The sequence below is a fragment of the Granulicoccus phenolivorans DSM 17626 = NBRC 107789 = JCM 15570 genome (genome assembly GCF_000423085.1).
GTDB lineage: Bacteria > Actinomycetota > Actinomycetes > Propionibacteriales > Propionibacteriaceae > Granulicoccus > Granulicoccus phenolivorans.
The window spans coordinates 1-57671 of the sequence record NZ_AUHH01000023.1; the positions used below are offsets into that span (position 1 = coordinate 1).

General features: G+C 70.3%; 50 protein-coding genes and 1 pseudogene (1 of these 51 running past the window's edge). 17 read left to right on the top strand and 34 right to left on the bottom strand.

Annotation, left to right across the window (positions count from 1 at the left end):
* Positions 1–198: 198 nt before the first annotated feature.
* On the top strand, positions 199–561 hold the full coding sequence (locus G531_RS0110455) for a hypothetical protein (protein WP_026927222.1): 363 nt from the start codon (positions 199–201) through the stop codon (positions 559–561).
* Positions 561–2279 carry a hypothetical protein gene (locus G531_RS0110460; RefSeq protein WP_026927223.1) on the top strand — a complete coding sequence of 573 codons (1719 nt, stop codon included), beginning with the start codon at positions 561–563 and terminating at the stop codon, positions 2277–2279. Before G531_RS0110455 ends, G531_RS0110460 begins: the two co-directional genes overlap by 1 nt.
* Here the strand turns inward: G531_RS0110460 and G531_RS21830 are convergent, their stop codons facing one another.
* The 4 genes and pseudogenes from G531_RS21830 to purS all read right to left on the bottom strand — a co-directional run.
* A complete protein-coding gene (locus G531_RS21830) occupies positions 2280–3896 on the bottom strand; it encodes an arabinofuranosyltransferase AftB family protein (protein ID WP_145978793.1) in 1617 nt (538 codons plus the stop codon).
* Between the two features lie 92 nt (positions 3897–3988).
* The gene (purL, locus tag G531_RS0110470; RefSeq protein ID WP_026927224.1) at positions 3989–6256 is read right to left on the bottom strand and encodes a phosphoribosylformylglycinamidine synthase subunit PurL; all 2268 of its coding nucleotides are present in this window, start codon (positions 6254–6256) and stop codon (positions 3989–3991) included.
* A gap of 12 nt (positions 6257–6268) precedes the next feature.
* Positions 6269–6943, bottom strand: a complete 675-nt coding sequence (gene purQ, locus G531_RS0110475; protein WP_026927225.1) for a phosphoribosylformylglycinamidine synthase subunit PurQ — start codon at positions 6941–6943, stop codon at positions 6269–6271.
* A 188-nt stretch (positions 6944–7131) separates the two neighbouring features.
* Positions 7132–7359, bottom strand: a pseudogene (purS, locus tag G531_RS26285) (phosphoribosylformylglycinamidine synthase subunit PurS); the annotation flags it as partial.
* A 50-nt stretch (positions 7360–7409) separates the two neighbouring features.
* Between purS and G531_RS25695 the strand changes: the two are divergent.
* The 3 genes from G531_RS25695 (at position 7410) to G531_RS21840 (ending at position 9740) form a co-directional block, all read left to right on the top strand.
* Entirely contained in the window at positions 7410–8156 is a 747-nt protein-coding gene (locus G531_RS25695) for a hypothetical protein (protein WP_026927226.1), read from the top strand.
* Between the two features lie 93 nt (positions 8157–8249).
* Positions 8250–9131: a phosphogluconate dehydrogenase (NAD(+)-dependent, decarboxylating) gene (gene gnd, locus G531_RS0110490; RefSeq protein ID WP_026927227.1), complete on the top strand. Its 882-nt coding sequence runs from the start codon at positions 8250–8252 to the stop codon at positions 9129–9131.
* 42 nt (positions 9132–9173) lie between these two features.
* Positions 9174–9740, top strand: a complete 567-nt coding sequence (locus G531_RS21840; protein ID WP_035758526.1) for a Uma2 family endonuclease — start codon at positions 9174–9176, stop codon at positions 9738–9740.
* Positions 9741–9774: 34 nt separating this feature from the next.
* On the opposite strand, the gene G531_RS0110500 is transcribed toward G531_RS21840, so the two are convergent.
* The 8 genes from G531_RS0110500 to G531_RS21845 all read right to left on the bottom strand — a co-directional run bounded on the left by G531_RS0110500 (position 9775) and on the right by G531_RS21845 (position 19601).
* Positions 9775–11403 carry a flavin-containing monooxygenase gene (locus G531_RS0110500; protein WP_051215344.1) on the bottom strand — a complete coding sequence of 543 codons (1629 nt, stop codon included), beginning with the start codon at positions 11401–11403 and terminating at the stop codon, positions 9775–9777.
* Positions 11404–12098: 695 nt separating this feature from the next.
* Positions 12099–12986: a phosphoribosylaminoimidazolesuccinocarboxamide synthase gene (locus G531_RS0110505; protein ID WP_026927229.1), complete on the bottom strand. Its 888-nt coding sequence runs from the start codon at positions 12984–12986 to the stop codon at positions 12099–12101.
* A gap of 184 nt (positions 12987–13170) precedes the next feature.
* Positions 13171–14178: a 13E12 repeat family protein gene (locus G531_RS0110510; RefSeq protein ID WP_026927230.1), complete on the bottom strand. Its 1008-nt coding sequence runs from the start codon at positions 14176–14178 to the stop codon at positions 13171–13173.
* A 35-nt stretch (positions 14179–14213) separates the two neighbouring features.
* The gene (locus G531_RS26720) at positions 14214–14555 is read right to left on the bottom strand and encodes a hypothetical protein (RefSeq protein ID WP_026927231.1); all 342 of its coding nucleotides are present in this window, start codon (positions 14553–14555) and stop codon (positions 14214–14216) included.
* An 88-nt stretch (positions 14556–14643) separates the two neighbouring features.
* Positions 14644–16974, bottom strand: a complete 2331-nt coding sequence (locus tag G531_RS0110520; RefSeq protein ID WP_026927232.1) for an arylsulfatase — start codon at positions 16972–16974, stop codon at positions 14644–14646.
* A complete protein-coding gene (locus G531_RS0110525) occupies positions 16974–17960 on the bottom strand; it encodes an ABC transporter substrate-binding protein (RefSeq protein WP_026927233.1) in 987 nt (328 codons plus the stop codon). Before G531_RS0110525 ends, G531_RS0110520 begins: the two co-directional genes overlap by 1 nt.
* 43 nt (positions 17961–18003) lie before the next feature.
* The gene (locus tag G531_RS0110530) at positions 18004–18768 is read right to left on the bottom strand and encodes an ABC transporter ATP-binding protein (RefSeq protein WP_026927234.1); all 765 of its coding nucleotides are present in this window, start codon (positions 18766–18768) and stop codon (positions 18004–18006) included.
* On the bottom strand, positions 18741–19601 hold the full coding sequence (locus tag G531_RS21845) for an ABC transporter permease (protein ID WP_035758527.1): 861 nt from the start codon (positions 19599–19601) through the stop codon (positions 18741–18743). Before G531_RS21845 ends, G531_RS0110530 begins: the two co-directional genes overlap by 28 nt.
* Before the next feature lie 146 nt (positions 19602–19747).
* Between G531_RS21845 and G531_RS21850 the strand changes: the two genes are divergently transcribed.
* Complete coding sequence (locus G531_RS21850) at positions 19748–20134, top strand: RidA family protein (RefSeq protein ID WP_051215345.1); 387 nt, start codon at positions 19748–19750, stop codon at positions 20132–20134.
* A 24-nt stretch (positions 20135–20158) separates the two neighbouring features.
* Here G531_RS21850 and G531_RS0110545 read toward each other — a convergent pair whose 3' ends face one another.
* The 15 genes from G531_RS0110545 to G531_RS0110615 form a co-directional block, all read right to left on the bottom strand.
* Positions 20159–22459 (bottom strand): glycoside hydrolase family 38 C-terminal domain-containing protein, encoded by a 2301-nt coding sequence (locus tag G531_RS0110545; protein WP_026927235.1) that lies wholly within the window; start codon positions 22457–22459, stop codon positions 20159–20161.
* Positions 22460–22505: 46 nt separating this feature from the next.
* On the bottom strand, positions 22506–22970 hold the full coding sequence (locus G531_RS0110550) for a pyridoxamine 5'-phosphate oxidase family protein (protein WP_245630545.1): 465 nt from the start codon (positions 22968–22970) through the stop codon (positions 22506–22508).
* A gap of 149 nt (positions 22971–23119) precedes the next feature.
* Positions 23120–24406: an MFS transporter gene (locus G531_RS0110555; RefSeq protein WP_026927237.1), complete on the bottom strand. Its 1287-nt coding sequence runs from the start codon at positions 24404–24406 to the stop codon at positions 23120–23122.
* Between the two features lie 436 nt (positions 24407–24842).
* Positions 24843–26276 (bottom strand): adenylosuccinate lyase, encoded by a 1434-nt coding sequence (gene purB, locus G531_RS0110560; RefSeq protein WP_026927238.1) that lies wholly within the window; start codon positions 26274–26276, stop codon positions 24843–24845.
* A complete protein-coding gene (gene purD, locus G531_RS0110565; protein WP_026927239.1) occupies positions 26273–27565 on the bottom strand; it encodes a phosphoribosylamine--glycine ligase in 1293 nt (430 codons plus the stop codon). Before purD ends, purB begins: the two co-directional genes overlap by 4 nt.
* Before the next feature lie 10 nt (positions 27566–27575).
* Positions 27576–28862, bottom strand: coding sequence for an adenylosuccinate synthase (locus tag G531_RS0110570; protein ID WP_026927240.1), 1287 nt, complete (start codon positions 28860–28862; stop codon positions 27576–27578).
* 165 nt (positions 28863–29027) lie between these two features.
* On the bottom strand, positions 29028–29507 hold the full coding sequence (locus G531_RS0110575; protein ID WP_026927241.1) for a DUF3151 domain-containing protein: 480 nt from the start codon (positions 29505–29507) through the stop codon (positions 29028–29030).
* Positions 29508–29565: 58 nt separating this feature from the next.
* Positions 29566–30435, bottom strand: a complete 870-nt coding sequence (locus tag G531_RS0110580; protein WP_035758528.1) for a transglutaminase family protein — start codon at positions 30433–30435, stop codon at positions 29566–29568.
* Positions 30432–31358, bottom strand: coding sequence for an alpha-E domain-containing protein (locus tag G531_RS0110585; protein WP_026927243.1), 927 nt, complete (start codon positions 31356–31358; stop codon positions 30432–30434). The genes G531_RS0110580 and G531_RS0110585 overlap by 4 nt, the downstream gene beginning before the upstream one ends.
* Positions 31352–32953, bottom strand: a complete 1602-nt coding sequence (locus G531_RS21855; protein WP_051215346.1) for a circularly permuted type 2 ATP-grasp protein — start codon at positions 32951–32953, stop codon at positions 31352–31354. Before G531_RS21855 ends, G531_RS0110585 begins: the two co-directional genes overlap by 7 nt.
* Positions 32954–33027: 74 nt before the next feature.
* Positions 33028–33867, bottom strand: a complete 840-nt coding sequence (locus tag G531_RS0110595) for a protein NO VEIN domain-containing protein (protein ID WP_026927244.1) — start codon at positions 33865–33867, stop codon at positions 33028–33030.
* A gap of 583 nt (positions 33868–34450) precedes the next feature.
* Positions 34451–35479, bottom strand: a complete 1029-nt coding sequence (gene fbaA, locus G531_RS0110600) for a class II fructose-bisphosphate aldolase (protein ID WP_026927245.1) — start codon at positions 35477–35479, stop codon at positions 34451–34453.
* A gap of 117 nt (positions 35480–35596) precedes the next feature.
* The gene (locus tag G531_RS0110605) at positions 35597–36136 is read right to left on the bottom strand and encodes a hypothetical protein (RefSeq protein ID WP_026927246.1); all 540 of its coding nucleotides are present in this window, start codon (positions 36134–36136) and stop codon (positions 35597–35599) included.
* A gap of 49 nt (positions 36137–36185) precedes the next feature.
* Entirely contained in the window at positions 36186–37631 is a 1446-nt protein-coding gene (locus G531_RS0110610) for an MFS transporter (RefSeq protein WP_081684029.1), read from the bottom strand.
* 41 nt (positions 37632–37672) lie between these two features.
* Positions 37673–38314 carry a TrmH family RNA methyltransferase gene (locus G531_RS0110615; protein WP_245630546.1) on the bottom strand — a complete coding sequence of 214 codons (642 nt, stop codon included), beginning with the start codon at positions 38312–38314 and terminating at the stop codon, positions 37673–37675.
* On the opposite strand from G531_RS0110615, the gene G531_RS26915 reads away from it, so the two are divergent.
* The 9 genes from G531_RS26915 to G531_RS21865 all read left to right on the top strand — a co-directional run bounded on the left by G531_RS26915 (position 38220) and on the right by G531_RS21865 (position 49281).
* Complete coding sequence (locus G531_RS26915) at positions 38220–39065, top strand: peroxiredoxin-like family protein (RefSeq protein WP_281177526.1); 846 nt, start codon at positions 38220–38222, stop codon at positions 39063–39065. The two genes, G531_RS0110615 and G531_RS26915, sit on opposite strands and share 95 nt — an antisense overlap.
* 870 nt (positions 39066–39935) lie before the next feature.
* Entirely contained in the window at positions 39936–41486 is a 1551-nt protein-coding gene (locus G531_RS0110635; protein WP_026927249.1) for a hypothetical protein, read from the top strand.
* Between the two features lie 10 nt (positions 41487–41496).
* Positions 41497–41730 carry a hypothetical protein gene (locus G531_RS0110640; RefSeq protein WP_026927250.1) on the top strand — a complete coding sequence of 78 codons (234 nt, stop codon included), beginning with the start codon at positions 41497–41499 and terminating at the stop codon, positions 41728–41730.
* Between the two features lie 19 nt (positions 41731–41749).
* A complete protein-coding gene (locus tag G531_RS0110645; protein ID WP_026927251.1) occupies positions 41750–42247 on the top strand; it encodes a hypothetical protein in 498 nt (165 codons plus the stop codon).
* On the top strand, positions 42214–45366 hold the full coding sequence (locus tag G531_RS21860) for an ATP-binding protein (protein WP_051215347.1): 3153 nt from the start codon (positions 42214–42216) through the stop codon (positions 45364–45366). Before G531_RS0110645 ends, G531_RS21860 begins: the two co-directional genes overlap by 34 nt.
* Positions 45363–48002 carry a type IV secretion system protein gene (locus tag G531_RS0110655; protein ID WP_145978791.1) on the top strand — a complete coding sequence of 880 codons (2640 nt, stop codon included), beginning with the start codon at positions 45363–45365 and terminating at the stop codon, positions 48000–48002. Before G531_RS21860 ends, G531_RS0110655 begins: the two co-directional genes overlap by 4 nt.
* On the top strand, positions 47999–48370 hold the full coding sequence (locus tag G531_RS0110660) for a hypothetical protein (RefSeq protein ID WP_026927253.1): 372 nt from the start codon (positions 47999–48001) through the stop codon (positions 48368–48370). The genes G531_RS0110655 and G531_RS0110660 overlap by 4 nt, the downstream gene beginning before the upstream one ends.
* On the top strand, positions 48328–48498 hold the full coding sequence (locus G531_RS25700; protein ID WP_145978790.1) for a DUF554 family protein: 171 nt from the start codon (positions 48328–48330) through the stop codon (positions 48496–48498). Before G531_RS0110660 ends, G531_RS25700 begins: the two co-directional genes overlap by 43 nt.
* Before the next feature lie 126 nt (positions 48499–48624).
* Positions 48625–49281: a DUF2202 domain-containing protein gene (locus G531_RS21865; protein WP_051215348.1), complete on the top strand. Its 657-nt coding sequence runs from the start codon at positions 48625–48627 to the stop codon at positions 49279–49281.
* Here G531_RS21865 and G531_RS0110675 read toward each other — a convergent pair.
* On the bottom strand, positions 49271–50464 hold the full coding sequence (locus G531_RS0110675) for a sensor histidine kinase (protein ID WP_051215349.1): 1194 nt from the start codon (positions 50462–50464) through the stop codon (positions 49271–49273). The two genes, G531_RS21865 and G531_RS0110675, sit on opposite strands and share 11 nt — an antisense overlap.
* Positions 50461–51156: a response regulator transcription factor gene (locus G531_RS0110680; RefSeq protein WP_026927255.1), complete on the bottom strand. Its 696-nt coding sequence runs from the start codon at positions 51154–51156 to the stop codon at positions 50461–50463. The genes G531_RS0110675 and G531_RS0110680 overlap by 4 nt, the downstream gene beginning before the upstream one ends.
* Before the next feature lie 82 nt (positions 51157–51238).
* Here G531_RS0110680 and ybaK point away from each other — a divergent pair, with 82 nt between their 5' ends.
* On the top strand, positions 51239–51748 hold the full coding sequence (gene ybaK / locus G531_RS0110685; RefSeq protein WP_026927256.1) for a Cys-tRNA(Pro) deacylase: 510 nt from the start codon (positions 51239–51241) through the stop codon (positions 51746–51748).
* Positions 51749–52502: 754 nt separating this feature from the next.
* Here ybaK and G531_RS0110690 read toward each other — a convergent pair.
* Both G531_RS0110690 and G531_RS0110695 read right to left on the bottom strand, forming a co-directional pair.
* Positions 52503–54071, bottom strand: coding sequence for a MinD/ParA family ATP-binding protein (locus G531_RS0110690; protein ID WP_026927257.1), 1569 nt, complete (start codon positions 54069–54071; stop codon positions 52503–52505).
* A 42-nt stretch (positions 54072–54113) separates the two neighbouring features.
* On the bottom strand, positions 54114–54626 hold the full coding sequence (locus G531_RS0110695) for a hypothetical protein (RefSeq protein ID WP_026927258.1): 513 nt from the start codon (positions 54624–54626) through the stop codon (positions 54114–54116).
* Positions 54627–54711: 85 nt separating this feature from the next.
* Between G531_RS0110695 and G531_RS0110700 the strand changes: the two genes are divergently transcribed.
* A complete protein-coding gene (locus G531_RS0110700; RefSeq protein ID WP_026927259.1) occupies positions 54712–54954 on the top strand; it encodes a hypothetical protein in 243 nt (80 codons plus the stop codon).
* Positions 54955–54963: 9 nt separating this feature from the next.
* Here G531_RS0110700 and G531_RS24580 read toward each other — a convergent pair whose 3' ends face one another.
* The 3 genes from G531_RS24580 to G531_RS0110715 form a co-directional block, all read right to left on the bottom strand.
* Positions 54964–56724, bottom strand: a complete 1761-nt coding sequence (locus G531_RS24580) for a M23 family metallopeptidase (RefSeq protein WP_051215350.1) — start codon at positions 56722–56724, stop codon at positions 54964–54966.
* Positions 56724–57290: a hypothetical protein gene (locus G531_RS0110710; RefSeq protein WP_145978787.1), complete on the bottom strand. Its 567-nt coding sequence runs from the start codon at positions 57288–57290 to the stop codon at positions 56724–56726. Before G531_RS0110710 ends, G531_RS24580 begins: the two co-directional genes overlap by 1 nt.
* Before the next feature lie 111 nt (positions 57291–57401).
* On the bottom strand, positions 57402–57671 hold the 3' portion of the coding sequence (locus G531_RS0110715; protein ID WP_026927261.1) for a LemA family protein. 612 nt of this gene lie beyond the right edge of the window; 270 of the gene's 882 nt are visible here — the last part of the coding sequence; its start codon lies off the right edge, out of view; it ends in the stop codon at positions 57402–57404.

Sequence of the window (57671 nt, forward strand, 5' to 3'; positions counted from 1 at the left end):
GCGAGCCCCGCCCTCGTCCAGCGAAGCAACACCCCGAGCAGCTCCCACTGCTGACCTCGCTGCCCGACACGAACCTTCGCTCCATCCCCGCCGGCCCCACACTCCCCGGCGCCGGAATCTTCCCCATTCGCCAGGAGGAACTGCGCCGACCGCTCTGCTTGAATGACAAGCGATTCCCACGCCTGCGAGGAGCCTCCCGTGTCGAACCGCGCACCGGTCCCCGACTATGAGTCCGTGTCCGTCGAACCCGGCCGGGTCCGGGACTTCGCCCGCTTCCTCGACGCGGTCAGCGAGGAACTCGCCCTGCTCGAGCAGCAGGTTCTGCCGCTGCCGGCCAAGCCGCTGGACTTCGGGGTCTTTCCCGCCGCCGAGCGCGTACGCACCCAGCACTCCGGCACCGTCGATGTCCTCACCGCGAACGTGGTCGCGCTACGGCAACGGTGCGCGGAACTCGCCTCCGGCACCGCGGCGATCTCGCGGCAGTACGCCGACCTGGAGGATCTCAACAACGCCCTGGCCGACACCATCACCACCGAACTGAACCGGTCGGAGCAGCGCTGATGCTGACCCAACACGACGGCGGCGGGGGCGGCTCGGTCTTCGGCGGACAGACCCAGCGGGAGATCCAGGTGACCGTCGCCTCCCCGGACCGCCCCGGCATCACGACCCATCGCGATACCTGGGACCACGTGGCGACCCGGACCGCGGAACTGCGGACCGAGGTACTCAGCCGACTGAACACCCTGCTGGGTGAGGGCGGCTGGACCGGGCCGGGTGCGGCCGCCTTCCGGAAGGTGCTCACCACCGACCTGCTCGAGGTCCTGGCAACCCAGTCGACCGCGGCCCGACAGCTGACCGGCCGGGTCGGCGTACTCCAGGAATCGCTGGCCCACACCACCACGGTCGCCGAGCAGAACGACATCCCCTGGGATCGCGACGTGCAGTGGCAGGTGGTGTGGCACCGGCCCGACCAGACCTTCTTCGGCTGGCTCGACGAGGTGGTCACCGGCGACGACGACGACCTGGCCCGACGCAGTGCCGAACAACCCTACGAACTGATGAACGGCCGCCAGACGGTACTGAAGCAGATTCCCAAGCCGCAGTGGGAGGCGATGCTGCAGCAGACCCCGGTCAGCAATGCCAGCGCGGTGTACCGGGCGACCCAGTTCCCGATCAGCGGCGAAACCCATCGCTTCGACCGGCTGATGGAGCAGCTGAACATGAACACCACGCCGCGCGGGAACGTGTCGAATTCCGCGACCGGGACCAATACTGCCCTCGGCGGTTACTCCCCGCCCGAGGTCGAGTACGCCACCTTCGCCGACGGGTCGACCGCGCAGCAGCGTACGCAGGGCGCCATTCCGGGCACCCCGGGCTACCGGCCCAACGCGGTCGCCCCGCACTATCCGAACTCCGCGGATCCGGGGGCGGCCGGGTCCCCGGCGCCCTCGGCCGGGTATGCGCCCTCGGCCGGGTATGCGCCCTCGACCGGGTACGCCGCGCCGGGCAGCGCCTCCGGCCCGGGCAGCCCCTCCGGTCCGGGAGCAACTTTCGCTCCGGGAGCGTACGCCCCGGGAACCAGCAGCGCCGGGCTCCCGTCGGCACCGAACGGCCCCGGCCACCCCGGCACCGGCAGCCCGTACGCCCCGAACACCCCGTACGCCCCCGGCACCCCGGGCCTCGCCGATCCGGGCGCCCTCGGAACCACCCCGGCAGCGGGAACCCCCGGCGCCCCCGCCCCCGGTTGGGCAGCAGCGCCGACGCCGACCCCCGGACCGGGCCCGAGCACCTTCAGCAATCACCTTCCCGGCGGCTCCACGATGTCAGCCGCCCTGCCGCTCGCCCTCGCCCCGGGCCTGACCTCGCGCACCCCCGCCGACTCCCGCACCGCACCGGGCACCGGGCAGCCCGGAGCAGGTACCCGACAGGATCCGGCCAAGCTCACTCCCGGAAACCTCACCGGCCCGACCCCGGGCAGCCCGACCCCGGGCACCCCGACCCCGGGCACCCGACCGAAGAGCGGCGGCACCTTCCTGATCGGTCCCGGCGGCCGACCGATGGTCAGCCCCGGCAACGTCGGCAGCCTGGCCGGCCCCGGTGGGAGCCCGACCGCCGGCGGGACCCCAACCAGCGGGACCTCGACCGGTGCCGGCGGAATGACCCCGATGATGCCGCTGACCGGCCGCGGGCACGGCAAGAAATCCGAGACCCGCAACCAGTATCAGAGCTGGCTCGAGGAGGACGAGGACGTCTGGTCCGACCCGCCCGCCGACCGCTGATCAACAGAGTTCGGCGCGCGCCGTCGCCACATCGGGGGCGATGCTGAGCGTGGTCAGGCGTACCGACGCCGCCAGATTCGCCCCGAAGCGGGCCGGGGTCATCGGGGCACTGATCGCCGCGGTCAGTTCCCGCAGCGGCGCGCACTGCATGATCTCCCGCGCGGCCCGATCGTCGTCGGTGTCCTTCGCCGACGGGGCGGCGTACCGGGCCACCCGCCAATGTTCGGGCCGCTCCACATGGCCGATCTTCTCCGGCTGGGTCGGCATCGGGATCCGCGCGGCGATCGGGTCGGCCAGGCCGAGGGTGTCCACGATGATCACATCGGTCCCGGCCACCACCGAATAGACGCCGATCGACGGAAAGGCATGCGCGACCCGGATGCCGTCGGCGGCCGGGAAGAACACGTTGTGCTCAGTGCGGTAGTACCGCCGCCCGGCCTCGAGATCCCGCCGCGCCTCGGCCCCGCGGACCGCGAAAATGTGCCCCTGCCAATCGGCGATGTGCACGGTCTCATGGCTGGGCACATAGGTCGTGTAGTGCAGCCGCTCGTCGGTGACCCCGTGGCCGAGCGCGATCACCGGCCGGTACAGCGCCACCGGGTAGATCGCCCACAGCACCAGCATCGCCACCGAAACCGCCAGCCACCGCCGCGCTGGCGCCCAGTTGACGAACAGCACCCCGATCGGCAGCATCAGCGCGAACAGCGGCGGCAGCAGGAACCGGCCGTGCATGAAGTCGCCGCCGACCCGGATCACATAGACCACGTGCGCCAGCGCCGGCACCACGGTCCCGGCCACCAGGGCGATCGCCGCCCGGTTCCGCTGCCCGATCAGGTGCCGCAGCCGGTACGCCAGCAGCAGCCCGCCGATCAGCAGTGGCAGCCACAGCGCGAACCCGTTGAGGAACAGCCAGGCATAGTTGCCGCCCAGCCCCCACAGCGCATTCCCGGCCCCCTTGGCCAGGGCGGTGTTGGGCACCAGGATGCCGTAATAGCCCATCCGGAAGATCTGGTACGCCAGGGGCAGCGCCACCGCGAGCAGCGCCGCGGCCACCCACCCCTTCCAGGAGCGGCGGGACTGCCACAGCAGAGCCACCGCGAACCCGACACTGTACAGCGCCGCATCGGGCCGGACCAGGTACCCCAGGCCGATCACGATCGGCAGCCAGAGTGGATCCCAGGCCGCCCGGGGTTCGGGTTTCGGCCCCTCGACCCCCGGCACCGGCAGCCGCCGGGCCAGCCCCCAGAAGCAGATCGCCAGCCAGGCGAAGGTGATCGCCGGCTCCAGGCCGCTGGTCGCGAAATCCCACATCACCGGGATCGCCGCCACCACGAGCAGCCCGGCCGGCAGCGGGAAGCCGTCGGCCTGCCCGCTCGCTCGGGCGAACCGGACCGCGCCGAGGGCGGCGAACACGAACGCCGCGACCGCACAGATCCAGCCGAGCACGACCGCGGTGACCGAGATCTCGGCCGGCACGATCCACGACACCAGCGCGAGCAGGTAGAACCACAGTGTGCTGGTGGTCAGCTCCACCCGTTCGCCGGGGTTGAACACCGGCCCGTTGCCGGCGTGCAACTCCATCACGACCCGGACGTTGATGAACCCGTCATCCGACATCCATCGGCGCTGCCACGCCAGTACCGCGTACCAGACGATGACGACCAGTACGGGTAACCAGCGGGCCCACCGGCCGAGTCGGTGATCCAAGATCAGGCCATCGCGGCCGGCAGGGTCGCCTGCCAGGCCTCCCGCAAACGGCTCAACGGCAGGTCAACCAGCCCGGCCACGCGGAAGGTGGCGTCAGCTCCCCCGGCGGTGACGGTGCCCAGCCGGGTCAGCGGGAGCCGGTGCTCCTTCGCCAGTGCGGTCAGGGCGGCCGAGGCGCCCGCGCGAACGGTCACCAGGACCCGGCCCGCGCTCTCGGAGAACAGCGCCACGGTCGGCTCGGCCCCCTGGGGCAGCGTCACCTCGACGCCGAAGCCACCCTGCTGGCAGGACTCGAACAGCGCCTGGGCCAGACCGCCGTCGGCCAGGTCGTGCGCCGAGGAGAGCGTCTGCTGGGTCGCGGCCTGCTGCAGCGCGGCGGCCAGCCGCTGTTCGTGTTCGAAGTCGAGCACCGGCGGCATCCCACCGAGGTGGCCGTTGTGGAACACATCGGCCCACACGGTGCCGGACATCTCCTCGCGGGTCTCCCCGAGCAGCCACACCTCATCGCCGGTCTCGGCGAAGCCGGAGCGGATCCGCAGCGTGACGTCGTCCATCACCCCGAGCATCCCGACGGTCGGGGTGGGCAGAATCGCGGTGTCCCCGGTCTGGTTGTAGAAGGACACGTTCCCACCGGTGACCGGCAGCCCCAGCGCGGCACACCCGTCCTTCAGGCCCAGGATCGCCTCGACGAACTGCCACATGATCGCCGGATCCTCCGGGGACCCGAAGTTCAGGCAGTCGGTGATCGCGACCGGCTGCGCGCCGGTGACCGCCACGTTCCGGTACGCCTCCAGCAGCGCGTGCTGGGCGCCCAGGTAGGGGTTGAGATAGGCCATCCGGGAGTTGCAGTCGGTCGACAGCGCGATGCCCAGATTGGTCTTCGGGTCGATCCGCAGCATGCCGGCGTCCTCGGGCTGGGCCAGCACCGAGTTGCCCCGGACGAAGCGATCGTACTGCCGGGTCACCCAAGACTTGTCGCACAGGTTCGGCGCGGCCACCAGGCGCAGCAGCTGGTTGGTGATCGCCACCGGCGAGTTGTCCCGCGGCAGCTTGTTCGCATCGTTCGCGTGGACCCGGTCCATCCAGGCCGGGTAGGCGTACGGGCGCTGGTAGACCGGGCCGTCGGCGGCGACGGTCTCCGGAATGACGTCGACCACGACCTCGCCGTGCCAGGTGATGACCAGCCGGTCGTCGTCGGTGACCTCGCCGACCACGGTGGCCTGGACGTCCCATTTGCGGCAGATTTCCATGAAGCGCTCGACCTGGCCGGGTTCGACCACGGCCATCATCCGCTCCTGGGATTCGCTCATCAGGATCTCTTCGGGGCTCAGCGACGGGTCCCGCAGCGGGACCCGGTCGAGCTCGACCCGCATGCCGCCGTCGCCGGCGCTGGCCAGCTCCGAGGTGGAGCAGGACAGTCCGCCGCCGCCGAGGTCCTGGATGCCGACGACCAGCTTCTCGGCGAACAGTTCCAGGGTGCACTCGATCAGCAGCTTCTCCATGAACGGGTCGCCGACCTGGACGCTGGGGCGCTTGGTCGGGCCGCCCTCGGTGAAGGTCTCGGAGGCCAGCACCGAGACGCCGCCGATGCCGTCGCCGCCGGTGGCCGCGCCGTACAGGATGACCTGGTTGCCGACGCCGGTGGCGTGGGCCAGATGCAGGTCCTCATGCTTGAGTACGCCGACACACAGCGCGTTGACCAGGGGGTTCCCGGCGTACGTGCGGTCGAACATGACTTCACCGCCGATGTTGGGCAGGCCCAGGCAGTTGCCGTACCCGCCGACGCCGGCGACGATCCCCTCGACCACCCGCGGGGTGTCCGGGCCGTCGATCGGGCCGAAGCGCAGCGGGTCCATCACGCCGATCGGGCGGGCGCCCATCGCGAGGATGTCGCGGACGATCCCGCCGACCCCGGTGGCCGCGCCCTGGTAGGGCTCGACGTAGCTGGGGTGGTTGTGCGACTCCATCTTGAAGGTGACCGCGTACCCGTGGCCGATGTCGACCACGCCGGCGTTCTCGCCGATTCCGGCCAGCATCGGGCCGCGCGGGGTGTTCTGGTCGAGTTCGCCGAACTTGCGCAGGTGCACCTTGGAGGACTTGTAGGAGCAGTGCTCCGACCACATCACCGAGTACATCGCCAACTCCGAGGCGGTCGGGCGGCGCTTCAGGATGTCGCGGATCCGCGCGTACTCATCGGGATTGAGCCCCAGGTCGGCCCAGGGCTGGACGACGTCGGGGGTCTCGGCTGCGTTCTTGACTGTGTCTGCCACGACTCTCCTCGCTCAGCCGAGCGCCCGGGCCAGGAAGGCCTGCACGCTGGTGAAGAATGGCTTTCCGTCGGTGTTGCCGGTGAGGTCTTCGACGTTGTGTTCGGGGTGCGGCATCAGGCCGACCACGTTGCCGCGCTCATTGGTGACCCCGGCGATGTCACGCGCGGACCCGTTGGGGTTGCCGACGTAACGGAAGACGACCTGGTTCTCCCCCTCGATGCGGCGCAGGGTCTCCTCGTCGGCGACATAGTTGCCCTCGCCGGACTTGAGGACGATCGTGATCTCCTGGCCCGGGGTATAGGTGTTGGTCCACACCGTGTCGATGCTCTCCACCCGCAGGCGCTGCTCGGTGCACACGAACGTACGCCCGGCGTTGCGGGTGAGGGCACCCGGCAGCAGATGCGCCTCGCACAGGATCTGGAACCCGTTGCAGATCCCCAACAGCGGCATCCCGGCGTCGGCCCGCTTGATGATCTCGCTCATCACCGGGGAGAACCGGGCGATCGCGCCGCAGCGCAGATAGTCGCCGTAGGAGAATCCGCCGGGCAGGATGACCGCGTCCACGCCCTGCACCGAGTCCGTGCCGTGCCACAGCGGGACCGGCTTCAACCCGGCCAACTCCACCGCGCGCAGGGCATCGGAATCATCCAGGGATCCGGGGAAGGTGACTACTCCGATCCGGGGGATCACTGCTGCTGCCCCCCGGTGCCGGGCCGCGGCGCCTGCTGGACCGGGCGGGGCTGCGGCGCGGTCCCCTGGGTCGGCACCGGGCGCGGCGTGGTGGCGGGCCGGGGTGCGGTCTGCTGGGGAGCAGACTGCTGGAGAGCGGCGGCCTGCTGCGGGGTGCGGCCCTGTTCCGGCGCCGGGGCGGCGTACACGGTGAAGTCCTCGATCACGGTGTTGGCCAGCAACTTCTCCGCGGCGCTGCGGATCTGCGCAAGCACCGCCTCGGTCACCTCACCGGCCACCTCGATCTCGAACCGTTTGCCCTGCCGCACGGACAGGCCCTCGAAACCCAGACGCGCGAGCGCCCCGGTGACCGCCTTGCCCTGGGGGTCCAGGATCTCCTGCTTCGGCATTACATCGACCACTACGCGTGCCATGGGGGTGATCCTAGCCGGATGCTGCCCCCGGCGCGCGTAGGCTCATTTGTGTGAACGAAGGCACCACCTTGTACGACCCGGCGGTCATCGCGGCCCTGCGGGCGACCGGGGGTGCGGCACTGACTCCGACGACCCGGTTCCCGGCCCGCTCCCGATGGATCCACCGCGGGCTGCCCGGCGACACCCGCTACACCATCTGTTCTCCGCAGGTGCCCGCCCGGCACTGGAATGTGGTGGGGCTGGCGTACGCGCCCGGCGACCGGCGGGTTCGGGCCCTGCAGATCGTGGTCCCGCTGGGAATCGGGGTGGTCGTCGGGGCCGTGGCGGGTTGGCTGATCGGGACCTTCGTGACCGGGGACTCATTTCCGTTCGCCGCGGTGCTGGCGATCTCGGTCCTGACCGGGCTGGTGATCGCGCTGATCCTGGTCCTCACCCGGGTGCTGCAGGGCCGCGGGCACGCCCGCCAGGTGGTGACGGTACGCAATCAACATGCCGCTGCGATGGTCGAGATCGACGAGGCCTGCCGGGCCGCGCTCGGGCGTGGCGTACCCCTGGACTGCGGGCAACTGCTGTGGGAGGCCGCCCACGACGAGCAGCTCGCTCTCGGCGCGGCCCATTCGCTGGCGATGCTGCCCGATGCCGAGGATGACCGGGTCCTCGGATTCCTGCAGCGCACCCGGGGCACCGAACAGGGCGCCGGGGAGTACACGATGCTCAAGTCGGCCTTCGACCACCGGGACGAGCGGGGGCGCGACACCGGGGAGCCCGGCGGAATGACCGGCCTGTTCTCCCGCTGACCGACTCAGCGGCGGCGGTGGGGCCACACTGCGCGGGGTTCGTGGGCGCCTGTAGCGTGGCGCTCGGGAATCGCGACGGCGAGGGAGAACAGCATGCAGATGGGCCTGATCGGACTCGGCAAAATGGGCGGGAACATGCGGGAGCGCCTGCGCCGCGCCGGCCACACGATCATCGGATTCGACACCAACCCCGAGATCTCCGATGCGACCAGTCAGCAGGACATGATCGCGCAACTGACCGACTCCCCGCGGGTGGTCTGGGTGATGGTGCCCGACCAGGTCACCGACGGGGTCATCGACGAACTCGCCGAGCACCTCTCGGCCGGGGACATCGTCATCGACGGCGGCAACTCCAAGTGGACCCACGATGCGCGGCACGCCGAAGCGCTCGGGGCCCGCGGGATCCGGTTCCTGGACTGCGGTGTCTCCGGCGGGGTGTGGGGCCTGGAGAACGGGTACGCCCTGATGTGCGGCGGGCCGGAGGATGCGGTGCAGGCGGTGATGCCGATCTTCGACGCACTCAAGCCGGCCGGTGACTCGGGCTTCGTGCACGCCGGCGACCACGGGGCGGGGCACTTCGCCAAGATGGTGCACAACGGCATCGAGTACGGCCTGATGCAGGCGTACGCCGAGGGCTGGGAGCTGCTGGAGAAGGCCGACATCGTCACCCATGTGCCGGAGGTCTTCAACTCCTGGCGCGAGGGCACGGTGATCCGGTCCTGGCTGCTGGACCTGATGGTGCGTGCCATGGCCGCCGACCCCCATCTGGACAAGATCGAGGGGTACGCCGCGGACTCCGGTGAGGGGCGCTGGACGGTGAACGCCGCGGTCGACATGGGCGTGCCGGTGCCGACCATCACCGCGGCCCTGTTCGCCCGCTTCGTGTCCCAGATGGACGACTCCCCCACCATGAAGATGGTGGCCGCGATGCGCAACCAGTTCGGTGGGCACGCCGTCCGCACCGAGGGAGAGTGACCGCGGACTAGCATTGAGGAGATCGGACCCGAGGAGGCTGAGATGTCCGCTCTGGTGACGTCCCTGTGGCCCTCCGGTCCGATCGGCCTCGCGGAGTGGGAGGCGCTCCCCAGTGATGCGGGACTCCGTCTGGAGTGCAGCGAAGGAGTCCTTGTCGTGAACCCTTCACCGCGCCTGGGCCATCAGGTTGCGGCCCTGCGGCTGGCGCGCCTGCTGCAGGACCAGCTGGCCGACTGCCTGGTCGCGCCCGAGGTCGACGTACTGCTCAGCGAGGTGCCCCTGACGATCCGGACCCCGGACCTGGTCCTGATCCGCCCGGAGCTGCTGGCCGGCGACCCCGTCCGACTCCGGGCATCCGACGTGTTGATGGCCGTCGAGGTGGTCTCGCCGGGCAGCCGGCGTACCGATCGGATCACCAAGCGCAGCGAGTATGCCGAGGCGGGGATCCCGCTCTACTGGGTGGTCGAGCTGGAGAGTCGTCAGATCACCTGGCATCGGGACCCCCAGGGGGAGGAGTACCGTTCGCGTGAAGTCGTACGCGACCACGCGGTCCTCCCCGCCCCCGGCGGCACCGTCCGGATCGATCTGACCTCGCTGGTCAGCCGCTGATCACTTGACGAATCTGATCACTTGACGAGTGAGATCACTTGACGATGAAGCCGCGATAGCTGTCGTCGCGGACGTCGTCACAGATGCGGCGGTAGCCGTCCAGGCCGCCCACGTACGACATCATCACCTTGGGCTTGCCGGGGATGTTCGCGCCGGTGTACCAGGAGTTCCCCTCCGGATACAGGGTGTACGCGGCCATCTCGGCGCAGGTCTCGGTCCACTCGGTCTGGGCGGTCTCGTCGGCCTCGACGGTCTGCACGTCGTGCTCCTCGAAATGGGCGATCGCCTCGGCGACCCAGTCGACATGCTGCTCGATCGCGCAGACCACGTTGGTCAGCACGTTCGGACTGCCGGGACCGGTGATCATGAACATGTTCGGGAACTCCGAAACCATGAGGCCGAGGTAGGTTTCCGGCCCGTCGGCCCAGGCGTCAGCCAGCTTCGCACCGTCGCGTCCGGTGATGTTGAGCTTCAGCCAGGAGCCGGTGACCGCGTCGAAGCCGGTGGCGAAGATGACCGCGTCGAACTCGTGCTCCCCCGACTCGGTCCGGATCCCGGTCTCGGTGAACTCCAGCAGCGGGTCCTGGCGCAGGTCGACCAGGCGTACGTTCTCCCGGTTGTAGGTCTCGAAGTAGCCGGTGTTCAGCGTCATCCGCTTCGCGCCGAGCGGGTAGGTGCGCGGGGACAGCGTCTCGGCCAGCGCGGGGTCGGTCACCTTGGAACGGATCTTGCCCCGGAAGAATTCCGAGATGGTGTGGTTGGCGTCCATGTTGGTGAACAGGTCGGGGTAGACCGCGATCAGGTCGATCGCGCGGTGCCGGTTCCAGCGTTCCTCATAGACCGCGTTGCGCTCCTCCTCGGAGTGCTCGAGGGCGCTGTGCGGCAGCGGTTCGGTGTACTGGCCGGCCGGGGTGGTGCGGGATTTGTGCACGTAATCATCGAAGTTGGCGACGAACTCGTCGCGCACCTGGGCATCCATCGGCAGCGGCCCGTAGTCGAGGGAGAAGGCCGGGGTGCGCTGGAAGACGGTCAGCGAGGCGGCCTGCTTGGCGACCTCGGGGATGACCTGCACGCCGGAGGATCCGGTGCCGATCACCGCGACCCGCTTGCCGGCCAGGTCGACGCCGCCCTTGGGCCAGGTGCCGGTGTGGTAGGTCTCGCCGCGGTAGTTCGCCAGGCCGGGGAAGTCGGGAATCTGGCCGGTGGACAGGCAGCCGACCGCCGGGATGAACCACTTGCAGCGGTACTCCTCGCCGCGGTCGGTGCGGATCAGCCAGCGGTTGGCGTCCTGGTCGTAGGTGGCAGACGTGACCCGGGTGTTGAACCGGAAGTGTTCGGTGACCCCGAGTTTGTCGGCCGCGTTCTGCAGATAGCTCAGGATCTCCGGCTGGGCCGGGTAGCGCTCGCTGGGGCGGAACTCCTCGACCAGGTGACGGAACCGGGTGTACTGGTACTCCAGGCTGATGCAGTCGCAGCGGGCCCCGGGGTAGCGGTTCCAGTACCACGTGCCGCCCACTCCGGAGCCGGCCTCGATCCCCTGAACGCTGCGGCCCTGCTCGAGGAGTTGGGCGACCATGTCGATGCCGGAGAAACCGGCGCCGATCACGATGACGTCGACGGTGCGAACGCCGACAGTGGTGGGGCTGATGTCAGTTGCAGTCATGAGCGAACCTCTTTGTTCTTCTCGACGATCCAACAGGATAACTATGCGCATAATAGTTACTGATATTTCGCTGAGGTTCAAGGGGTCGCGACAACTCGACGGCGGGCTACTGCGGAAAGTGGGCGGATCCTGCCACCAGACACCGGAAATTGCCCCAGATCAGCGGAATTGGGCACGCTGGCGGCAGGATCGGACCACACAGGGCCGCCGAGCAGCAGCCGGACCACCGGCGGGCACTGCTGCGTCACGCCGTGCTGTCGGTCCGGCGGGCTCGGTCCAGGCTTGTGGAGTGGTGGCTCGGGGGGGGCGCTCCTGGGCCGCGGGTTCTCCGGCGGGTCCGCGGGTTCTCCGGCGGGTCCGCGGGCGCTCCTGACTGCTCGCCGGTCCACATCCGGCCCGCGGCCCCTGCAGCACCCGCGCGCCCGAACTCAACCCGCGCACCCGAAGATAACCCGCGATCGGACCTACCCCGGAGCACCCGAGCCGCGGCGGTCCGGGACGCAACGGCCCGGGTTTGCGTGGGCACGGTGGGCGGATCCTGCCACCAGACACCGGAAATTGCCCCGGATCAGCAGAATTCGGCACGCTGGCGGCAGGATCGGACCACAGACCGGATCTCACGACCCCGGAAGAGTCCGAAAACACCGACGGCCGGCCCCGGAAGGGACCGGCCGTCGAGTCCGGGTGCGTCAGGGTCAGTACTCCTGGTCGCCGAACACTTCGCCGGTGAGCCGGGCGTAGGCCTCGGCGTACCGGGCCCGGGTCGCGGCGATCACGCTGTCGGGCAGGGGCGGCGGCGGGGTGTCGGAGTCCTTGTTCCAGCCCGACTCGTGCAGCAGCCAGTTGCGCACATACTGCTTGTCGAAGGACTCCAGCGAGTTGGGCCAGGCCGAGGCGTCCCAGAACCGCGACGAATCAGGGGTCAGCACCTCATCGGCGAGCACGATCGACCCGTCGGGGCGTACGCCGAACTCGAACTTGGTGTCGGCGAGGATGATCCCGCGGTCCCGGGCGATCCGTTCGGCGCGGGCATAGATCGCCAGGGTCAGATCGCGGATCGCGGCGGCCCGATCGAACCCGATCAGCTCCACCACCCGGTCGAAGGAGATGTTCTCGTCATGATCGCCGAGGGCCGCCTTGGTGGCCGGGGTGAAGATCGGAGCCGGCAGCCGGTCCCCGTCATTCAGCCCCTCGGGCAGGGCGACCCCGCAGACCGAGCCGGTCTTCTGGTACTCCACCCACCCGGACCCGGTGAGGTAGCCCCGGGCGACGCATTCGACCGGGATCATCTCCAACTGCTCGCAGATCGCGGCCCGCCCGGCCACCACGTCGGGCACCTCGGTGGTCAGGACGTGGTTGTCGACCAGGTCGTGCAGTTGAGCGAACCACCAGTGCGACAGCTGGGTGAGGATGATCCCCTTGTCCGGGATCTGGGAGTCCAGCACCCAGTCGAAGGCCGAGATGTTGTCGGTGGTGACGATGAGGATGGCGTCGCGGTCATTGACCGGCGGCACCGCGTACAGCTCACGGACCTTCCCGGCGTGAATCAGGGGCAGACCGAGGGCGGCTTCGAACGTGCTCACCGGGGCAGCTTATCCAGTCGGTCGAGGGCGAGTGCGGCCAGTGCCCCAAGCGACCCGCCCCGGGTGGGGGTCTCCGTGGGTGGCCCCGGCGACCAGGGTGGAAGCGATGACCCGCCTGTGGACACCCTTCGGACCCCGCTGACTTGCCGTCGGCGGGGCGGGGTGGAGCGATTCGGCCGGGCGGCTACAGCTGGGTCGCCGGGCTGTCGGCAGTAACGTGCTGCGGATGAGCCGTGGTGCCATTGCCGGTCACGGTATATCGATAGCCGAGCGGAGAAACCCAGTGGAGCACTCCCTGCTCGGGTTGTTCTACCAGCCAGCCACCATGAGTCTTCACCCGATGCGACCGCTGCCCCAACGGCGCCAGGTTCCCCAGCCTGGTCTGCCCCGCCCCGCGCTGCCGCTCGTGGTCGTAGGCAACGGTGTGATCCCATTGACACCGCCGGGCCGGCGTCGTCGCGTACGGGAACATGTCATAGGGCATCTGCGCCTCCAGAACCCGCCCCATCCAGGTGGGCACCCGATAGCCGTCCTGCGGTTCGGCCCGCGCCACATCAAGGATCGGCTGCACCTTGACCCGACAACCGCGCAGCAGCTCGGCGAGCTGATTGGTCAGCACATGGCCGTACCGGTCCAGCTCTGCCGTCGAAGCCAGATTCACTTCCCCGGAGTAGGGATCGGCCCGACCGGCCAGGTGCACCACGAGCTCGACCGACCGCGGCCGCCGGACACCGCGGCTCGAATCCGGAAGGTGGTCCGTCACCTCGGCCCGGAGGTGATCGAAGGTTTCGGGCGGCCCCAATGGTAGTTGCTCGGGCAGCGCCGCAACGCCGAGCGCATTGCGTGCCAACAGGCCCAGCCCACGGGCCCGACGCTGCCCGACCGTACTCCGGTCTCCCGCCGGGAGTGCGTCGGCAATCCGGTCCAGCGCGGTGTCCAGGGCGACGCCGTCGGCGGCCCCCAGTCGGGCCCAGACATCGACGTGACCGCGGTCGATCCGCGACACGCGGACCTCGCGGAACGCTGCCGCATCCTCGATCTTGCGCATTGCCAGGTGGGGATCGGCCAGCAGGATCAATCGATCGACCTCGCGCTGTGCGCGACCCCACGACAACCCGATCAGGGCGGCGGCCGCCGGCTCGTCGATGACGGCACAGTCCTCCCGGCTCAGATCGCGAGCCCGGTCGGTCACAATACGCGCCTGCCACGGCGCCACATGACCGGCAATCACCCGTGCCCACAGGTGGGGGTGCCGATGTCGCAGATTGAGCACGAAGGCGATCCGCGACGCGGCCTCCGAGGGCTGACCCGCAACCTCGGCCCCAGTTCGTGGGCGAGGAATTCCCCGATCATCGGCGTTCCGTCCGAGCCGCCGGCGTACACCTGCTCGCACCCCTTGAGCAGGACCGTTCGATCCACGTCATAGAGGTCACAGGCTGCGGCGATGGCCAGGATCTGCGCAATCTCGCCGGCCCGCGCCTGGGCGACACCGTGATCGAGCGCAGCCAGGGCCTCTCCGAGATGGCGCGGCGGAGAGTGCACGACTTCCACATCCGTTATCGAACTCATGTTTCAATACTGCCAGAGCCCACCGACAGTTTTTGAGCATGCGCCCGACCCGGTGAAAGGGAACGGACGCACGCCCAGGAGAAGTGGCTCAGTCGTAGAACACCGCAGTGTCGTACGCCAGGGCCGCCGCGGCGTGCTGGCCGTACTCGGCCGGATCGCCCGGCTCATAGCGCACCGAGTGCAGCCGACCGGTGTAGGGGTAGGTGCCGTGCGCGGCGTAGAGATCCCAATGCACCGGGCCGCCGGCGTTGCGGCCGACCGAGATCCCGCTGAACGGGGCCATCCCGACCAGTTGCCACAGCCCCGTCCGGCGGGGCGCCCCGACCCCGTCCACCCCGACCCGCAGTTCGGTCCGGAAGTCCGGTTCCGGCGTGGCCTCGAGGCTGATCCGGTGCTCTCCCTCGCCGATCGCGATCGGGTCCAGCTCGGAGAGTTCCCCGTACGCGTTGTAGGCGACCCGGAGCTGCCCGTCGGCGACCCAGACCACGTACCCACCGCTCTGGTCACCATGGGCCAGCAGGATGCCCGCATCTCCCGCCGCGACGTGGACGTCGATCAGCACCCGCCAGGCCCGCAACTGGATCAGCGCCGCCGAGCGGTAGCGCTCCAGCCGCGGGGTTCCCGGCAACAGGGTCACCGCGCTCCCCAGGTGCTGGGCCTCGTCGGGTCGGCGTACGCCCCCGACCCCGGCGTCCAGCGGGAACACGGTGTTCGCCCAGGCGGCCCGTTCCCAGGCCGCGGCGAGTTCGGCGACCCGGTCCGGCTCGGCGGCGGCGAGGTTGTGCAGCTCGGTCGGGTCGGTGGCGACGTGGTACAGCTCCCATTCGCGATCGTCGAAGTCCGCCCCCGGCGCGTGCCGGGTGACGATCTTCCACCCGTCCGCGTAGTAGCCCCGGTTGCCGCCGAACTCGGCGTACTGCTCGGGGTGGGTGCTCGGCGCATTCTCCCGGGCCACCGGCGCGAAGCTCACCCCGTCGATCTCCTTGGCCGGCAGATTGTGCCGCTGCCCCGGATGCTCCAGCCCGGCCAGGTCGAGCACGGTCGGCAGGATGTCGGTGACGTACTGGTACTGCTCCCGGACGCCGGTATCCCCCTCGGCCCGGGGCAGCCCGGCCGGCCAGGACACGATCAACGGAACCCGGACGCCGCCGGCGAAGGTCTGCCCCTTGTAGAGCCGGAACGGGGTGTTCGACGCCATCCCCCAGCCGCGCGGATAGTGCACCATCGAGCGCGGCCCACCGATCAGGTCCGGGTCGCGGTTCACATCGGGTTCCCAGTCCACCGGCAGGTTCGGGATGTGCGCGAAGCGGCTGAAGTAGCTGCGGGTCCCCTCGGCCCCGCCCTCATTGGTGCCGCCGTTGTCGGAGGTGAACACGATCAGGGTGTTGTCGAGTTCGCCGAGGGTCTCCAGCAGGTCGACGATCCGGCCCAGGCTGTCATCGACGCTGGTCACCATCGCCGCGTACACCTCCATGTAGCGGGCGTACCGGTCGCGGGTCTCGGCATCGAGATCGTCCCAGGCGTCCACTTCGAGCCCGGGTTCCCAGTTCCGCGGGGCCAACTCGGTGCCCGCGGGGAACAGGCCGTCGGCGAGCTGGCGACCGAAGCGCTCCTCCCGGATCCGGTCCCAGCCTGCGGCGTACCGACCGCGCTGAGCGGCCAGGTCCTCCGGCTTCGCCCCGAGCGGCCCGTGCATCGCGGTGTGCGCGAAGTACAGGAAGAACGGCCGGGTGGTGTCGCTGGCGCGCAGCGACTTGATCATCGCCAGCGCCTGATCGGTGTAGTCGTCGGTCAGGTAGTAGCCGTCAGGGGTCTCCTCGATGTCGACCGCCGAGTTGTCCCGGATCAGCTGGTTCGGGTGGAAGAAGCTGTTCAGCCCCTCCAGCGATCCGTAGTAGCGGTCGAACCCGCGCTGGATCGGCCAGGTGTGCTTCGGCGCGGCGGCGTTGATCAGCGCATCGCGGGTCAGGTGCCATTTGCCGACGCCGTAGGTGGCGTACCCGTGCCCGCGCAGCGCCTCGGCCAGGGTGACCACGTCCTCATCCAGTTCCAGCCGCAGCCCCGGTACGCCGGGGTCGGAGTTTGCCACCGAGCCATAGCCGGCCCGGTGCGGATTGAGCCCGGTCAGCAGGGCCGCCCGGGCCGGGGAGCAGACCGGGGTGGTGTGGTAGTTGGTGAACCGCAGTCCGGCAGCGGCGAGCCGGTCCAGGTTCGGGGTGGGGATCTCCGAGCCGAACGGGCCGATGTCGCTGTAGCCGAGGTCGTCGACCAGGATCACCACGACGTTGGGCGAGCCCTCCGGCGCCCGCTTCGGCCTGGGCCAGGCGCGTTGGGAGTCGCCCACGGTACGCCCGATCCGGGCGGGCCAGTTCTCGTACCCACGGGCGTACCCGGGCAGGGCGGGGTTGGCTTCAGTCATCAGTTGCCTCCGGTGAGGGTGTCGTTGAAGCGGGTGTCGTATTCGGCGCTCACGTCGAGCTTGGCCCTGAGCAGGCCCTGGGCGTGGTAGACGTCGGCCTGCTTCTGCTGTTCGGCGATCACCGCGTCGTCGATCGGGACGAAGGTGAAGTTCTCCCGCGCCAGGACTGCCCGGGCGACCTCGGGCTTGAGTCCGGTCAGCGCGGTGTACTTGGTGGCCCAGGCCTCGGGGTTGGCGTGGGCCCAGGCGTAGCCGCGTCGGATCCGCTGGAGCAGGTCCTCGATCGCGGCGGTCTTGCCCGGATCGGCCAGGGCCTTGTCGGTGGCGAGGACGTAGCTGTAGCCGGAGGTGACGCCACGGCCGTCGGCGATGCTGCGAGCCCCACTCAGTTCGAGCTGGGACAGCTGCGGATCGACGCTGGTGATCGCGTCGACGTCACCGGACCGGAAGGCGGCCAGGGCGTCGGCCGGGGGCAGATTCACCACCTGGATGTCGTTGAGGGTGAGGCCGGCACCGGCCAGCACCTGGATCAGCGTGTACTGCAGGATCGTCGCCTCGGTCGTGGCGACTTTCTTCCCGCGCAGGTCGGCCGCCGACTGCAGCGCCGAGCCGCCCTGGGCCAGCACCGTCACGTACGCCCGGTCCTCGCGTACCGTCCGGGCGACGCCGACGGCCTTGACCGGGATCTGGTTGGCCTGAGCGAAGATCGCGGGGGTGTCGGCGGTGATGCCGACATCGACCGAGTCGCTGGCGACCGCCTCCAGGAAGCCGGGGCCGGCGGGGAACAGCTTGTAGTCGACCCGGTAGTCGGTGGGGGTCTGGCCGGAGGCCTCGAGCAGGGCTTCGATCAGTTTGGCCGAGCCGAGCTGGCCGTAGTTGATCGTCACCTTCGATCCGCTGCCGGCGGCGGCATTTGCGCAGCCGGACAGGCCCAGGACGCCGAGGGCGGTGAGCAGCGCGAGCAGCACGGGAGCGATTCGTTTCATGGGAGTCGTGTCCTTCGGGTGAAGCAGTGGGGAGGTGGGGCGATCATTGGTCGTCGTCGACGACGCCGAGTTCGCTGAGCAGTCGGCCGCGGAGTTGGACGAATTCGGGCAGGTGGCGGCGGCCGCTGTGCGGCAGGTCGATGCGCTGATCCAGGGAGAAGCGTCCCTCGGTCAGCACGATCACCCGGTCGGCGAGCAGGATTGCCTCGTCGACGTCGTGGGTGACCAGCAGGACGCCGGGCCGGTAGCGGTCGCAGAGTCGGCGGACCAGCTGGTGCATCCGGATCCGGGTGAGCGCGTCGAGGGCGCCGAACGGTTCGTCCATCAGCAGCAGTTCGGGCTTGCGGGCCAGTGCCCGGGCCAGGGCGGCCCGCTGGGCCTCGCCGCCGGAGAGGGTCTTCGGCCAGGCCCGCTCATGATCGGCCAGGCCGACCTCGGCGAGCAGTTCCCGGGCGTGGGTCAGGGAGTCCGTGCCGCGCAGGCCGAGGGTGATATTGGCCAGGACCCGCCGCCAGGGCAGCAGGCGGGAGTCCTGGAAGGCCACCGAGGGCAGCTGCGGACCGGTGAGGGTGCCGGTGAAGTCGGCGTCGAGCCGGGCCAGGATCCGCAGCAGGGTCGACTTGCCGGAGCCGGAGCGGCCCAGCAGGGCGACGAATTCGCCGCGGTGAATCTGCAGATCGATGTCGAACAGGACGCCGCGGCCGTCGAAGGCGCGGCTGACCCCGGCCAGTTCGGCGACGACGGGCTGTTCCGGTGCCGGCGCAGCGGCCCGGTCGGTGGTCAGCGGTACTGAAACGTGGAGCGCCATGCGAGGGCCTTCCCTTCGAGGAAACGGACGAGGGTGTCGGAGAGCAGCCCGAGCAGGGCGTACACGATCAGGCCGACGACGATCACGTCGGTGGCGCTGATGCCGCGGGCCTGGGTCATCAGGTAGCCGATGCCGCTGGAGGCGTTGATCTGCTCGGAGACCACCAGGACCAGCCAGCAGACCGAGGCCGCGAAGCGCAGGCCGGTGAAGAAGCCGGGCAGGGCGCCGGGCAGGACGACGGTGCGGATCAGTTCGAGCCGGGACAGTCCGAGGGTCCGGCCCAGGTCGAGGTAGCGCGCGTCCACCGCCCGGATCGCGGCATGGGTGTTCAGGTACATCGGGAACGTGACGCCCAGCGCGACCAGGAAGATCTTCACCTCTTCGCCGATCCCCAGCCAGACGATCGCCAGCGGCACCAGGGCCAGGATCGGCATCGCGCGGGCCATCTGCATGTTCGCGTCGACCAGGTTCTCGCCCCAGCGGAAGAGTCCGGCGACCAGCGCCAGCCCGGTGCCGGCGACCACGCCGATGCCCAGGCCGATCATCGCCCGGCTCAGCGAGATGAGCAGGTGCTGCTGCAGGGTTCCGGCCGCAAGCAGCCGGCCGGCGGCGGCCCCGACCTCGCTGGGCGAGGGCAGGACGGAAGAGTCCACCAGCCCGCCCCAGGTCACCGCCGCCCAGGCGATCAGCACCAGCAGGGGTCCGATGAGGCGGCCCAGCCCCCAGCGGTTGGCGCGCTTGGCTCGGGGCGTACGCAGGCGATCATCCACGCCCGGGGTCAGGGCCTGATCCGGCTTCACCGCTACGTCCGGGTTGGCCTGGGTGGCAGCCATCGCGACCTCCTTCTCTCCTCAGCTATCAGATTTCAGAATGGATCTATAGCTTTTTGTTTGACCCTGGGGAGTCTAGGAGCGGGTCGGAGAGGCCGACAGCGTTAGAATCAGGCTGAACTTAACCCGGTGAGCGCGAAGGGGCTGTCATGCGGGAGATCGTGACTCCGGATGCCCCGGGCCACACCGGGCCGGTACCGCAGGCCGTCGAATCGGGCGGTTGGATCTACGTCTCGGCCCTGTTCGGGAAAGCTCCGGGCGAGGCGGCCCTCCCGGCAGACGCCCGCGCCGAGGCGGAACAGATCTTCGCCAACCTTCGGGCCGTCCTGGCCGCTGCCGACGCCGACCTGCACCACGTGGTCCAGGTACGCATCGTGATGCGGCACCTGCAGCGGGATCGACCGCTGTTCAACGAGGTCTGGACCGAACAGTTCGGGGCCCATCGACCGGCCCGCTCGGCGATCGAGGCCGGCGACTTCGGTCGCCCCGGCGAGGGTCCCCGGTTCATGATCGAGGCGGTCGCCCACCGCCCCTGACCGATGGGTGGTCAGCCCACCGAGTCAGCGGTACGCGCGCAGCGTCATCACCTCGAAGGGCCGCAGGTCGAGCAGGTGCGCGGTCCCCTCGACCGGATCCCCGATCGGCCGTTCCAGGGTGTCGCAGCGCCCGATCGCATCGGCCAGGAAGCCGACCTCGACGCTCCCGCGCGCCCGGCCGCCGCAGGCTTCGTAGAGCCGGATGATCACATCCCCCGAACCGTCGGCCGCCATCTTGATCGCCTCGACCGCGACCCCCTCGCCGACCACCTCGACCACCGGCGGCACATCCTGGCCGCCCCGGATGATCCGATGTCCGAGATTCAGCAGGTACCCGGCGCGGATCGCGGCATCGACCCCACCGGTGGTGAGGGCGAACCGGAGCCGATGCCGACCCTGATCCGCCGGGCCGAGCAGGATCGGGCTGACCACGGTGCGATGGCCCTGCCGCTGGATCCGGTGGGAATAGGTGGAATCGTTGGCCAGCGCGACCCCGAAGCCGGTCTCGGCGACGTGCACCCAGCGTCCGGTCGGGTACTGGGTCGCGTCCGGGTCGCCGGCCGTGGCCCGGGTGGGATGGGTCACGAAACCGAAGCCGCATTCGGTGGCGGCGCTGGTGGTGTGCAGGTCCAGCGGCAGGTCGAAGCGCAGTTCGGCCGGCTCGTGCCAGTCGATGTCGAACTGGATCTCCAGCCGGTCGTCGGTCAGCCGATAGGTCTCCCCCACCCAGGAGTCACCGAAGCGCCGTTCCACGCTGACGTGCTCGCGGGTGTTGCCCAGCTTGTCGATCTCGGTCACCGGGGTCCGCCGGCTGGGATCGGCCGGGTCGACCAGGACCAGCCCCGGCGCCGCCGCGAGCAACTCCCGGCCGGCCCAGCGGGCCGAGGTGAGCTGCCCGGCGAGGTCGAGCCGGACCGCCCACCGTCCCTGGGCCAGTCGGTAGTGCGATCCGGCCACCTCGACCTCGTGATCGTCGACCGGCTCCCCGCGGCCGGCGGCGTACGCGGCCACCCCGCGCTCGCGGAACGGGGAGGCGTTCAGCAGGATCTTCGCCCCGCCGGCCCCGACCAGCGCCTGGGTCGCGGTCGCGATCAGGGTCTCCAGTTCGCTGACGGTGCGTGCGTACGCCCGGTCCGCGTCGGCGACCGCGGCCGGGTCGGCCCCTTCCGCCCGGTCGGCGGGCTGCTGCAACCGCAGCACGGTACGCCACAGCCGATCCAGCGCCTGGTCGGGATAGGGAAAGTCGCGCTGCACAGTGGCCGCGGTCGACCAGAGCTCGGCCTCGCGCAGCAGCGACTCGCACCGCCGGTTCCAGGCCCGGGCGCGCTGCCCGGCCCAGGGGCCGGGGCGGGCCGGGACGGTCAGTTCACAGGGTGTGGCCAGGTCGGTCTCGGCCAGCCCGAGTCGGGCCGAGACGGCGGCCACGTCGGGCCGCGACGGGAGCAGCCGCGGACTGCGCCCCTCCAGATCGGCCCAGCGCTGGGCCAGTCCGGCGACATCGGGGACCGCGGCGTACGCGACCAGATCGGCGGAGGTCTCGGCGGCGAGTTCGACGACGGTCTGCGGACGGACGGTCTGCACCGAAACCAGCCGGGTCCCGTCGGCCCCGTCGATCCAGCCGGCCGTGGCCAGGCCGAGGACGTTCTGCTTCCCCGCGGCCCGGGCGATCGCCGGGTAGCCCGGGGAGAAGCCGCCCGCCGGATTCAGCCAGACCTCGTCGCCGCCGGCCAGCTCGCCGGCCCAGGAGGCCGCGGCCAGGAATTGCCGGCTCAGCGACTCGGCCGACGCCAGGGTCTGGTCGGCGCCGACCCAGGTGCTCCCCGGGATGATCCGGCCCTTGCCGACCAGATCGTGCAGCCGCCGGGCCAGGGCCGAATCGAGCCCGGCCCAGTCCAGGGCCTGGACGTTGTCGATCAGCACGGTCAGTCCGGGGGTCCGTTCGACCAGGTCGACGGTCTCCGCGACGGCCTCGAGGCTGTGCCGCACCGCTGCCTCGCCGGTGCGGGACCAGCCAGTGTCGATCGACCGGTACGCGAAACTGTGCCGCACCGGCGTCCCCGGATAGGCGCGGGCGCCCAGCAGCGGGGCCAGAGCCATCCGGGCGATCCCGGCCGACCCGGCCGAGGGGGTCTCGATCGCCTGTTTGGCCTGGCCCAGGCCGGTCCCGACCTGCTGCCAGCGCGGATCGGCCTCGTGCAGCACATCCAACTGGGCCGCCAGGGCGAGGATGTCGAGCGCGAGCCCGCGGGTCTCGGCGTCGTCGGCGGTCAGGTGTGCATTGACGAACTGGCGCCAGTACTCCGCATGGCTCTGGGTCTCGCTCATGGCGTCCACAGTAGTTGCCCGGGGTTGACGCCCTGCCGGGCCGGGGTCAGCTCGGCGGCAGCTTGCGGAAATCCCAGCTGGAGATCTTGTCCGGGGTCACCTTCAGCCAGGCGTGGTAGCCGTCGGGCTCGAACTCCTCCCCCGCGCGGTACTTCTGGTTGGTCAGGCGTTCGGGCGCCTCGAGTTCGGGAACCTCCGCCCCGACCCGGGGCACGTCGCCGACCGCCGCGGCGCGGCCCTCGATCGTCACCCCGCGCAGTTCCCCGTACGCCTGCCCCTCATCGACGGTCAGCGAGACCCGCGGATTGCGCTCGATGTCGCGCCAGCGCTGGCTGCGGGTGACCGAGCTGATCCAGATCGCGCCCTCGTGCCACAGGAACCACACCGGGGAGACGTGCGGCTGCCCGTTGGTGCCGACGGTGGCCAATCGGCAGGTCCACGCCTGCGCCAGGAAGGTGTCCAGTTCCTCCGGCGTCATGGCGATCGACCGGCGCCTCTTCTGCTGTTTCATCATGGCTCCTCTCCGCGGCCACCCTCCCACAGCGTCGGCGCGGCCGCGGGTGAACCCGGGGGACCGTCCCAAGCTGGGACACTCCCCCGGTACGCAGCGCCGGCCCGGACCACAGGTCCGGGCCGGCAGGCACACGTGCGGTGCCGCGGTCAGAGGTTGATCTGCTCCACCCGGGGGGCGTCCTCCGGATCCGGGTCCTTGCCGCCCGGCAGGGCGATCGAGGCCGGGAACGGGTACTTGCCCAGGGTCAGGATCAGGCCGATGGTGACCAGCAGCAGGATGCCGAAGACCAGGAAGGCCCCGTTGTAGTTGCCGCCCAGATCGTAGGCCGCGGCGTAGGCGGCCGGGCCGATCGAGTACCCCAGCGCCAGGATGCCGTAGAACAGGCCGTAGATGGTGCCGAAGGACTTCATGCCCATGTAGCGGGAGGCCATGAAGCCGACCAGGTCGGACTCGCCACCCATCGCGAAGCCCATCAGCAGGGCCCCGAGCAGCGGCACCGGGCCCGAGCCGAAGGCGATCATCACGAAGCCGAGCACCGGCAGCACGAAGATCACCGCGGCCACGTAGGGAGCGTGCACCTTGTCCAGCAGGAAGCCGCCGACCATCCGGCCGGCCATCGCCGCGATCGCGAAGAAGGACAGCGCGGCCAGCGCCTGAGCCTGGGGGACGCCCTTGTCGGTCAGCATCGGCGCCAGGTGCACCAGGGCGCCGGGGATCGCCGAGCCCACGATGGCGGTGGTGATCAGCAGGATCCAGAAGGGCCGGGTGCGGACCGCCTGGGCCAGGGTGAGGCCGGGCAGGTCCCGCTCCTCGTGCAGTTCCTGCTCGCCCAGGGCGGCGCTCTCAGCAGCGGTCGGCTCGCGCAGCACGAAGATCAGCGGCAGCAGCGCCACGAGCACCGCGAAGATGGCCAGACCGATGAAGGAGGCCCGCCAACCGAAGTTGGCCGTCAGTACGCCGACCAGGGGCGGGCTGATCGCCTGACCCAGGGCCAGGCCGGTGCCGATGATGCCGATCGCCAGACCGCGGCGGCGATCCACCCAGCGGGCGCCGAGCCGGATCAGCGGCATCCCGTTGACCGCGGCCGAGATCAGGCCGAGCAGACCCATCACGACCATCCAGATGCCGTAGTGGTTCGGCAGGAAGGCCAGCAGGGCGAGGCCCACGGCGGTCAGTGCGGTGCAGGGGATAGCGACCTTGCGGGTGCCGTACTTGTCCAGCAGCTTCCCGACGACGGGGACGACGAAAGCGGCCAGCAGGGCGAAGATGCTGACCAGACCCGAGGTCTGGCTGCGGGACCAGCCGAACTCCTCGCTGATCGGCACCATGAGTGCGCTGAACGGCGCCAGTACCAGGGACGAAACGCTGGCGGTGATCGCGACGGTGGACCAGCCGACCTGCCACCACGCCTTCTTGTGAATGTTGGTCTCCATTGACTCTCCGTTGTCAGTGGCCACGGGAGAGCCAATCCAGCCGGCGCCCGTGCCCTGTTGCTGTTGCGGCATCAGTACAGAGCACGCGGCCACCATCGGCCGAGCAGAGCGTGCCGGGGATCGGACCGGTCCGCCGAATGGACCGACCCGGTCCCCCGGCCAGCCCCGCGGAGCCGCCAAGAAGGACCCAGCATTGCCCCGCCCTACCCCGCTTTCCCGCTGTTCGCGGGCCGAACTGCCATCCGCTGGCCGGCGTACCACCCGCGGTCCCTGCAGGCCCAGCAAACCCGAACTCAACCCGCGAACCCGAACTTCCGCCCGCGACCAGCGAACTCAACCCGCGAACCCAAACTCCGCCCAAGGTTCGGGTCGGGAAATGACGCGGCCGCATTCCCGAGTGGGGAATGCGGCCGTTGCCGTCAGTTGTACGCGGGTGTCAGAGCACCGCGCCCGGGGCGTACGCCGCCCCCTCGGGATGTGCCTGCGCGATCACCGCCACCTGCTCGACAATCCGCGCCACCTGCGCCCCGGCGGCGCCACTGAGTTCCAGCGGCGATCCGGCCAGGTTCTGCAGGCGTTCCTTGCTCAGTCCCAGCCGCGGATCCGCGGCAAGCCGGTCGAACAGATCATTGGTCCGGGATCCGGTCTCGCGCATTTCCAGCGCCACCGCGACCGCGTGCTCCTTGATCGCCTCGTGGGCCTGTTCCCGGCCGATGCCCTCGCGGACGGCGGCCATCAGGATCTTGGTGGTGGTCAGGAACGGTAGGTACCGCTCCAGTTCCGCCTCGATCACCGCGGGGAAGGCGCCGAAGTCGTCCAGCACGGTCAGGAAGGTCTCGAACATCCCGTCCAGCGCGTAGCAGGCGTCCGGCAGCGCGACCCGGCGGACCACCGAGCAGGACACGTCGCCCTCGTTCCACTGCCCCCCGGCGAGTTCGCCGACCATCGAGGCGTACCCGCGCAGCAGCACCACGAACCCGTTGACCCGCTCGCAGGAGCGCGTGTTCATCTTGTGCGGCATCGCCGAGGACCCGACCTGGCCCGGCTTGAAGCCCTCGGTGACCAGTTCGTTGCCGGCCATCAGCCGGATCGCCAGCGCCAGATCGCTCGGGCCCGCGGCGACCTGGACCAGGGTGGTCAGCACGTCGTAGTCCAGCGAGCGCGGGTAGACCTGACCGGTCGAGGTCAGGGTCCGCTCGAAGCCCAGGTGGGTCGCGATCCGGGCCTCCAGCTCGGCCAGCTTCGCCGCGTCCCCGCCGAGCAGGTCGAGCATGTCCTGGCTGGTCCCGACGGGGCCCTTGATCCCGCGCAGCGGGTAGCGCGCGATCAGCTCGTCCAGCCGTCGGTAGGCGACCAGCAGCTCATCGGCCGCGGTCGCGAACCGCTTGCCCAGCGTGGTCACCTGGGCGGCCACGTTGTGCGAGCGGCCGGCCATCGCCAGGTCGGCGTACTCGCTGGCCCGTCGGGCCATCCGGACCAGCGCCGCGACGGTCTTCTCCCGCAGCACCAGCAGCGATTCGCGCAGCTGCCACTGTTCGACGTTCTCGGTCAGGTCGCGGCTGGTCATGCCCTTGTGCACGTGCTCGAAGCCGGCCAGGGCATTGAATTCCTCGATCCGGGCCTTGACGTCGTGCTTGGTGATCCGTTCCCGATCCGCGATCGAGGCCAGCTCCACCTGATCCACGACCCGCTCGTACGCCGCGATCACCGCATTCGGATCATCCCCGCCGAAGTCGACGCCGAGATCGCGCTGCGCGGCCAGCACCGCCAGCCACAGCTTCCGCTCGGCGACGATCTTGTACTCCGGGGACCAGATCTCCCGGATCCGCGGGGAGGCGTACCGGTTGGCCAGGACGTTGGGAACGCTCACGCCTTCGTCGCCTTCTCGTCCCCGGGCTGCGGCACCCGGATCTCCCCGAGCACGGCCTTCTCACCGATATCGCGGCGGAAGAAGGTGCCCGGCAGGTACAGCGAGTTCAGCGTCGCGTACGCCATGTTCCGGGCGAACTTCAGGCTGGAGCCGCGGGCGACCGCACACATCACCCGGCCGGCGGCGATCTCCAGATGGTTGTCGTCGTTGGCCCGGCGGGTGCCGGAGTGGAACAGCTTCACCTGACCGGTGTGGAACTGCCGGCGCGGGATCCGGCCGCCGGTCTCGTTGTGCTCCGGATACCCGTCGGCGGCGACCACGATGCCGATCGCGGCACCCTTGTGGAACTTCGGCGCCTCCACCGAGCTCAGTCGGCCCTGCGCGGCGGCGTACAGCAGCTGGCCCAGCGGGGACTCCAGCAGGGTGAGCAGCGGCTGGGTCTCCGGATCACCGAAGCGGGCGTTGAACTCGATCACCTTCGGCCCGTCGGCGGTCAGCGCCAGCCCGGCGTACAGCAGGCCCTGGAACGGAATCCCGCGCTTGGCCATTTCGGCGATCACCGGGTTGATGATGGTCTTCATCACCCGGTCGTTCAGGTCGGCCGGGGCCCACGGCAGCGGGGTGTACGCCCCCATGCCACCGGTGTTCGGGCCGGTGTCCCCGGCGCCGACCCGCTTGTAGTCCTGGCAGGCCAGCATCGGGTACGCCAGCTTCCCGTCGCACACCGCGAAGAAAGACACCTCCGGACCCTCGAGGTACTCCTCGACGACCACCTTGTGACACTTCTCCGCGTGCGCGAGCGCCTCCTCGGGGCTGTTGGTGACGAGCACGCCCTTGCCGCCGGCGAGCCCGTCCTCCTTGATCACGTAGGGGGCGCCGAAGCGCTCCATCGCGGCCTTGACCTCGTCCAGGTTCGCGCAGACGACCGACGCGGCGGTCGGGACCCCGGCGGCGGCCATGATCTCCTTGGCGAAGGACTTGGAGCCCTCGATCATCGCCGCTTCCTTGGTCGGACCGAAGCAGGCGACCCCGGCCGCGCGGACCGCGTCGGCGACCCCGGCGACCAGCGGGGCCTCCGGGCCGATGACAACAAGGTCGACACCCAGTTCGGTGGCCAGCTTCGCCACCGCGGCACCGTCCATGATGTCGATGTCCTCATGCAGATCGGCGACCAACTCCATCCCCGGATTGCCCGGGGCCGCGTGCACCTCACGGACCTCGGGGTCGCGCGCGATGGTGTCGGCCAGCGCATGCTCGCGGCCGCCGCTGCCGATGACCAGTACCTTCATTCTTCGCTCCTCACAGCAGGTCGTTGATCATGACCGCTTGTTCGCGGCCCGGACCGACCCCGATCCCTGAAATTCGTGCGCCACACAGCTCTTCCAACCGCTTCACGTAGTCGCGGGCGGCGATCGGGAGATCCTCGAACGAGCGGGCTCCCGAGATGTCCTCGTGCCAGCCGGGGACTTCCTCGTAGATCGGCGTGGCCATGGCCAGATCACGCTGGTTCATCGGCATGTGGTCGTGGCGGACCCCGTTCACGTCGTAGGCGACGCAGACCGGGATCGTGTCCAGCCCGGACAGGATGTCCAGCTTGGTCAGGAAGATGTCGGTGAACCCGTTGGCCACCGCGGCGGCCTCGACCACGAGCGCGTCGAACCAACCACAGCGTCGCGGCCGACCGGTGGTGACGCCGAACTCGCCGCCGGTGGTCCGCAGCCACTCCCCGGCCTCGTCGTTCAGCTCGGTCGGGAACGGCCCCTCCCCCACCCGGGTGGTGTACGCCTTGGCGATCCCGATCACCCGGTCGATCCGGGTCGGGCCGACGCCGGTCCCGGTGCAGGCGCCGCCGGCGGTCGGGTTGGAGGAGGTCACGTACGGGTAGGTGCCGTGGTCGACATCGAGGTGATGGGCCTGGGCACCCTCGAACAGCACGACCTTCCCGGCGTCGAGCCCCTCGTTGAGCAGCCGGGGCGTGTCGGTGACCATCGGCTTGAGCCGATCGGCGTAGGACAGCAGTTCCTCGACCACCCGGTCGGCCTCGATCGCGCGCCGGTTGTAGACCTTGGCCAGCAACTGGTTCTTCTGGTCGATCGCGGCCTCGACCTTGGCGTGCAGGTTCTCCCGGCTGTCGAACAGGTCCTGCACCCGGATCCCGATCCGGTTGATCTTGTCGGAATAGGTCGGGCCGATGCCGCGGCCGGTGGTGCCGATCCGGCGCTTGCCGGCGAAGCGTTCGGTGACCTTGTCCATCGTGCGGTGATAGGGCGCAATGATGTGCGCGGCGCTGGAGACCTTGAGGTTCGAGACGTCGACGCCGCGCTCGATCAGGGCGTCCATCTCCTCGAACAGCACCGACAGGTCGATCACGACGCCGTTGCCGATCACCGGGGTGGCCTTCTCGTTCAGAATGCCGGCCGGGAGCAGGTGCATCGCGTACGACTCGCCATTGACCACCACGGTGTGGCCCGCATTGTTCCCGCCGGAATAGCGGACGGTGAAGTCGACCCGGTCACCGAGTTGGTCGGTGGCTTTGCCCTTGCCTTCGTCCCCCCACTGGGAACCCATAACGATGATGCCGGGCATTGAGTTATCTCGCCTCTCTCATGGACAAAGGCCCGACACCGGCTCCGTCCCGACCCCCGCCGTGCCGCACCGGACGACCGAGGGCGACGGTATACAGGGTGGGCCTCGGGGGCCGATCGCAGACCTTCTGACGCTTCACCTTATCCGAACCGATGCCCGAAACCTCTACTCGCCGGCCTTGCCGGGAGCCTCCATCGGCAGCGTTTCGGTCAATTCGTCGTAGGCGGTGAACGAGGAGTCCCGCAGGAACTGGGCGCAGCGCTTGGCCTCCGATTCCTCCCCGATCCGGTGCGCGGCCACCGCCAGTGCCCACAGGCAGCGCAGGAAACCACGGTTCGGCACGTGCTCCCACGGCACCGGGCCCGAGCCCTTCCAGCCCGCCCGGCGCAGCGCGTCCAGGCCCCGGTGGTAGCCGGTGCGGGCGTACGCGTACGCGGTGATGTTCAGGTCGGGGGTGTTCTGCTGCAGCGCGCCCTCGGCCAGCAGCGCCCAGCACAGACTCGACTCCGGGTGCCGGGTGACGATCTCCAGGAACCCGGCGGCGCCCCGTTCGCTCAGCTCGGCGGCAGCCGGGTCCTCGGGCAGCTTGGTCGCGGCCACGGTGCCCTGGGAGGCCAGCAGGTTCTCACGCGTCGAATCAGTCACAAGGGCCAGCCTAACGGTGGGACCGGACCTGTGGCCGGGGAACTCGCAGTTCAGGCACTCAGGCCAGCCGGGTGATCGACACCTCCACGCTGAGCCGCTCCAGCGGTGCCCCGGAATAGACCCCCTTGAACGGCGGCACATCGTCGTAGTCGCGGCCCCGGGCCACCACCACATGGTCCAGGCTGACCCGCCGCAGGTTGGTCGGATCGACCCCGAGCCACGATCCGCCCCACCACTCGACCCAGGCGTGGGATTCCCCGATCGCTTCCTGGCCGACCTCGAGGTCCTTCTTCGGGGTGAGGTAGCCCGACACGTACCGGGCCGGGATCCCCAGCTGCCGCAGCAGGCCGATCGCCACGTGGGAGAAGTCCTGGCAGACCCCCTTGCGAGCCTCCCAGGCGTCCTGGGCGCTGGAGCGTACGCCGGTCACCCCGGCCTGGTAGTGCAGCTGCTCCCAGGTGATGTCGATGACCCGCTTCACCGCCTCCTGCGGGGTCATTCCCGCGACCTGGTGTTCGACCCAGGCGAAGACCTCCGGGGCCAGCGTGGTCCGCGGGCGGGGGTCCAGCCACTCCGAGCGGCGGTCGCGTTCGTTCTCATCGCGCAGTTCGTCCCAGGTGATGGTCACCTCCCGCGGCTCGGTCTCGTAGCGCTCGACCGTGGAGATCGATTCGATGTCGAGTTCGCCGTGCGGGCCGGTCGCCTCGATCGCGGTCACCGAGGTGCCGAAGTAGTCGCGGTAGGTGTGGCCCCACGACAGCGGCCGGATCCGCAGCCGGGACTCCAGCGAGGTCTGCCCGGTGGTGGTCGGCGGGGTCATCCGGACCTCGTTGTGCGAGGCGGTCACCGTGCCGGCGTAGCTGAAATGGGTCCGGTGGGCGATCTGGTAGCGGCGTACGCTCGAGCGGTCCCGGTCGGCCGGATTCATGACGAGACCCCCTCGGTCCAGAAGGTGAGCGGGGTGCTCGGGAAGTACCGCCCCGCGATGTGTTCGGAGACCTGGGAGACCGCCCGCTGCACCCGGCGCATCTGCACCGGTAGATCGGCCAGGACGTCATCCTCGGTGGAGAACTCCAGCGCGGTCCGCATCTGCCCGAGCAGCCGTCGCCCGTCGTCGGCGAACCCGATCGCGGGTTGGTGCGGTTCCATCCGGGTCAGGCACGCCTCGGCCTTGCGCAGGGCGTAGAGCACCGAGCGGGGGAACTGCCGGTTCAGCACCAGGAACGCCGCGACCCGCCGGTCGGTGGCCAGACCGGAGTTGCTGCGCAGGAACGCCTGTTGGCCGCCGCAGGAGGACAGCACCGACTGCCAGGACAGGCCAACGATGGGCAGGGTGCCGGTGTTCACCATCCGGGCGGTCATGTCGGCGCGCTCGAGGAACCGGCCGACCGACAGGAAGTTCCAGGCGTCGTCGTGGCTCATCGTGGAGTCGGCGATCCCGGCGACCAGAATCGCCCGCTCCCGGGCCCAGTGCAGGTGGCGGGCGGTGCGGTCGGGCGTACCCAACTGGCGCCAGCGCAACCAGGCGGTGTTGATCGCCTCCCACAGGTCGACCGAGAGGGTTTCCCGGGCGCGGCGGGCGTTCTCCCGGGCGGCGTACCAGGAGCCCGCGATGGAAGACGGGTTCGACTGGTCGAACACCAGCCGGTCGCGCAGGTCGTCGTAGCGGACGCCGCCGCCGGGCGTACCGCCCATGATGGCGCTGAGCACCAGTTGGGCGGAGGCTTCCCGGGCGTGCGCCGGTCCCTCCAGCATGCTCAGCCGGACCACGTCGACGATCCGGGCGGTCCCGTCGACGCGTTCGACGTAGCGGCCGATCCAGAACAGCGATTCGGCGATGCGGCTCAGCATGCTCCGGCCCCCGGTCCCTGGTGCGTCTGTTGCGTCTGTTGCTGTTGTTGTTCCTGCTGATCCTGCCAGTCGTCCTCGTCGGCCATCTCCGGCGGGGTCATCACGATGATCTCGGCCGAGGGCAGCCCGGGCTCGTCGGTCTCCTCCGCGTCGGTCTCGGGGGCGAGCACCCAGGTGTCCTTGGACCCGCCGCCCTGGGAGGAGTTCACCACCAGTTGCCCCTCCGGCAGCGCGACCCGGGTCAGTCCGCCGGGCAACACGGTGACATTGCTGCCGTCGTTGACCGCGAAGGGTCGCAGGTCGACGTGCCGGGGCCGGAACTCGCCGTTGATCAGGGTCGGCACGGTCGACAGTTGCACCACCGGCTGCGCGATCCAGCCCCGAGGATCGGCCAGCAGCTTCTCCCGCAGTGCATCGAGGGTGGCCCCGCTGGCCTTGGGGCCCATCACCAGGCCCTTTCCGCCGGACCCGTCGACCGGCTTGACCACCATCTCGTCGAGATGGGCCAGGACGTGATCGCGGGCCGCGGGTTCCACACAGCGATAGGTGTCCACGTTCGGCAGGATCGGATCCTCCTCGAGGTAGAACCGGATGAAGTCGGGGACGTAGCTGTAGACCAGCTTGTCGTCGGCGACCCCGTTGCCGATCGCATTGGCGATGGCCACCTTGCCGGCGCGCTGGGAGTCGACCAGGCCGGGGCAGCCCAGCAGTGAATCGGGCCGGAACTGCACGGGGTCGAGGAACTCGTCGTCGATGCGGCGATAGATCACATCGACCTGCTGTTCGCCGTCGGTGGTCTTCATCCGGACCGCGCCGCCGGTACAGACCAGGTCGCGTCCCTCGACCAGTTCGACGCCCATCAGCCGGGCCAGCAGGGCATGTTCGAAGTAGGCGGAGTTGTGCACCCCGGGGGTCAGCACCACCACGGTCGGATCCGGGTTCCCGTCCGGAGCCGCGGCCCGCAGCGCCTCCAGCAGGGTCCGCGGATAGTCGTGCACCGGGCGGACATGCTGGTTCTCGAAGATTTCCGGCAGCACGTTGGTCATCGCCCGTCGGTTGGAGATCACGTAGGAGACCCCCGAGGGCACCCGGACGTTGTCCTCCAGGACCCGGAAGACTCCCTCGGCGTCGCGGATCAGGTCGATGCCCGAGACGTGGCAGCGGACCTCGTTGTGCGGGTGGATCCCGGCGACCGCGCGATGGAAGTGCGGGGAGTTGCGGATGATCCGGGCCGGCAGCAGGCCCGCCTCGACCACCCGGGGCAGGCTGCTGCCCTCGCGGCCGTAGACGTCGGCGAGGAAGGCCTCCAGCGCCTTCACCCGCTGGGCGACGCCGGACTCGATGACATCCCATTCGTCGGCGGTGATGATCCGGGGCACCAGGTCCAGCGGGAAGGCCCGCTCCTCCCCGGCATAGTCGAAGGTGACGCCCTGGTCGAGGTAGCTGCGGGCCAACGCATCCGCGCGGTGCTCGAGTTCCCCGCCCATCCGGTTCAGCGTGTCGCGGATCGGTTGGTACTGGCTGCGCGTACGGCCATCGCCGGCGAGCATTTCGTCCCATGCCGCAAGGCGGGGATAGTCAGCGAAAAGGGCCATGGCGTGCACTATACGAACCCCGTGTTACGGCAGGTTACGGCGCCGCACCCGGGTGCGGGCCCGGAAGCGGCGCCTCAGCGCGGTCCGGCCACGTAGCTCGCGGGATCGAGCCACAGCGTGTCGGCCAGCGGCCCGGTGAGCCGGAAGTGCTCCGGCACGCGGGTGCGGGAGGGTGGGCCGAACTGGTACACCCGCGCCAGGCAGTACGCCTCGCCCACTTCGGCGGAGAAGTCGACCTCGTTGCGGGTGACGTGGAAGGGCAGTTCCTTGGCGAGGCGGGTGGTCTTCACCTCGATGTAGCGCGGCGCCTCGGTCCCGGGATCGAAGGAGGCAATGTCGTAGCCGAGCCCGTCCCCGTCCTCGACCGACACGTGCCGTACCTGCGCTGCCAGGTCGTCCCGCCCGGCCGCGCGCAGGGTTCGCCGCTCGAAGTCGACGATCGCGAGCTCACCGGCCAGGCCGAGGGACCGGTTCGCCGCCTCCCGGGCGGCGTAGTCGATGTGGCGGCCGAAACGGGCCCGGGACCGATGGCCGACCGGGGTACTCGGCGCGATCTGGATCTCCCCGAGCGGCACATGAACATCGATATCGGCGCTGGCATCGGCGGCCCGGATCATGTCTCGGCGCAGATCGACGTCGGCGTCGTAGCGTTCCCGCACCCGGTCCCGCAGGAGCTGTTGGACATTGCTGCGGGGCTTGTAGCCGGGGATCCACGCAGCGCCCAGATCGTCGAGGACTGCGGAAATGTTCTGGAACTTGAACTCCAGCGATCCCCGGGAGCGATCCACCTGCTGCGCCAGGGCGCGGATGAACTCCCGCTTCACATAGTCCTCGTGGGCCAACTCGAGCCCGAGCATGGCGAAGTAGGTGTCGATGGTGTGCTCGACCTCATCCTCGCTCCACGCGCCCGCCATCCGCCCTCCCTGGGGACCAGGGTAATGAGCTCCGATCGGCCCGGGCCCCGGGGTACCCGGCCAATGTGGGCGGATCCTGACACCAGAGGCCCCGATTCGGCCGAACCAGCCCAATTTCGTCGACTGGTGGCAGGATCGGCCCACCACTCTTGGTCCAGCTGCCCAATCGCGGGCCCGGATCCCCACCCGGTGCCGGACGCGGCTCCGGGCCCCATGCGCGGGCTCACCAGCCCATCCGCGGGCCCACATGCCCACCCGCGGGCCCATATCCCGTGCGCTGGCCCCGCACAGCCCGCGCCACACATGTCAGCCCGCGAAAAGACGATTGCCTCGCTGGATGTCCCATTGGGCCCCGGGTACCCGGCCAATGTGGGCCGATCCTGACACCAGAGGCCCCGATTCGGCCGAACCAGCCCAATTCCTTCGTCTGGTGGCAGGATCGGCCCACCAGTCCGGACCCGGGCCCGTCCGCGAGCCCAGATCCCGACCCGGGTGCCGGACGCGGCCCGGCTGCGCCGAAGACAGCGATGGCCCGCTCCGAGGAGCGGGCCATCCGTGACTCAGGACTGATCCAAGGCAGCGATCAGGCGTGCGTGCCGGCGGAGCCGAGGTCCTGGCAGGCCTGGATGACCCGCTTGGCCATCCCGGCCTCGGCCGCCTTGCCCCACGAGCGCGGGTCGTAGGCCTTCTTGTTGCCGACCTCCCCGTCGACCTTCAGCACACCGTCGTAGTTGGTGAACATGTGCGCGGCGGCCGGGCGGGTGAAGGCGTACTGGGTGTCGGTGTCGACGTTCATCTTCACCACACCATAGGACACGGCTTCGGCGATCTCCTCGGGCAGCGAGCCGGACCCGCCGTGGAAGACCAGGTGGAACGGCTTGGAGCCCTCCGGCAGGTTGAACTCCTTGACCACGGCCTCCTGGGCGGCCTTGAGCACCGACGGCTGCAGCTTCACGTTGCCCGGCTTGTAGACCCCGTGCACGTTGCCGAAGGTCAGCGCGGTCATGTAGTAGCCCTGGTCGCCGTACCCGAGCGCCTTGGCGGTCGCCACGGCATCTTCGGGGGTGGAGTAGAGCTTCTCGTTGATCTCGTTGGCGACGCCGTCCTCCTCACCGCCGACGACCCCGATCTCGACCTCGAGGATGATCTTGGCGGCCTGGCACAGCGCGTGCAGTTCCTTGGCGATCTCGAGATTCTCCGCCAGCGGCACCGCGGAGCCGTCCCACATGTGCGACTGGAACAGCGGGTTCTGTCCGTTCTTCACCCGGTCGGCGGAAATGGCCAGCAGCGGGCGGACGAACCCCTCCAGCTTGTCCTTGGGGCAGTGGTCGGTGTGCAGGGCAACGTTCACCGGGTACTTCTCGGCGACGATGTGGGCGTACTCGGCCAGCGCGGTCGCCCCGGAGACCATATTCTTGACCGTCGGGCCGGACAGGTAGTCCGCGCCACCGGTGGAGACCTGGACGATGCCGTCCGAACCCGCCTCCGCGAAGCCGGCCAGCGCGGCGTTCAGCGTCTGCGACGACGACACATTGATCGCCGGGTAGGCAAAGCCCTCCCGCTTCGCCTTGTCCAGCATCTCGGCGTAGACCTCGGGTGTGGCAATGGGCATGTCCGCTCCTTAGTGGAAGTCTCGTGTAGGCCCAAGTCTGGCATCTCACGGGCCGGCCCGTGGCGGCGGGGCTGCGGCTGTTGCGCGGGTCACACCGGGTTTGCCGGCGGGATCGCCTCAGTCGTCCAACTGGCGCAGATCGACCCCCAGGCGCCCGCCGGAGTACGCCCGGACCGCCGAGTCGACCACCGCGGGAGAGACGTCGAGGCCGTTCAACGGGACATCGATCGGGGTCTGCGTCGCCTCGCCCGGCTCGGCCCGGGTGAACTGCAGCCGCGGGCTGCGGCCGATCCCGTTCCCGGTGACCGCGACCCGGTCGATGTTCGCCCATGGGATCTGCCCGGCGGCGGTGGCCACGCCGGCCCGGGACAGGATCAGCGCGAGGCCCTCCCCCACCCCCTGGGCGTCGGCGCGCAGGCGTACCCACCACAGCATCCGCAGCGCGATCGAGGCGATGGCGACGATCCCGACCAGCGCGAGGGTGACCAGCAGCGAGGACGCCCCAACCAGCAGCCACACCACCAGCACCACCGCGGTCGACAACAGCCCGAACGCGACCGCGACGATTAGGGAGACCAGCGCGCCGGAGGCCCGGGTGCGCGCCGGCACCGGATCGAAGCTGATGGCCAGTTGGTCCTCGACGCGGGTTGACTGCATGGTTCCCATCTTGCCGTACGCCGGAAGCCCCGGCCGATCCCGTCGGCGCTCAGGCCCGCTGGGGATCCCCGCCAGTGCCCGGCGCGGTCGGGTCCGGCGCCGCGGCGAGCTCCCGGTACGCCGCGGACACCCGGCGATACACCGGACTGAGCAGGGCCAGGGCGGCGGCAAGCATCATCAGCAGCCCGGTGACCAGGAAGATCAGCGCAATCCCGCGGGCCGCGCCATACCCCAGCAGCGGTGCCAGGGTCCGCGCCCCCTCGGGTCCGGCCGCCCAGGGGATGATCCACAGTTGGGCCAGCGGCGCGAGCAGAAAAGCGGTGATCGGTGCCGCGCTCGCCTCGAAGGCGCCGGCGAAGCCGAAGACCCGACCCTGCCGGGCCAGCGGCACCACCCGCTGGATCACGGTCTGCTCGGCGGCCTCTACTGCCGGGGTGAGCATCATGTAGACCCAGATCCCGGCGATGAACAGCCACGGCCACTCGCGCAGGGTGAACAGTACGCCGATCAGCCCCATCCCGACCACCGCGAGCAGCATGGTCCGCAAGGGATTGGGGCCGAGGCCGACGCGGGCCACGAGAATCCCCCCGCCGATGAACCCGGTCGCGGTGACCGCGTACACGGTCCCCCAGACCTGCACGGAGAACATTTCCAGGCCGTAGGGGTCCAACAGGGCCAGATAGCCTCCGCCCAGCAGGTTGTTGAACGTGGAGAACAGGATCAACGAGAACAGCCCCGGCACGCCACGCACCGCCCGGATCGATCCGCGCAGATCGAAGTGACCGGTGGCGTCGGTGGCTGCCGGGCGTACTTCCTCGGGCATCCGCAGCGCCAGCAGATGGACCAACGCCAGCGCGACCAGACCGACCGCGACCACCAGGGTGCCGCCCATCCCGAGAAAGCCGATGGACAGCCCGGACAGGAGGCTGGTCACCATGAACGCAACGCCCTGGACCGTGCCGACCGCACCGTTGGCGTTGGCCCGGCGATCGGGGTCGACCAGGATGGTGACGGTGGTGGCCAGCGCGATGTTGCGCAGGTTCTCCACCACGGCGCCGAGCAGAATGACCACCGCGAACAGCCACAGCCAGGGCTGGGTCATCGAGGTCATCGCCGCCCCACCGAGCCGGTAGATCAGCAGGGCGGCCAGGAAGCAGCCGAGGGTGACCAACGCCGAGGCCCGCATCACCACCAGCTTCAGGTGCCGGTCGACCAGGGTGCCGAAGCTGATGCTGGTCGCCGCCATCAGCAGCATGAAGGCGCCGCCCACCACGCCGGTGGCGATCACGTTGCGCGTCCGGAGGTAGATCCAGAAGGTCAACGCGAACCAGAGGTAGCTGGTGGTGATGCCGGCCAACCCGGTGTTGATCAGGACGTGGGTGAAGGTACGCATCCGCGCGGGCGCCGGTCGGATGGCCCGGTTCACTGCGGCCGGGTCAGCCAGGGGTTCGGCGGTGACGTCCGGGGTAGGTGTCACGCCGAAATGGTCGGACATGCGATGAATTCTAGGTTTCCGGGGCCGGGCGGCCCACCGATTTAATTGCCGCCCGGGTGGGCCACCCCCGACCCCGGATCGGCCCACTGCTGCGCCCAGGCGTACATGGCGATGGCCGCGGCGGCCCCGGCGTTGATCGACCGGGTCGAGCCGTACTGGGTGATCGCCAGCAGCTGCGTACAGGCGGCGGCGAGTTCGTCGGTCAGCCCGGAGGTCTCCGAGCCGAACACCAGCATCGCCGCTTCGGGCAGCGCGGCGGTCTCCAGCGGGACCGACCCGGGCAGGTTGTCGATCCCGATCATCGTGTAGCCGTGCTCGGCGCAGAATGCGGCCAGCTCCGCGGCGGACTCGTGGTGCAGCACGTGCAGGTAGCGGTCGGTGACCATCGCGCCACGGCGGTTCCAGCGCCGCTTGCCGACGATGTGCACCCCGGCGACGTTGAACGCGTTCGCGGTACGGACCACCGAGCCGATGTTGAAATCGTGCGACCAGTTCTGGATCGCGATCCGCAGCGGGTGTCGGCGGGTGTCCAGGTCGGCGCGGATCGCCGCGAGGGTCCAGTACCGGTAGCGATCCAGCACGTTGCGGGTGTCCCCGGCGGCCAGCAGCTCCGGGTCCAGGCGCGGATCATCGGGCCATGGCTGCGGGTGCGGCCCCACCCCCGGGACGTGTTCGGCGGGCACCCGGTCGGGGACGTTCTCGGTCTGGTCGTCACTCACCCGCAGAGCGTACGCGGATTTCGGCGGCTCCGGCCGGTTCGGCAGGGGTGGCCAGCACACCGGGCGACAGCGGCTCCTCACCGGCGAAGAGCACCATGGATGGGAACCATCTTTTGCTGAGAACCACAGTTCGGAGGCCCGATGTCCCCCCCAGCCCGACCCCGGACAGCTGGCGGCCGGGGCCCGGATCAGCCCCCGAATCCTGACGGCCATCGATGGCGCCCCCGTGCCCCTACCGGCCCCGGAGGGAATCACCCATCTGCAGTTCCGGCAATTCGCCTCCTGCCCGATCTGCAATCTCCACCTGCGTACCTTCGTCACCCGGTACGCCGAACTGCAGGCCGTCGGGGTGCACGAGATCGTGGTGTTCCACTCCACCGTCGAGCAGATGCGACCTCACCAGGGCGCGCTGCCGTTCTCGGCGATCGCCGACCCGGAGCGGATCCTGTACGCCGAGTTCGGGGTCGGCCGCTCGCTGCTGGCGGTGCTGCACCCGCGAGCCTGGGTCGCCCCCTTGCAGCCCGAGGCCTCGCGAGTGAGGCAACGCGAACGCCGGGCCCGCCGGATCCGCGGTTCGGCCGGCGACAACGACGAGCTCGGCCTCCCGGCGGACTTCCTGATCGGGCCCGACGCCGTGGTGCGACACGCGCACTACGGCCGCCACGCCAGCGATCACTGGTCGCTCGAGCAGGTCCTCGCCCTGAGTCAGCCCTGACCGCGCAGCCGCCGCCGGGTTTCCGGTCGGATCAGGGATTCAGAAACTCGTCGATCAGGCTGTTGACGCGGTCGGGGCACTGCCGGGTCGACCAATGCCCGGCCCCTTCGATCAGTTCATAACGCGCATGCGGGTCGGCCAGTCGAGGGCTTACACCCGGTGGGTCCGGGCGAGCACCGGGATCGCGCGCCGCCAGCTGAGTGAAATGTTGTTATTGCCGGCGCCGCTGAGCAGGAGCACCGGCGAGCCGGTGTCGCCGGGGTGATGACGCGCAAGGAGCCTTCGGGCTGCGGGATCGGGCCCGCGCCCGGCATCGGGGTTCGGGGTCGCAACCAGCGAGGCAGTCGTGGTTTCGCGGGCTGACATGTGTGGCGCTGGCCGTGCAGGGCCAGCGCACGGGATCTGGGCCCGCGGATGGGCATGTGGGCCCGCGGATGGGCGTGTTGGCCCGCGCATGGGTGCCAGGAGCTGCGTCCGGCACCGGGTGGGGATCTGGGCCCGCGAAGGGGCAGCTGGACCCGGACTGGTGGGCCGATCCTGCCACCAGACGACGAAAATGGGCTGGTTCGGCCCGAATCGGGGCCTCTGGTGTCAGGATCCGCCCACATCCGCCTGGTACCCCGGGTCTGGGCCGGCGAGACACCGGCCGCGGGGTCTCGTGGTCGTGACCTGGCCTCATGTGGGTAGTGCAGTAATCACTGCACCGGGGCCGCGTCCGATCCCGAGTTCACCAACAATTCACCGGCCCAGGATCACCGGTTCGCAGTCACCCCGCTGCCGTCACCGAAGTGTCCCCCTCGTCTGGTAGGAACATCGAGTGCCCACCCCGGGGACCGCAGGACCAGCAGACCAGATCCGGAAAGTTGACCGATGAACGGCGGACCGAACAGCTTCTCGAGGCCCACTTTCGGGTCCCCGCAGCAGGTACGCCCGACCCCGCCGCTCGACCCCGGCACACCGCCCGAGCCGGCCGAGGACGCCACGATGCTGCGCTCGGATCTGGTGCGGGCCGAGCAGGCCCGCGCCGCTGAACAGGCCCGCGCCACCGCCCACGCCCGCGCCACCGAGCAGACCCGGGCCGCCGAGCGCGCCCGGCTGCAGCAGGAGGCCCGGGCCTCGGCCGCCCCGGCCCAGTCGGCCCCGGCCCAGCCGGCGCCCGGGTCGCTGCCCGCTCCTCACCCGTACACCGCCCAGCCGACTGCCGAGCCCCGCCCCGCAGCCCACCGGGACCGCCAGTGGGCCGCCGCCGGGCAGGAGCCCCCGAAGGCGGCCGACCTGCGCTCCCTGCTCGACGACTACCCCGAGGCCGGACCCGGCTCCCCGGGCAGCGCCGAACCCGGCTCCCCCGGCAGTGCCCAGACCCGTCCCGACCGGACCCGAACAAAACACCACCGGGTCCGCACCGGCGATGGCACCGACCTGGTCGTCCCGATGCCCGGCCACCGACTCAGCGATGCGCGCAGTTCGGCCCGGCTCGGCCGCGGCCTGGCGATCGGCGCTCTGGTCCTGGGGCTGTTGCTCACTGCGGGGGCGGGCGGTTTCGCCGCGGTCCTGCTCACCCGGAGCACGAACAGCGCGGCCGGTTCGGGGGCGGTCGCCGCCGACACCTTCAACTTCCCGGCCGCCTCGACCTACGCCAGTCGGTACCTGACCTGGTGCCTGAACCGGTACGCCGACCGCACCCAGGACGACTCCCGGCTACGGGCCGCCGACGCGATGAGCACCGTGCCCGATCCCGCCTGTCGGGACTCGGCCGGCAGCCAGATCGAGGCCCGAGCGGTCTCCCGGGTGGAGTACAACGGACAGCACTCCCCCGTCCCGGGGATCTCCGGCGCCCGGTATCTCGGCTTCACGATCGACACCACCAGTGGGCCGCTGGCGTACGAGGTGCCGGTGAGCCTGGACGATCCGGTCGCCGGCACCGGCCCCCGGGTCGCGGGCTTCCTCGGGGTGCTGCCCAGTGTCCCGCGTGGCGAACCGCGCCCCGACCGGCCCGGCGCCGACCCCCCGGTCACCGATGTGGAGACCGCCCGGACGCTGCAGACCTCCTTCCTGCCCGGCTTCTTCGAGGCCTGGATGCGATCCGACGGGGTGGATCAGTACCTCAGCCCGGACGCGACCGACTCGGCGCGCCGCGGCCTGGCGCAGGCGCTGAGCGGTCCGGAGATCACCCGGGTCACCGTGCTGCCGCCCGAGCAGGCGACCCGCAGCGGCAGCACCTTCCGCTATCCGGAGAATGTTCCGGTCGAGATCCAGGTGCAGTTGCGGGCGACCGCCCGCGGCCCCGACGGCCGCCCGCGCGACCCGGCGTTCGCCACCTATCGGGTGATCGCCAAGCAGGCCGGCGGCAAGTGGCTGGTCCATGACATCCGGGGCGGCCTCGCCGAGGTGCCCAGCCATCCCGCCCCTTCCCCGAGCTGAGGAGTGAACCGTGACCGAGATCATTCAGAACCTGTCCAACCAGGTCGCCACGATCGGCGGCGCGCTGGCCACCCTGGCGTTCATCCTGCTCGGCATCAAGGCGATCGTCACCTTCAACAAGGGCGGCGGGCTGCGCGAGGTGCTCTCCGGTGGCGGGGTGATCTTCCTCGGCCTGATGCTGATCGGGGCCGCCGGCGTCCTGGTGGGCGCGATCCAGGCGATGGCCAAGGCCCTCGGGGCCTGAGCCGGCCCGGGAGGAAGCTGTGCGTTCGTTCGACTACACCAGTCTGAAACAGCGGGAGAACAAGCTCTGGGAGTTCGGCGGGATCGCCATTCCCGGCGGCCTGTCCACGATCCGGGCCGGGATCGCCGGTGGGGTGTTCGTGGCCGGGGCGGCCCTGGTCGCAATCATCGGGCAGTTGGCGAAGGCGCCGCTGCTGACCGTCGGCGGGATGGTCCTGGCCGCGATCGTGGCGGTGCTGGCGTACGTCTGGGCGGGGCGGCCCAGCAGCGACCGGATGACGTTGCCCCAGCAGGCGGCCGTGTTCGCCGACTATGTCTTCTCCCAGCCCCGGCGGATCAGCGGCTTCAGCCGCGACGTCGAGCCGGACCGGATCCACTGGCAGGCGATCGTGTGGGAACCCACCGACGCGGACTGGTGGACCACCCATGATGTCTACGCCCGGCACTACCTCCAGCGCGCGATCGCCGAGCAGGAGGCGTCAGGGTGGGCGTGGCCGGGGACGGCGGGGCGACGATGATGCGGATCATCCTGTACGTCCTGCTGGTCATCGCGGCCGTCGTCGCGGTCGGGGTGGTGATCGCCGCGGTGAACGGGCGCCGCAATTCCGGACCCGGCCCGCGTACCGGCGGGGGCCCCGGCCCGAAGAGTTCGGGTCCGCGGGGGCAGCAGCCCGGGCGCGGGGAGGATCTGCGGCTGGGCTACCGCTACGACGCCGGCGCGGTATTCGTCCATCGGAACACGGTCTGGACCGGGGTGAAACTGGAGCCGGTCGGGAACATGTACCTGTCGGCCACCGATGTGGAGGCGCTGGCCAATCAGGCCACCCAGGCGCTGGTGAACAGTGCGGTCGACGCCGATCCGGTGCAGGTGCAGTTCCGGTTGACCCACCAGCCGTTCAACGTCGATGAGTGGAAACAGCAGCTGCTGGCCAACTCCTGGCACCCCTCGAAGCTGTACCGCGGCTACCTGGATGCGACCGCGTTCTTCCTGCGGCACACCAAGACGGTACGCCCGGTGGCGTACCTGCTGGTCCAGATCGACACGCTGGAACCGAGCCGCCTCAGTGAGATCCGGCGCTCGGCGAACGCGGCGCTGCTCGGCTCCGACGACGAGTTCATCCCGCCGGATCTGGCCGCGAAATGGGAGATCACCGCGCAACGAGTGATGCGCAATGTGACCAGCCTCGGCCCGATCGAGCCGATCGGCCGGGAAGACCGGATGTGGCTGATCCGCAAACCGCTGGCCGGACACTTCGCGCCGAGCATGAACGACTTCCCGCGGACCAAGCCGTGGGGCGAGGGCGAGTTCGCGCTGTGGGTGGACTTCACCGCGGAGAACAAGCGGCAGTATCTGCACATCGAGACGTTGAACGAGAACGTCACCGAGGCCGACCGCAACGAGGATTCCGACCAGTTGCACTCCTATACCGCCTGCCTGGCGGTCGCCGAATGGCCGGAGCACTCCGAGACCAACGCCAACAACGACTGGATCCGGCACTTCGCCGGCGAAGGGGTCGAGGTCTCCTACCGGATGGAACTGCTCCCGCCGCGCAAGTTCCGCGAGGAACTGGAGAAGATCAACAACAACCTGCGCTCGGAGCTGAAGAACATGGGCGCGGCGACCGGCGGCGGGGTCACCGACGTGCTGGTGGTCGATGAGCAGTCCCGGGCCCAGGAGGCGGTCAACCGGGCCCGGCAGACGCACAAGCCCGGGGTGAACGGGCAGGTGATGATCCAGGTGTCCGCGCCGACGCTGGAAGAGCTGAATGCCCGGGTCGAGGCGCTGATCATCAATGCGAAGAATGCACTGAACGACACGATCCTGGTCCGGCCCAGCCGGTACCAGTGGCGGATGCTGGAGTCCTTCCTGCCCGGGACCGGTCCGGCGCTGCCGGCGGTTCCCTATGTCCGGCTGACCGAACCGGAGACCTTCGGGATCGGCTTCCCGCGCGCCGGGGTAGTGATCGGCGACCGAGTGACCCGGGCCGCCGACGGCCACACCCTCGGCTGGGTCGGCAACTACATCGGCGAGTCCCAGGGGGTACCGGTGTTCCACTCCCCGCACTCGGGGATCGCGCGGAACTCCGGCGGTGGGGTGTTCATCGTCGGTGGCTCCGGTGGCGGGAAGTCGTCGCTGGCGCTGCTGATGTTCTTCCAGGCCTCCGAGTCCGGCGTCCAGTCGGTGGTGCTCGACCCGAAGACCGACTTCGCGCAGTTCTGCTACTACCTGTCCTTCGGGGCGCAGGTGAACCATCCCGACTTCCGGGTCGAAGCGGCGGCGGGGACGCTCGGGCAGCCCGGATCCCGGTTCACCCCGGTCAATCCGGAGTTCTGGGCCGAGACCGAGGTGATCGACATCGTCGCCTCGCCGGCCGGCGTCCTGGATCCGTGGCAGGTCGAGGGGAACCTCGAGGCCGGGGCGCTGCTGGCCGACGAGATGCTGACCATGTTCCTCGGCAAGCGGGTCCGCGACCGGCTCGACGATGTGGTGGTCCCGGCGATCGACACGGTCAAGCAGCGGTATCAGTTGCGGGTCGAGGCGGCGGTCCGGGCGTACCTGCAGGCGCAGCCGGTGGACGAGCGGGACCGCGCCCGGGTGGCCGATCAGGTCGCGGCGACCGTGCCGATGCCGACGCTGTGGGAGGTCGTCCAGGTCGTCCAGGAGGAGGCGGCGCGGGTCGATGCGCTGCCCGATGTGCCGTATGAGTCGAAACGGGAACTGACCCGGGCCGCGATCCAGTTGCGGCAGTTGCTGGGCCTGCCGTACGCCTCGCTGGCCTTCGCGGAGCGACCGCACGGGTTCGCCCGGCTGCGCAAGCGGCGCACGGTGTTCACCCTGCGCGGGATGAAACTGCCGAAGGGCCAGATCGATGAGGAGATGTGGTCCAAGGAGGAACGGCTGGCCTCGGCGATCATGTACGTGCTGGTGAAGTACGCCGCGCAGATGCTGGACAACAAGGTGATCCTGAATCCGGAGACCGGGCGCAGCGGGGTGCAGCCCAAGATGTTGTTCGTCGACGAGTCCTACCTGGTCACCTCGACCAAGGGCGGGCGGGAACTGCTGCTGACCACGCTGGCGCAGGGTCGCTCGTACGGGCTGATCACTGTGCTGATCGATCAGCTGGCCAAGCGGCTGGGGCAGATCGAGTCCTCCGGCCGGGACTCCGACGGGCCGTCGGCGAACCAGGTGCAGTCGGTGTTCGCGTTCCTGCAGCGCTCCGATGACGATGCCCGCTCGGTGGCGCCGTTGTTGACCCGGGGGCAGAACTCGGAGACGATCGCGCAGGCGTTGCTGCCGATCGGCATGGGCGGGCACCTGGAGACCGGTCGGGCGCTGTTCCGGGACCTGGATTTCCATGTCGCGCTGACCGACATCGACCTGCTGTTCAAGGAATTGCTGCGCGCCTCCGACACCAACCCGGCGACCCGCAGCATGTCGCAACGACACTCCATCTCCCCGGATCCGTGGGAGTGGGAGTTCATCACCAACGACGACCGGGAGGCGGCGATCACCGAGGCCGAACAGCAGGCCGAGGAGGAACTCGCCGCCGAACAGGCGACCCTGCCGCCGGTGGCGACACCGGGTCAGCTCGGGCCGGGTCAGCTCGGGCCGGATCAGCTCGGGGCCCGGCGATGAGCCGGCGTCCGGGAGCACGGCCGCGGTTGCGGCGGTGGGGGCCGGTGCGGGTGCTGCTCGCGGTGGTCTTCGTGGTCACCGCGGCGCTGATCGTCCTGCCGGCGAACACCTCGCAGGCCGCCGAGCCCGCCGAGTGTGCGCCGCTGCCGATGTTCTCCGCGCATCAGCCGTACGCCAAGGACGCCGCCCAACTGATGGCGGTCGAGCCGGGACTGGACCCCAAGGACAAGGTCGAGGTCTGGGACACCGCCAAGGGCCGTCCGGCGCAGGGTTTCACGCTGTACCAGGCGATGGGCATGTCCGGGGCGACCTGGTCGAGCACCAAGGTGGTGCAGCAGCAGGGGTTCACCGGGGGCCAGGAGGGTGCCGGGGAGTGGGCCTGCGCGTACCTGCCGAGCACGCTGAACATGGTCGCGAACTCGATGTTCGACCTGGCGAAACTCATCACCGCCGGGACGATCTCGTTCCGGTCGCTGGCGGCGAACCCGCAACTGGTGGTGAATCTGTTCGATCAGGCCGTGGCGCCGGTGAACCAGATCTCCACCCAGCTGTTCCTCGGCATGTCGGTGGTGATGGTGATGCTGACCGGGGCGTACGTGGTGCTGACCGGGGCGCTGCGGAACCGGAACCGGCAGCGGGAAACCCTGCAGGCGCTGCTCGGGGTGGGCGTGTTCATGCTGATCGGCACGTTCCTGGTGATTCCGTCGACCCAGCACAACGAGCGCAAACCGAACTACTACTGGCTGACCACGTCGGCGCTGAACACCATCAATTCCGGCAATCAGGCGCTGGCCTCGACGCTGCTGCCGAAGACCTCGAGTGCGTACTGCAGTTCCGACGATGCCCGGCGTACCTTCGATTGTCTGCTGTACCAGAACATGGTCTTCGAGCCGTGGGCGAACGGGCAGTTCGGCACCGACCTGGCCGAGCCGATGCCGGTCCGCAGTGACGGGTTGGCGAAGTTCGGCGCGACCGTCGACGGGGTGATCCCGACCGCGGAGCAGGGCCAGTCGGATCTGCGATTGGTGCAGTTGTGGACCCAGGGGTACACCGCTTCGGAGGTGGCCCACGGGCCGCGGCCGGCGGGCAATCCGCAGGATCTGGCGAACGCGAAACCCGAGGAGCGCCAGGGCCAGTGGAATGCGGTGCGGGAGGTGATGTGGACCCACTACAACCCGCACTATCCGACCTGGCAGGGGGCCAACGCCGGGGAGCGGGTGAATCTGGCGTTCTTCGCGCTGTTGTTGTCGATCCTGGTCGGGGCGTTCGTGGTGGTGACCTCGGCGCTGCTGCTGTTGTGGAACTGCGTACTGGTCGTGCTGTTCTTCTTCCTGCCGATCCTGGCGCTGGCCGGGCTCTTCCCGCCGACGCAGCGGATCTTCCGAACCTGGCTGACCACGTGGTTGAAGGCGCTGGGGCTGAGTTTCGTGTTCCAGCTGGGGCAGACGCTGGCGATGCTGATGGTGACTGCCGCGCTCAGCCTGCCCAATGTCGGGATGGGGATGAAGGCCGCGCTGCTGCTGATCATGCTGCTGGCGCTGTGGAAGGTGATCGGGTTCACCCGCAACGAGATGTCGGTGACCGCGCGCGCGGAGACCCCGGCGCATGAGGCGAAGGCGGCCGACACCTCCCGGGTGAACGTGAACACGATCACGATGCCGGCGGTGACGGCGGCCGGGACTGCGCGGGCGACGGCGAATCCGGTGACCGCGGCGGCGTCGCGGGGTCCGGGGGTGGCGCGGACGAATCCGCAGGCGTTGAGTACGCCGGGCAAGCGGCGCGAGGCGAAGTTGTCGGCGTTGCTGGCCGAGGCCGAGGAACGCTGGGTCGCCGAGCACGGCAATCCGATGGACGAGCGGACCCGGGTGCGGGTACGCGAGGACCTGCTGCGCAGCCAGGGCGTGGTCGATGACACCGCCCGGACCGGGACCCGGCGCCGATCGGCGGCGCTGGGGGCGGCGGTCCGCAATGATCGGCGCGGCCGGGAAGCCGTTGCGGCCAAGCATCAGGTGGCGGCCGAGCGGGCCGGGCAGGTGGACCGCTCGGAATCGGCCGCCGGAGCCGATGGTGCGTCCTCGGCCGCGGCGGCCGGTCCGACGGTCAACCACACGACGAACAACTACAACTTCCTGCGCACCGATCGACCGAAGCCGCCGGAGCGGGCGGCCCGTGGGAGCTCCGGGTCCGGGCTGAGCGGGCCGGGGAACCGGATCCGGCGCGGCACGATCAACCGGTCCGCGGCGCCGGAGACCCGCGAGCTGGCGAACGAGGCCCGCCGGATGGAGGCGGAGTACCGCCGCCGCGGGGTGTCCTCAAACGGCTATTCCTCCGGGGACCCGATGACCCCGGGAATCGCTGCCAAACTGCGCGCCACGAGTTTCCGGGAGCAACTGGTCGCCGCGCAGCAGGAGCACGGTCGCGCGGTGGTCGAGCGGGACAAGGCGGCGCGGGAGTTCCAGCTGGTCAGCGGGCAGCGGGCCAAGGGGCAGGCGACCGACGAGCAGGTCGACTCCGCCCGCCGGACCGCGCGGCAGGCATCGGTCGCCCTGGAGCAGGCAACCGTGTTGGTGCAGAACCGGACGCGAGTGTCGCGGGAGGCGGACCGGCAGGCCGACGAGGCGGGCGGCGCCGGATGAACCGGGAACCGGCGGACGGGTCGGCGGGCCGGTTGGGCCCGGTCCCGGCGGCGTTGCTGGGGGTCGGGTTACTGCTGGCCTACTGGCTGTATCTGTTCGTGGTGGTGCAGGGCTCGATGCTGGCGGCCGAGGACCCGGTCGGGGTAGCCCTGCCCGGGTGGTTGCTCGGCCCGGCGGCAGTGGTGGCGCCCTGGGTGTTCGGCAACGCCGTGGGTGGGGTTGCGTCGTTGCGCCGGCGGCGTACGCTCCTGGGCCTGCTCGGGTCGGTCGTGGCGGTCGGGGTGATGGTCTACTCCCCCGCCGCCGGGGCGATCCTGGGCCTGGCGTGGGTGGTCGGCGTGCAGTTCTGGCCGACGCGACAGGCCTGAACCGGCACGGCATCCTGGTCGGGCTCGGCCTGCGGATCCTCAACGCCCGGAAGGTGCCGGTCGCGAACCTGCTGCCGGCCTTGGTGGTCGCACCGCTACTGGTCGAGATCGTCGCCCGGCTGCACTGAGAAGGACCCGCCTTCACGGAATCTTCACGGTGGAGCCCCGACCTCCTCCACACCCGCGCGGTGACATGGAGTCAGGAACCACACAGGAGGACTCCGATGAGAACCCCACGCAGGACAAAGACACGAATGACGAGGACACGCATCGTCACCGGGCTCACGATCGCCACGCTCACCGTCGGGGGTGGCTGGCTCGCAGTCGCCGCCACCGGCCTCGCGACGGCTGCCCCACCCAGCACCGCACCCCGGGTCGGCGCCTCGCTCGCGGCGGCCTCGCCGCTCTCCGACGCGGAGAAGGCCGACCTGCTGCGGATGGCGGACGAGGAGCGGATGGCGAAGGACCTCTACACCACCCTGGCGCAGACATACCCCGACGCCACGACCTTCAGCCGCATCGCGACCAGCGAGCAGCGCCACGAGGAGCGCGTGATGGCCCTGCTGGATCGCTACGGTCTCACCCACCCCTCGTCGACCGCAGGGACGTACGACAACGCCGAGGTCCAGAAGCTCTACAACAGCTGGCTCGAGCAGGGACGGAGCTCCGAAAGTGCCGCGTACCAGGTGGGGGTGGACCTGGAGACCGCTGACATCGCGGACCTCCGGACCGCGATCGACACCTCCGACAACGCCGACCTCGACCAGGTGTACGGCCACCTGCTGACCGCCTCCGAGCAGCACCAGAAGGCGTTCGCCGCCGGCCCGGGCGGGACCGCCGCCCTCGGCCCCAACGGTCAGGGCCAGATGAACCGCCAGGGCCTGCGCGACGGGAGCTGCCTCAACGGCTGACCGTTGCCCCGGTCGTCGCGCCCGCCCGTGGCGACCGGGGCAGCACCAGGCGGAAGGTCGCCCCGAGCCCGGCACCGGGCGACGACGCCAGCACATCGCCGCCGTGCGCACGGGCGATGCTGCGGGAGATCGTCAACCCGATGCCGGAGCCGGTCCCGGCCCGCGTCCCGGTCTCCTTGTCGGGCACCCGGTAGAACCGCTCGAAGACCCGGGCCAGGTCCTCGGGCGCCAGTCCACGTCCGGTGTCGGACACCGTGACGACGGCCTGTCCGGCCTCCTCGGCCACCGCGAGGGTCACCGTGTCCCCCGGCGAGCAGGCGCGCAGAGCATTGCCCAGCAGATTGGTGACGACCTGGCCGATCCGGTCCCGGTCGGCGGTGACGGTGAGGGACGGGGACGACGCGACGGTGAGGGTCACCCCGGCGTCGTCGAACTGCGGGCGCAGTCGCCGGGCCACGTCGCCGACCAGTCCGCTGAGGTCGAAGTCCGCCGGGGCCAGTGCCAGTCGTCCCTCCTCCGCCCGCGACAGCGCGGACAGGTCCTCGGCCAACCGGTGCAGCACCCGGGCCTCCTCGGACACCGCGGACAGGCGGTCCGGCGTCGGCTCGAACACCCCGTCGATCATCCCCTCGACGTAGCCGTCGATCACGGTGAGGGGCGTGCGCATCTCGTGCGCCACCTCCCCGATCAAGCGGACCCGTCGGGCTTCGGACTCCTGCAGCGCGCCGGCGAGGGCGTTGATGTCCTCGGCCAGGCGGGCCAGCTCGAGTTCCCGGGGCACCTCCACCCGGGTCGTGTAGTCCCCGCCGGCGAGCGCCCGGGTTGTCGTACGGACCCGCTCCAACGGCCGTAACAACCTGCTCACCGCCAGCCAGGCCAGCACTGCCGCGATGACGACGGCGGCCACCAGACCGACCACCAGTGCCTGGTTGATCGCCGCATCGAACGCGGCCAGGAGCGTATGTCCCCGGCCGGTGGCGGCCGAGCCGCCCCCCGTCCCTGCGCCCGTCCCGGCACCGAGCCCCGATCCTGCCCCGGGCCCGGGTCCCAGGCCGGCGCGGCGGGCGAAGTCTGCCGGGGCCAGCAGCCGGACGACCACGAACGCCACGGCGGTCCCGACCACGGCCACCGCGAGGTGGGACAGCAGCAGCCGGGTGCTCAACCGGTCCAGGAGGCGTCTCATCGCGGTGTCGCCACGCACCTGTAGCCCACGCCCCGGACGGTCCCCACGAACCGCGCCGCGCCCGGATCGTCGCCCAGAGCGGCCCGGATGGCGCGGATATGCACGTCGACGATCCGTTCGTCGCCGAAGAAGTCCCCGCCCCAGACCCGTTCCAGCAACTGGCGGCGGGAGAAGACCCGCCCCGGGGCGTCGGCCAGTGCCGCGAGCAGGTCGAAGTCCAGCGCGGTGAGCTCCACCGCCCGACCGTCCACCTGCACCTCGCGCCGCCCCGGGTCGATCACCAGTCCGTCGAACTCCCGCCGGTCGTCGGGGGGATCGACCGGCGCCGGCCGGCGACCGCGGCGCAGCACGGCGTCGACCCGTGCCACCACCTCGCGCGGGCTGAACGGTTTGGTGATGTAGTCATCGGCGCCCAGTCGCAGTCCGACGAGTCGGTCCAGTTCCTCGGCGCGGGCGCTGACGACCAGGACGTACGCCTCCGTTGACGCCGCGAGGTCACGCATCACCTCGAGCCCGTCCCGGTCGGGCAGGCCGAGGTCGAGCAGCACCACGTCGGGTCCGCGGCGACGGGCCAGGTCGATCGCGGTCGCGGCATCACCTGCCTCGAGCACCTCGTACGCGGACGCCTCGAGATAACCCCGGAGCACGTCACGGATCGCAGCTTCGTCGTCCACCACCAGGACACGCGGCATCGTCGGCTCCCCCTCCGTCAGCACCAGTATCCCCGTCCGGGCAGATGCCTGCCGGGGTATCGACGGTGCGAAGATGGTCCCCATGGCCAAGCGCTCCCGAAAGCCCCACGAGGCGACCGGCACCCCCGCCCTGCAGGCGGTGGTCAGGGCCGGGATCGCCCACACCCTGCACGAGCACGCCGTCGACATGCACGCCGAGGGCGAGCTCGGACCCGAGTCGGCCCGGCAGCTGGGCGTCAGCCCCGATCGGGTGTTCAAGACGCTGATCGCGGACTGTTCCGGCCGGCTCGTGGTGGGCGTGGTGCCGGTCAGCCATCACCTCGATCTGAAGGCCCTCGCCCGCGCCGTCGGGGCGAAGAAGGCCCAGATGGCCGACCCCGCCGCCGCCGAACGCTCCAGCGGCTACGTTGTGGGAGGGATCTCCCCGCTGGGTCAGCGCGCCCCGCTGCCCACCGTCGTGGACGACTCGGCGCTGGACCACCCGACGATCTTCGTCTCCGCCGGCAAGCGCTCACTCAAGCTCGAGATCGCCCCCGGCGACCTGGTCCGGCTGCTCGGGGCCACCGTCGCCACGATCCGGACCCTCGACTGACCGGGACCCCGGCGGTTCCGGGGCGAAGGCGCTCCAGATCAGCACGACCAGGACTGCGGCGAAGGGCCAGAGCAGCACCGCCAGCACGTACGCCAGAGCCGAAGGCCACTGGGCGGGCAGGCGCCGCGCCGGGGTGGGAGGGCCTATTCGAGACTTCCCAGAAGATCGTGATGTCGAAGTCGTGATCCGGCGGTAATGCGGATAGAAACCTGCCTGAATCCCATCGAGCTTCAGGATTTCCATCCAACGTCACTTTTGGTAACCCAGCTTCTGGGCGCCCGGACGTTGGGTTGCCCGGAGTGACGCTGGATGACCGGACGGCCGCGTCCCGGCCGAATCAGCCGGTGCCGCCGGGTTGGCTGGACATCAGCTTCACGCCGGTTGACCAGATAGAATTTTTGAAAGGATTCCGAAGGACCGTTTGAAGGTGCCGCCAGATCTGCAACCAGGGCGGAAAGACTCACCTTGCCATCACTCCTGCGTGCGCTAGGGCGCGGACACGGCTTGATCGAAGAGTTCCGTGAATTTGTGCGCAGCAAGTCCGAACTCGGTGAATCTCGAGCAGCTTGATGTACGAGCGTGCCACCCGAGGCCGTCGGGTGGCACGCTCGACGCCTTGGACCCTGGCTCGAACACCACGGCAGCGTTCGCCCGGGCCATCGAGCGTCACTGTGGGCAACCGAGCTTCTGGGCGCCCGGACGTTGGGTTTCCCGGAGTGACGCTGGATGACCGTACGGCCGCGTCCCGGCCGAATCAGCCCCGGGTCTGCTGCTCCCCGAAGCCCTTGGCCACCTCGTACGCCAGCTCCATGAACGCTTCCTGGGTCTGCGGCAGCAACTGGTCCCAGACGAAGTGGTGCCCGGCCTTGAGCAGCGGATCGTGCGGGATCGGAACCACCGCGCGGACCCGGCCGGCCAGCCCGCGGCGCATCTCGGCCTCGTGGGCCTCCTGCTCGGCGGCGAACTCCTCGATCATCGCGCGCAGTTTGCGGCCCTTGGGCGGGTTCGACTGATCGGGCAGGGTGAAGGTCTGGATCCGGGCCAGTGGCATCACCGCATTGCGCACCAGTTCCGGCCCGTGGATCGACTTCTGTTCCCACCAGTCCAGGGTCTCGGTCGCCAGCCGCCAACCGTCGGCAGCCGTGGTGGCGGGCACGACCAGGGTGTCGGTGGAGTTGTACACCTCGCGCATCAGCGGCAGCAGCAGGTCGGTCCCGGTATCGGTGATCACCAGCGGCCGGAAGGTCAGGATCACCTGCAGCGCCGCCTGGTACTCCTGGGCGGAGAAGCTGATCTGCTTCTCCGGGTCCTTCTCCGACGCCAGCACCTCCAACCGCGATCGGCTCATCGAGGTGTAGCGCCGGAAATCCGACGCGGTGTGGATGTTCGACAGGTTCGTCAGCAGGTCGCGTACGGTCCGCGGGTGCTCCTCGCCCAGCCGCTCGGCCAGCGTCCCGCGGTGCGGGTTCGCGTCGATCGCGGTCACCGAGTCGCGGCGGTACAGCGACAGCGCGGTCCCCAGCCCGAGCACGGTCGTGGTCTTCGACACGCCACCCTTGAGCGAGGACACCGTGATCCGGTGCGAATCGACCGGGGTGTCGATCACGTCGCGCATCGCCTCCCACTCCTGCGGGGTGAACCGGCCCTGCGGTTCGATGTCGCGCCGGCCGAACAGGCCCTTGCGCCGCGGCCGGGGCTGGGGCCGGGGCTCCCGGATCCCGAACGCCATCCCGGGCTCCGGGGTCGACGCCGGAGCCACGTCCTGCGCCGGCGCCACGTCCTGCGCCGGGCTCGGGGCCGCGGTCGGGGCGGGCGCGGGTGCAGCGGCCGGCCGCCCGGAGGGTGCGGGCTGGTTCGTGGGGTACGCGTCGGGTCCGGCGTACGGCTGCTGCGGGAACGACTCGGGCCGGTACGCCGGCTGATCGGCGTGATGCAGCGGCGGGCGGCCGACGGGACCCTGGGGTCCCGGCCCGACCGACGGCGGCGCGGTGGTCGGCCCCGCCCCGGGCTGCGCCGGGTGGCCCGACTGGGGGTGGCCCGCCTGGGGATAGCTCGGTTGAGGACTGGCCGGCGGCTGTGGTGCCGACGGGTGGGAGGCGGGCGGCTGCTGCGGGTGCAGCGCGGCGGCGTACCCCTCGAAAGCCAGCGTCGGCGCCCCGTCCGCCGGCTGCTGCCCGTTCGGCGGCGGGACCTGCCCGTTCGGCGGCGGGATCTGCCCGGGCGGTGCCCAGCGCACCTCGTCGGGATCCGGCTGATACCACGCCTGGGCCGCGCCGGGCGGCGCCGGCGGCCAATTCCCCGTCGGCGGCTGCTGCTCAGACAACTCGTCCCTCTCGTTCCACCGCTGTGACCGGGCCGAACACGCTCACCGGAGCGAGCCGATCAGCATGATCAGCAGGAAGACGACCAGCACCGCAGCCGCGGCCCCGATCTGATATTTCACCGGAATGTTGGACAGCCAGCGGTCCGCCTGATCCGCCCCGGTGGACCGGCTGAGCCGAGCCAGCAGCGGCGTCCGCGGGCGCTGCCCCTCCGTGGAATCGGATGCCTCCGCCTCCGAATCGAGGGTATCGCGATCCATCGCGTCATTCCCCATCGCGAACGCGCCACCCTGTCGCCGCCGCACGTCGCTGACCGCCTCCAGCAGGTTCCCCTGCAGCGGAATCGCGATCCCGTCGAGCGCATCCCCGGGCCACACCACGAGTTCGGCGGTGAACGGGTCGCCCGGTACCTGTTCGGTGATCTGCCACTCCAGCTGCTGCGCCCCGTACGCCGGTTCGCCGGTCGCCGAAGGCGGGTACGCCGGCTCCCCCACCGGTGTCGATGTCGGCCCGTAGTGCGGTTCCTGCTGCGGGGGCGGCGGGGCGGTGCCGGACATGGTGTCTCCTTCGACCGGTCGTCGGCCGGGGTGGGCCGGTGGCAGACTGGCTGCGCTCACGCTACTACCCGAAGGGGGCGCCCCCGTGGCCCGAAGTCGACGCCGCCGACAGCTGATCCTGGGCCTGGTCGGGTGCTGCTGGCTGGTCCTGATCGGGGTCGCCAGCTGGCTGGTCGGGTACGCCCTGACCGTCCGCGGGAACCCGCTGCGGTACGCCGCCGGGGTGGCGAATCTGTGGCCCCTGGCGTACGGGGCCTGGGTCGGGCTTCCGCTGCTGCTCGGCGCGCTGTGGAACCTGCGCTGGCTGCGCGGTCGGCTGCCGGGCTGAGCCGATACCTCAGATCTGGACGCCGTTGGCCCGCAACCAGGCCACCGGATCGGTCGCGGCGTAGATGTCCTCGGGCCCGACGCCGGGCGGGTGATACTCCATGTGCAGGTGCGGGCCGGTGGAGTTGCCGGTCGAGCCGAGCTTGCCGATCTCCTGCCCGGCGCGGACCCGGGTCCCCGGTGGCGTGGTGATCGCCGACAGGTGGGCGTACACGGTGATGTGTCCGCCGGGATGCTGCACCACCACGTTCAGCCCGGCCCAGGCCTGCTTGATCGGCGGCAACACGGTGCCGTCCATCACGCTGAACACCGGGGTCCCCGTCGGCGCGGAGAAATCCTCCCCGGTGTGCGTGCTGGACCAGTTCGCCCCACGCCGGCCGAAGGAGTTGTTCACCTTGTACGTCCCCGCCGGCAGCGGCGCGACGACCCCGCCCGAGCCCGCCGGGAGGGCGACCGGTTGGGTCGGCATCGTGGTGCCCCGATTCCCGAAAGTGGTCACATGGACGTGGTCCCGGTGCGCGGCGGTGTCGTCGGGGCCGGCGTAACAGCTGGCCTGCCCGCAGGGCCGCCACCCCTCCGCGGCCCGGCCGACCGACCAGATCTGGGCGTTCCAGATGATGTGGTCGACCCCGAGGGCATCGGCGTGGGCCCGGATGAACTCGGCGATATCGGTGCCGAGTTTGACCCCCGCCGGGGATTTGAAGTCCGCGAGAGCGCTGGAAATCATGATGTCCAGGCCGCGCCCGGACGGGTGGTACGGCAGCGCATCGGGCCGCACCCCGCCGTACACCTTGATCTCCGGCCACTTGTTGGCGACCGCGGCCGCGACCAGCATCGTGTCGGGTTGGACGCCGGGCAGCATCGCGGTCAGCCAGTCGGGGGCCGGGGCATTCACCGCCCCGTCGTACGCCCGCGGCCCGCACCCGATCGGCACCCCGGCCACCTCGAGGTTCGGCGCCGCCACTCCGATGCTCGGCCCGATCCGGGCGAGCAGTTGCTGGGCGAAGTGCTCGAACTCGGCGTACCGGCCGGGGAACGCCGAGCGCTGGACCGACTGCACGGCCGCCCCGGGATCCATCTGCTGCCAGTTCGGCTTGTCCCGCAGCCCGGGCGGGTCCCCGGATTCCTTGCCCTCCAGGAACAGATAGGTGGCCCGCCGGATATCCATCCGTTCGGCCGGGGTGCCGTGCCAGTGCTGCTGCTGAAACATCCCGACCGAGCGATGATCGACCGAGACGCCGTCGTTGGGATAGTTCAGCGAGTCGGCCTCGGTCGGCGCATCGGAGGCCAGGTTGTACAGCCGGGTCTCCACCATCGCGGCCATGAACAGCAGCACGATTTCCTGATCGGTGGCGTGGAACTCCCGGGCCGCGGTCGCGATCGCGGTCGCGTTGCGCAGCTGGGTCTCATTCAGCGTGTCGATGGTGGTCGGGGCGTACCAGTGGGCGTTGCGGACCGGCGGCCCGCCCGGGTTCGGGGTCGTCATCGGCTGCGGGGACACTCCGCCCGGCGGCATCGGCTGCTGGGTCGCCACCCGACAGTTGGTCGCGGCCTGCCCGGGCGTACGCGGCGGCACCGGAACGGGCACCAGGCTGACGATCGACATCGGCACGGTCACCACGGCGGCCACGGCCAGCACCCCCAGCAGGCCCAGCCACAGCGGGCCCCGCGGTGACCTCCGCTGCGGCGCCCCGCGGCCGGTGCGGGGTCGCCGCTCGACGACGACCAGCCGGGACCGCAGTTGCTGGGCAAGGCCGACCGGGCGCGGCATCAGTGGCCGAACTTCTCCAGCGAGGCCACCGCCCAGCCGCGGGGGGCGTTGGCGTCCTGCACCAGCCACATCCCCCACCAGGAGTCATCGGTGAGCTGCACATGGGCGTACGCGCGGGTCGCGGTGCCCGCGCTGGGATCCAGCGCGGCGTCGCGGTTCGGTACCCGGGTCGCGGCCGGCACCCGGGACTGGTCGATCTCGGCGATGTCGACCAGGTTCTGCGGGGTCGCCAGTCCCTGCAGTGCCGTTTTGCGCGCCTCGGTGGAGCCGGCCGCCAGGAACGCGTCGATGTAGTCGTTGGCCAGCTGGATCTGGGTGCGCTGGGTGTCGTTGGCCGGGAGATCCTCGCGATGCTCCGGCGGCATCGTCGGCGCCGCCGAGGGTGCCGCGGTCGCCGACGGCGTACTGATCGGTCCCGTGGCGTGGGGGTCAGGGTCTGCCGCCTGTCCGTCCTGCCCGGAAGTGACCACCAGGATGATCACCGAGACGAGCACGATCACCGCGACGCCGACCACGGCGGCGATCAGCTTCGGGCGCGTGGCATCGCGCAACGCGGCAGGACGCACGGTCGACTCCTTGGGCGCTCCGGGGGTGGGCGGGGTCAGCGTACCCCGCCTCCCGGCTCACCGAATCGGAATGTTCCGGCGGCTGCTCGGGCCTCGGCAGACGTCCCGGCGTCAGCTGCGCCCGGGTCGGGCGGCGGCGGTCGGCCGCAGTGCCCGGGGCGGATTGTGGGTCACCTGGGGCGCATGGACCGGCGGCGACTGCGGCGGGCGCGGGGCCCGGGCCGGCTGCGTCGGCGCGGCCGCCGGGGTCTGCTGGGGTACGAGCGGTCGGGTCGGGCCTGCCGCGTCGGGGGCCGGCCGGACCGGTACCGGACGCGTCTGCGCCGGGCGCGTCTGCTCCGGACCCGGCTGCGCCGGCCGGGCCTGCTCGGGGCGGGCCTG

What these genes read in the sequence shown, in the direction of transcription:
- G531_RS0110460 (WP_026927223.1), top strand. Translation starts at nt 561, where the DNA reads ATGCTGACCCAACACGACGGCGGCGGGGGCGGCTCGGTCTTCGGCGGA.
- G531_RS21830 (WP_145978793.1), bottom strand. Translation starts at nt 3,896, where the DNA reads ATGTCGGATGACGGGTTCATCAACGTCCGGGTCGTGATGGAGTTGCAC.
- gnd (WP_026927227.1), top strand. Translation starts at nt 8,250, where the DNA reads ATGCAGATGGGCCTGATCGGACTCGGCAAAATGGGCGGGAACATGCGG.
- G531_RS21840 (WP_035758526.1), top strand. Translation starts at nt 9,174, where the DNA reads ATGTCCGCTCTGGTGACGTCCCTGTGGCCCTCCGGTCCGATCGGCCTC.
- G531_RS0110500 (WP_051215344.1), bottom strand. Translation starts at nt 11,403, where the DNA reads ATGACTGCAACTGACATCAGCCCCACCACTGTCGGCGTTCGCACCGTC.
- G531_RS26720 (WP_026927231.1), bottom strand. Translation starts at nt 14,555, where the DNA reads ATGAGTTCGATAACGGATGTGGAAGTCGTGCACTCTCCGCCGCGCCAT.
- G531_RS0110520 (WP_026927232.1), bottom strand. Translation starts at nt 16,974, where the DNA reads ATGACTGAAGCCAACCCCGCCCTGCCCGGGTACGCCCGTGGGTACGAG.
- G531_RS0110525 (WP_026927233.1), bottom strand. Translation starts at nt 17,960, where the DNA reads ATGAAACGAATCGCTCCCGTGCTGCTCGCGCTGCTCACCGCCCTCGGC.
- G531_RS0110530 (WP_026927234.1), bottom strand. Translation starts at nt 18,768, where the DNA reads ATGGCGCTCCACGTTTCAGTACCGCTGACCACCGACCGGGCCGCTGCG.
- G531_RS21845 (WP_035758527.1), bottom strand. Translation starts at nt 19,601, where the DNA reads ATGGCTGCCACCCAGGCCAACCCGGACGTAGCGGTGAAGCCGGATCAG.
- G531_RS21850 (WP_051215345.1), top strand. Translation starts at nt 19,748, where the DNA reads ATGCGGGAGATCGTGACTCCGGATGCCCCGGGCCACACCGGGCCGGTA.
- G531_RS0110545 (WP_026927235.1), bottom strand. Translation starts at nt 22,459, where the DNA reads ATGAGCGAGACCCAGAGCCATGCGGAGTACTGGCGCCAGTTCGTCAAT.
- G531_RS0110550 (WP_245630545.1), bottom strand. Translation starts at nt 22,970, where the DNA reads ATGAAACAGCAGAAGAGGCGCCGGTCGATCGCCATGACGCCGGAGGAA.
- G531_RS0110555 (WP_026927237.1), bottom strand. Translation starts at nt 24,406, where the DNA reads ATGGAGACCAACATTCACAAGAAGGCGTGGTGGCAGGTCGGCTGGTCC.
- purD (WP_026927239.1), bottom strand. Translation starts at nt 27,565, where the DNA reads ATGAAGGTACTGGTCATCGGCAGCGGCGGCCGCGAGCATGCGCTGGCC.
- G531_RS0110570 (WP_026927240.1), bottom strand. Translation starts at nt 28,862, where the DNA reads ATGCCCGGCATCATCGTTATGGGTTCCCAGTGGGGGGACGAAGGCAAG.
- G531_RS0110580 (WP_035758528.1), bottom strand. Translation starts at nt 30,435, where the DNA reads ATGAATCCGGCCGACCGGGACCGCTCGAGCGTACGCCGCTACCAGATC.
- G531_RS0110585 (WP_026927243.1), bottom strand. Translation starts at nt 31,358, where the DNA reads ATGCTGAGCCGCATCGCCGAATCGCTGTTCTGGATCGGCCGCTACGTC.
- G531_RS21855 (WP_051215346.1), bottom strand. Translation starts at nt 32,953, where the DNA reads ATGGCCCTTTTCGCTGACTATCCCCGCCTTGCGGCATGGGACGAAATG.
- G531_RS0110595 (WP_026927244.1), bottom strand. Translation starts at nt 33,867, where the DNA reads ATGGCGGGCGCGTGGAGCGAGGATGAGGTCGAGCACACCATCGACACC.
- fbaA (WP_026927245.1), bottom strand. Translation starts at nt 35,479, where the DNA reads ATGCCCATTGCCACACCCGAGGTCTACGCCGAGATGCTGGACAAGGCG.
- G531_RS0110605 (WP_026927246.1), bottom strand. Translation starts at nt 36,136, where the DNA reads ATGCAGTCAACCCGCGTCGAGGACCAACTGGCCATCAGCTTCGATCCG.
- G531_RS0110610 (WP_081684029.1), bottom strand. Translation starts at nt 37,631, where the DNA reads ATGTCCGACCATTTCGGCGTGACACCTACCCCGGACGTCACCGCCGAA.
- G531_RS0110635 (WP_026927249.1), top strand. Translation starts at nt 39,936, where the DNA reads ATGAACGGCGGACCGAACAGCTTCTCGAGGCCCACTTTCGGGTCCCCG.
- G531_RS0110655 (WP_145978791.1), top strand. Translation starts at nt 45,363, where the DNA reads ATGAGCCGGCGTCCGGGAGCACGGCCGCGGTTGCGGCGGTGGGGGCCG.
- G531_RS0110660 (WP_026927253.1), top strand. Translation starts at nt 47,999, where the DNA reads ATGAACCGGGAACCGGCGGACGGGTCGGCGGGCCGGTTGGGCCCGGTC.
- G531_RS21865 (WP_051215348.1), top strand. Translation starts at nt 48,625, where the DNA reads ATGACGAGGACACGCATCGTCACCGGGCTCACGATCGCCACGCTCACC.
- G531_RS0110675 (WP_051215349.1), bottom strand. Translation starts at nt 50,464, where the DNA reads ATGAGACGCCTCCTGGACCGGTTGAGCACCCGGCTGCTGCTGTCCCAC.
- G531_RS0110680 (WP_026927255.1), bottom strand. Translation starts at nt 51,156, where the DNA reads ATGCCGCGTGTCCTGGTGGTGGACGACGAAGCTGCGATCCGTGACGTG.
- ybaK (WP_026927256.1), top strand. Translation starts at nt 51,239, where the DNA reads ATGGCCAAGCGCTCCCGAAAGCCCCACGAGGCGACCGGCACCCCCGCC.
- G531_RS0110695 (WP_026927258.1), bottom strand. Translation starts at nt 54,626, where the DNA reads ATGTCCGGCACCGCCCCGCCGCCCCCGCAGCAGGAACCGCACTACGGG.
- G531_RS24580 (WP_051215350.1), bottom strand. Translation starts at nt 56,724, where the DNA reads ATGCCGCGCCCGGTCGGCCTTGCCCAGCAACTGCGGTCCCGGCTGGTC.